This window comes from Sulfurimonas sp. (genome assembly GCF_041583195.1).
In the GTDB taxonomy this organism is placed as follows: domain Bacteria; phylum Campylobacterota; class Campylobacteria; order Campylobacterales; family Sulfurimonadaceae; genus Sulfurimonas.
In genome coordinates this window covers 1-57,671 of sequence record NZ_JBFHGL010000006.1, presented here as the reverse complement: position 1 = coordinate 57,671, position 57,671 = coordinate 1, and the positions used below count along the sequence as shown (strand labels likewise).

Below are 57,671 nucleotides of genomic sequence, written 5' to 3'. Positions count from 1 at the left end.
GTTGATTGAACAGTTTATAGATACTTCACTGCAAGGTATCAACCCTGATGACATTGAAGATGAATACGATAAGTTTGTTGAAGTTGAGAAAGAGAAGGCTATAAGTGCACTAGTGGAGAAAGAGAAGCTACACAGAGCAGAACTCACTAATGTTATAGACACTTATCTTTATGATGGTAGAAAACCGCTCAATGACGATATAGCTAAAACTCTACAAGTTAAACCAAAGCTCTTAGAGAGGAAGAAAGTGATACCTAGAATCCTTGATGAGATAGTTGGATTTGTAGAGAAGTTTTATGATACGTAAAAGAAGTTTTAACAAAATAACACTTCTGATATTTGATAAGAAGTTAGAGTTTGAAGAAATGATTGATATTTTGAAAAAACTTGAAGATGAGATAAATTATTTACAATAACTCCTTAGAGATTGAGGAAATTCACTTATTATACTTTTTGAATACTTTGTGTAACACAGAAAAATTGTAGCACTATTATATGTTCAAAGAATAAGAGATTTAGAAACTTAACGTAGGATCTCACCAATAGCTTGCTGTTCGGTGCTAAGATTTGTTAAAAATTTCATAATATATCTTTGCCATCAATTAAAACATGTGACAATATTGGCATCCTAAAATATCTACTTGAAATAAAGTATAAAATTGGCATTTCTTTATTTTCTAAATTTATTAAATGCTCACTATCTTTTAATTTGTTTATGATACTGCCCATTTCAGAAATATTTTCATATATTTTCATTGGAGCAAATACATGACCACTTTCAATTGATGCACTAGTCTTATAAACATAATTTTCAAGTTCACTATCTGCAAACCAGATTTGTAAGGTTGTTTCTTTATAAATATCTTGAGAAACTTTATACAAATATTTATAGTTTTCAATCAATCCCAATTTAACACACCAAAAAGCAAGTGTTGGAATAAGTGTAGATGTCTTTATATAATCTTTTAAGTCTTTTTTATCTCCTAAGTTACACTCAACTAAGTCATCAAAACTATTTGTATCAATAGGGAAATAGTTGCCTTGATAGTATGCAAATTCTATATGAGATATTATGTTATAAACCCACTCATTAATAAATTCAATTTCATTCCAGAATTCTAAAAAATGCAAAGCTAAAGATATATCAATAATATGTTCATCATAAACTGGATTATATAAACCTTTATGATTTTTGATCATTAGTTTTAAATGTTTATTTATTTCTTCATATTTTGTATAATCAAAATTATCTTCATCTGTATATGCTGATAAATAATATAAGTTCCCATACAATGCAAAAATGCCTAATTGTTCAAATAGGATTAAACTCTCTTGTAAAAAATCATGCCCTCTAAACGATAATCCATTTTCAACTTCAATTAATGGATAGATTTTTTTACAATAATTTTCTATTGTTTGAAAATTTTTTTCATAAACCTTATGTAATATTTTCTTTAAATTTCTTTTTGTCATAAAATTATTGCTATTTAGGAATTCATATATATTTAGAAGCGTCCTCTCTGTAGCTAATAACCCGTGCTTTAAATTATTTTCACTTTGAGACCAATAGACAACAATATTTAAAGATAAATATATTAATCTCAATGCTTTTAATATCTTTTTATCAGACTTTTTTTCTAACTCATTTTTAAATAATATTTCATTTAAAAATTGATAATAATCTCTTAAATCATAGTCAGTATCTCCGATTAATGCTAATGCTTTTCTAAATAGACTTCTTTGTTCTTTTGGAATGATAAATTCATTAAAAATATACTCCTCTATAAGAAGAGCAAGTTTATCTCCTCCCCAAAATTCAAATTTAAGCTTATCTTTTGAATTATTGGTTGTATATTGACCCCATTCCAATTGAATAGTTTGTTCCATATCACCACTAGTAGCTAGAATGATTTTAATAGGTAGATTTTTGTATTTTTCTTCTAAATGTGTATGAATGTAAACATTTAATATACTATCTAAAGATGGTTTAACAGCTTGATCTCCTGTGTTCCAGTCACCTCTAGCAATATTCCCTTGTTTAATAGTAAATATATATACTTCATCATTACTAACTGATACAACATCTACCCCAAATTGGTTAACACCAATTTTTGGTTTACTAATAACTTCATGTCCCATAGCTAATAATAATTCAGGTATTAAACTATCAAGTTCTTTTGATTCTTTCAATAAGCTCAAATACTCTTTTATAATTAATTTCATCTATTGACCTTTTTTAACCATTCTAAAACTGAATCGTTCTAGTTCATGGTCAACAGGGTGGGTTCTAGTCGCGTTTGGCATTGTTACTGAATGACTAAAACTTTGAAGGTACATTACATCACTAAATTTTCCGTCAATTTCAGAGAAAGAACCTTTCCCATACCGAATAAGAATTTTAGAAAACAATGAGGATAAAAAAGAATCTTCTCCTGATTTGTCCATTGCTTTTTGCATGGCTATACTATTAGTTCTTGAAATTATTCTATTTTGTTGAGATGGTGGTGTTAATTCTTTTAATATTGGCAAATTTTTAATTTGTTTATTTCTTTTCTCTAACTCTTCAATGACAATGTCTTTGGCTTGCATTTCATTTTTATTGAGTTTTGAATCTTCTAGTGTTTTGAAATACTCCAATGTATCATAAGAATAGTCTTTTCCAATATGATTTACCAAAACCTCAAAAATTATATTTTTTATATCATCTGAAAGATTCTCTACCGATAACATTGAAAATATTAGAGTATTCATAGTTTTAAATTCATAAAAATAACCAAGTGTTTTTCGACAAACATATAAATAATCGTCTTTATTCCATGTTTGCATTATATCAGCATTGAGTTTTATATCTTTTTGTATTAAATCTACTAAAACTTTATGCAGTTTAGCACTTTCATACACTAAAGATTCTGTAACAAACTTACTAAATAATTTATGTTCATTAAATTCATGTTTAAAAGTACTTAATGTATTTTTTGAAGAAATTGAAGATAGGTTTCCTTTTTCTACCCATTTGTACAAAAAGTCTCTTATAAAATCATAATCATCAAGTTTTAAAAATTCTTTCAATACAGATTCAATATTAAAAATAACATGTTGTTTGTCTATATCCACATCAATGATTGAGTTAAATAGTTCTCTAAACCATTCTTTAGTAATGTGCTTTTTGCTGGCATACATTAAAATTTGAGACAAATTAAATTTAATCTCTATATCGTTATTATCAATATATAAAAGTAATATTTCTGAAAAATATTCACAACCTTTTTCAATTAAATCATAAGAACTATATAATAATGCTCTATCTATTTCAGCATTTGATAGTTTTGCTTTTTCTTTGAAAAGTTCAAAAATTTCTTTTAACTCATCATCAGAAAAGTCGAATAAGTGAATATAAGAAATGGCACATTGTTGTTGAATGATATTGTTAGATTTCAAATAATCTATAATTGTCTTATATTGAGATTCATCATTTGAATTATGTAGTTCAATTAATATAGCTGCAATATGCGGAATAATAAAAGCATTTTCAATAATAACTAATTTTTCAAGCAGTTTTTTAGCTAAAGTCTGATTATTTGACACTAATGATTTTGTTATTTGAAAATGTATAGATGTTCCATTTTCCTTGAAATGAAGTAATTTATAAAATTGTAATATTGTATCAAGGTTCACTTTTGTGTATGGAATAAAATCTATTAAAAGATTGCTTAAATTCCAACTATTAGCATCATTTTCTAATGCTTGGTGAGCTAAATCAAAATAGTCATATTTATCTTTTTCACAATTTCTTTCTATGATAGGAGTATACATATCTTTATCATAATACTGTAAAGCATCGAACAGTTCTATTGAATGATTTTGTAAAATTTTTTCTATATCTTTCTCATCATACTGTTTCATTATAGTTTATGTATTCCTTGCTAAATTGTATTTTAACGTTTGAGTTGAGAAATATTCGAGCCGTAGGGTCAAATATTTCTCTACAATGATTTGTTATAGCTTCACAACAAATCTACAATCAGGTTCTCTACCAATTTGTTGGTTGGTTTCAATACTTTCTAAAATAAATCCAAGTTTAGTTGGAGTATACATTTCTAAAATAATATTATCATCAAGATTTAAAGCTTGTTTTGCAATTTGTTGTACTTTAGGGCTAGAACCCAGTTTTGTATTAAAAGTTTTTTTATCATGTTTAGTTCCATCGTCATTCCATGCAACTTGTTGGGTTTTTGTATTTATATGTTTGTCTTTTGCAATGTGAACATGTAGTTTTTGTGTATGATCAGTAGGTTTGTCAATTCTCATTTGATAACCTTTTTTACCTGAATTTATCCAACGACCTTCTAATAGAAGTAATGAGTCATCCAATAAACTTTCTGGAATATCAACAATTAAATAATCTACATCTGTTTCTTCTAAAAAATCTTTAAAGCCTTGCATATTACTCCTTTGCTATAACTATTTAATCAAATATATTATATACACACTAACTTAAAACAACAAAAATAACTTACATATTAAATGTGTGTTAATTATTAAAAACAGTCAATATATGATAATAATAAGAGAATTAGTAAAGAATATGCAATTTTCTTAAACATATTGTGCGTGTTAAGTCCCATATATAAAAACACACCATAAATATTTGTTAATTGCCTAAAAAACTACATAACATACAAAATGTTGCTTAAGCGAAAAGAATTGATTGAGATGTTACAGTGGATGATTAGAGGTTAGTTCAAGAACCTGTTCATTTTGGAGAGTAAAAAATAACTGTTCAAATATTCAACTATTAATGGAGCAAGCTATATAACATTAGTTTTTGCTCCAAAAGTAAGAGATTGTTGAATTATAGAGTATCTGGTTTATAGGGAACATTCCAATTATATTCTGTAATCCAATTTAGTTACATAACACCACCTTTTTTTTCTAAATAATGTTAAAATTATTATAATTTAAATGTTGAAAAATAATTTACTTGTTAGGGAAGAGTATGCCAGCACCAACTATAGTAGATCAAACTGTCACTACAGAATGTGGTCAGTTATTTAAAACAATTTCTAAACATAGAAATGGTCTTATTGGTAATATATCACGATGGACTATTGCGATTTCAGATGAGTATAATTGTTTTAAAAATGCGTTAGCTTATACAGGGAAAAGAGTAAATCAGTATGATAGTTTAGAATTATGCTGGGGTATACATACTAGTTATGGTTCTTTATCTAAATTAGGTGAAAATAATAACTCTACAAACATTAAATTTGCAAAATTTACAAAACATTCAAACAATAGAGAATGGCATGGGTATCCAGCGGATTATCAATATAATCCCCAAGATGTACCAGAAACATCATTTTTAAAAAAACTAAAGGAAGAAAACTATCTTACTAAAGCAAAGCTTAACAAAATAATACAAGGTAAATCATGCAATCTTTGAAAATTAGAATTGAAGGTGACTATTGGGATTCGTACATTTATATGGGAAGATTATATCTGTGGACATTTGATAATGATTTATTAATAGTAAACTGGGATGATTTAGTTTTATCTAAATTTGATATATATTCGGAAGAGTTTATAAGCGATATATTTAGGCAAAGTCATGCATTTCATAATGAATTTATTTTAAAAATTATGAAGATTAATAGTGTACACAACATTATTTCTAATTTGATGGATAATTATGCAAATAAAGAATTAACCATTAGTATAAACGAACTTAACGAATACTTGTATTCTAAGCAAAAAAGCCCATTTAAATATTTAACTATAGATATGGATATATTTAATAAAAAGATTTATGCAGCAACAGAAGAAGGCTTGTTTAGTTCAACTGCGCATAGAAGTTTAAATGAAAAGTATCTAGTGTCTTCTCGTCCTCAAAAGTTATGGGATAATAAACTTTTTTCAATTAATGCAAGTGGTTTTGGGCAAATATCCTTATCAGGTGGTCAAACAGGGTTATATGAATATAATAATAATATTGATAATATAGTTCCTAATAGTTCAATAGTTGAAAATAACATAATACAAGTATCAAACAAGCATTCTACTTTTTCAAACTATTCTTTTATAAGTTTATATAACAGTTCAACAGTAGAAAGTGCTGAACTTGAACTTTATAGATGGAGTGAAAGGAATAATTTTAATAATGCTAAAAAGTACTTTAGAGAGTACTATAAAAAGTTTACAGAGGAAGAGATATTTGGTCAAAGTAGTACTAATGGATTGTCATGGGGGCTTCAGGACAAAATATATCGTGCAACTTCTAACGGAGGTTTAGAAATTGTTTCATTTGATAATAATAATGAAGATGAGTCTTATTTCTCAAATGTTAAACAAGTCCACTTGCAAGAGTGGAAAGGTAAAGTTGTTGGTGGTGGTGTTTCCCACTTTGGTACCATAATTGAATGTGAGAATGCATTGGTTGTACATCATGATAATAATACATTCACTAATATATCTGGCGCTATTACTAAATGGAGAACATTTCCACGCGCTAAAAATTATTTTAATCAACTACATGTTATTCATGATAATTGTTTGGAAGTACATGCTTTTTATGATGATTGCTTAAATAGAGTTGGCAGTCAAGAATATAAAATTAAATATATAGATAAATACCTTAAATGATTTTCTTTTTTTGGAAAAGATTGATGATTTTTATGAAAAATATTTAAGATAAACTTGCTTTCTCATGTTATGTTACACAAAGAGTAGTTTGTTGAACATTAATATAGACTATTACACTCAACCTCATGATCTTTTAACTTATCACCTCTAGTTTTAAGTCCAATTATATTCTCATAGTAAAAGCAGCGCTCATAGTTTTTCTCTTTATTAAAGATCATCTTCCAAAAGGCTTTAGGTACTGCTACTTTATTTCTACCTATAGTTTTAGGACTGTTAGAATAGATAACACTGTTTAATACACTTACTTTACCAAGTTTAGTTGCTACTAATCTCTCAAGCTTTTCAGCTTTAATCCATGTGTATCTATTTATGTTTTTATATTGTGGAATTACATTAGCCATACTGTAGGTACTTTTAAGAGATTTTTCACTCCAATCAAAAGAAGCATCATTTGCTAAGTGTCCGCGATCCATCTTATATTGGTTTCTTGTGTAGTCACTGTGTTTAGTGCGATAATTTCTAGGTAGCTTTAGTTCATCATAAAATCTAGGTCGCTCTTTGATATTGCCTTTATTTACTTTAGAACCATCTAACACATAGTAAACATAGTTTGCACCTTTTGCTTTATAGTTGTAGCAAATTTCATAATACGTTTTATCTATAATCTGATCACACTGTTTTTTATTGAAAAACTTCTTTATAAACAGTTTTTCTTCTATAGGTATTTGTGCAAATGCTATTGAGATTAAAAGTGGTAGTAGTATTGATAGTTTTTTCATATGTTCCTCTTAGTTTTTTTATTTATTGAACCATTGATGCAGTTAGCTACTTTCCAAAAAATCTAAATATCAAAGATAAGGTAATACTGATAACTATCATGGTAGTTATTGGAAAATAAAAGCTGGTGTTTTCATTTTTATATTTTATATCACCGGGTAAATTACCAATCCAACTAAATGCTCCTGGAATAAATTGCCATATAAGGCCTATAATGAGTAATGCTAATCCTGAGTATATTAGTATTTTATCCATCCTCTTTAACACTTGCTAAGTTTTTTTCTAATTTCTAAATATTTATCAGTAGAGATGGCTTTCTTATCTACATCTGGCATAGAATCCAATTGCAGTTTAAATATATACATAAAAACTACAATAATTGATAAAAATATAATACCAGGATTATTTAGCTGGTCTAACAGTTCTAGTAACATTTTATAAACCTTCGTATTTTTTTGATCTAAAACTAAACCTTCAACATCTTCTTTCTGAGGTTGTAAACATAGATCTTCAACTTAATCAATAAAAGCTTCATTACTTTATTCCATTTTTGTTGAGTTTGTTTCTAGTCCATTTGAGTACATCACTTATTCCATCTTGGTAGTCACCTTCATTTAATGATTTTATATACTCAATTTGTTTAATGATCATGTCTTCAAATTCTACTTTAAGAGCTCTATCTTTTTCATAAAAATAATAAATTAGATCAAGTATATACTCATAGGAAACAATCTTACCTTTTCTATATCTGTCAGATATATCTAAATGCTTATTGTATTTATGTTTTGTAAGCTCTGATAAACAATCTTCACTAAGTTCTTCTAATAGTTTTTTAGTATCCATGATAGAACTTTATTATAAAAAATTTTCTCATATTCAAAATATGTCAAATTGACATTAAAATAATATATTTTGTATTTTGTATTACATCATAAGTAGATTAAAGTTGTAGTATTTTTTCTTCTATAGTTAAAAACAGGCTTTACAAAGCACCTAAAACAGGGATAGTGCATCTAATTAATACTTTTAAAATTATAATTTTTTTTTAATTTTATATCCTATAATAGGGAATCATTTTTTTATAAGTCATTTATCTATGAACTAATTATGCATCTAATTAATACTTTTTTGACATCTAATTAATACTTTTTATAAATATTTTAAAATGATTTATTTTTTTGTATTACTGTTTTGGTTGTTAATGTTAAGCAAATTATTCAATTATTTAATGTCATTGAACAGTGATGACATGGATAAAATAAATTATCAGATATTTTGTGAGAGTTTCGTTCTCTTTAGCTTGTTAAAGTCTTTACTAAAATAGTGACTAAATCATTTTTAAAACAAGTAATAAATTTGTCAAGCTTGAAACATACAAGAAACAACTTACCAGATGTCAAACTTACTTATGCAAACCGCATACTATAAAATTAAAAAATCTTCTTCTCGTTTTATCGTAAAACTTGAGCAAAACGTGTGCTTATAAAAACCAATTAAATGGTCTGAAAAAATAAACTACAGATGACATATTAATGTCACTATTTTTTTGCATTATTTAACTATACACCTATTTGAATCAACTAACCAAATAGTTAAAATTCTTTCAGTGTCTCACAGAAAAATAAAACAACCTTATGAGGTAGGTCAGCACCTGTTGATGTGTTGTTAAAGACCCGGTAAAAGGAAAATGAAAACAACTACGTAATAATAATTGAGGTAAGTCAAAAATTATTTTTCATTTTTCGCATTTTTTTATACTCGCAAAACAAGAACCCAAATATTTAGTAATGATATTCACTACTTTATATTTCGGAAATAAATCCGGAAGGCATTTAAAAAATGCTGCATTATCTGTATAGCCCAATTGCTTTTATTCAGACAAGGTAACCGTGATGTGGTTAAGTCAAAGTTCAACAAGTTTTATATAAATAAAAAATGTAAGTTATATTGTCCCTAGTTTTTATATTGATTGTCAAATTTACAGTAAAAAAGCGCAGCTTTTTCTCTTGAAAAACTCGGGATTTTGAGTTCGCGGCTCACGCGAAATCAAAATCATTATTCGGTTGATTTCGGATTTTTGAAGCGTGTGAACACGCGAAAATGCCGAAATAAACGCGAGTGTAGGTTTTCCTACCCTCGGTCAAGTTCCCGCTTTGCTTTAACTTGACCGATGGCTACTCTAACCATAATATAGTAGCTTAAAAGATTTAGCTTTCTTTATCCTGTTACAGTAATGTGTTACAGTTGTTTCGAGTAAAATTTATCAAACTCAGAGAACTTCCACAATCGCAACTATTCTTAATATTAAACTTGTCAATAGACTTATACAATTTAATAATTAAAATAGAAGGAGTAAATATGCATAAATTTTTTGAAGATTTTTTTTATGGAATTAAAATATCTTTTTACACAGCTATAGCAATTGGTATTTTACAATTAATATATCAACACTACATTAGCTAACTAGATAATTTGTAAGGTTTTATACAATGTTCCTTGCAGAACCTATGTATATACATCTTATTGAATATTGGCTTTTTCTTGCTATTTCTGTATGAATTAGCCACTTTGTATGTGCTCAAATATTTTGCCACTTCTCTGTAACTCATTCCTTCTTTTAGCTTAGCTATCAATTCATCTTTTAAGTTGTATAGTGTGGCGTATCGACTATCATTTTTTAGTTTTTTTTGATGTTTTATCTCTTTTTCTTTCGTAAGATTGGTTTTAGTTTTTGGTGTATATATTGAATTTATAAATGCTGTTAATTTATCAGTTGCGCCATATCTTATAAACAAATCATAGCTATTTACAAGCTTTAAAATCTCTTCCTGAGCTTCACTTTCAGTCATTTTTTGAAGCTTAGAATTTAACTTTTTTATGCTCTTTTTGATCTCCATTTAACTCGCCTTTAGGTAGTGCTTTGTGATATCTGCACGCTTATGACCTAGTTCAAAACTAACTTTTTGAAGTGCTGATCTATATGGCATTTCACGCTGATATTCTGCCATTTTTCTTTGAGCATAGTTGTAACGTAAACCATGTGTTCCATTCCATTTTTCATTGTTTAAACTAACTGCATTTTTCAATTCATTATAATAATTTCGGTACTCTATATTGTATGAGCCATACTTATTTATATGCTTTTCAATCTCTTTATATAACTTTGGCTCGACCCTCACATCTCTTGTAAAACCGCCTTTACCCTGAACGTGTATAGTATTTTTTCCAAGCATATTGTTGGACTTTATCCGTGTTGCTTCATGAACTCTCAAACCATTTTGAACTTGCAATTGTGCAGCTATTTTTAAGTCACCTTCAACAGAAGAAACTATTGAATTAGGATTAGTATATGCCTTATTAACATGCTTAGAACTAACAGCATGTTTATCTATTTCCACTCTTAGTTCTTTCAATTTATCTATACTATAAAGATTATTATGTGCATCTATTTTTTTTGGCATTTTGTCAAGGTTGATTTGTACTTTTTGAAGCAAAGAAATATATGATGAAAGCGAATCCCTTAGTATTCCGTCTTCGATTTTATCTGTGATAAATGTTGAAACAACTTGATTATTTATCTGTTGCATATCTTTTATACCATACACGGTTTTTGCATAAGTAAGAAGCTCTTTTGAGATTCGGATGAACTCTTGTTTTGAGCGAAGTGAATGAATCTTATAAGACATTTTATGTCCAGACATTGCAGAAATACCACTGTTTTCTCTTGAATCTTTTTTAGACACCCCTATTCCATCTGATACCTTCCATAGTTGATTAGCCTGATTGTTTATGCTGCCTTTCATCTATATCCTTAGTGAACAAAACTACATTCGTGGAGTATTTTATTTAGTTTTGAATGAAATATATTGCATTCAAGCAATGATAAAAACAATGTTATTTCCATATTATGTCTGCCTTGATCCGGTATATAAATGTTCTTTGAAAAATATAATTTCAAAGAGTACACCTTATTAGTTTGCGCTATTTTTGCTTCGAATCCATCAAATTTCAGCATTTTGTTTTTTTGGGTTTTTGGAAATTGCTTTGAAATAAAAGATGATAACGCCCCTTTTAAATCAAAGATTGAAAAGCCTTCTAGGATAGCTACATCTAAGTCTTTGCTTTCATTCTTGGGAAACATTACACCCAGATTATTGAATGACTTATATTCTTTCTTACCTTTAACTCTATCATCAAGATGAACATAAAGTTCAAGATAGTCGTTTTCATATATTTTAATCTTCATTAATGTAGCTTCTATAGTTTCTATTTTTCTTTTTAAATAGCATTTTTATTATTTTACAAGCTATCTATATATATGCGTTTTGCACGACCAAAATCTGGATTTATTTTAATAGTTCCTTCATCGATCATCTGTCTTATCTTCTGTTCCGATAGCTTAGTTATTTGGGCTGCTTCAGCGACTGTAACGTATTTAACATCATTGGGTGCATTAGTTTGCATGTTTTGAAGGAGATTTATTATATTTTTTAGATTTTCATAAATTTCATTGTATTTATCTTTGTCTATTGTCATATCGTTTTCCATTTCTTCTCCAATCTCTTATATGGTATCATAACATACATACAGGTACTATATGATACTTAAATTATCAAATAATACTATTTTGATACTTAATTTAATATTAATTAGTGTCATATAGTACCTATTAGTATCATATAGTATTTTTTGCTATAATTACTGTATTCATTTTAAACAACAAGGTCAATATATGCCAGAACTAATTTGTAAGCTCCTTCATATCAGTAAAACAACATACTATAGGTATGTGAAAGAAAATTATCCTATAGTAGTTTTTTTGAACTCGCTTGAAAAAGAAGACCTTAATGAGTTAAATGATACTGGTGAGATCAGAAAATTTGAACTTGTTAAAAATTTGTCATACGATGAGTTATTTATAAAACTCGGTACAAACACCAAAAAAGATGATACATTGCTTGAGTATATTCAATATAATTTTAATTTTAATAAAACTTCCTGGAACTTAAAAAACAATTTAGACTTATTCAAAGATATTTATAATGAGCACAAAGATAGTTTTAATACAAATAATGCCAAAGAGGTTCTATTTGAAATTTTAAACCAAAAAGCTATTTCAAAATTTAATATATTTGCTAGTATAGATAAACCAAGAGCTAAAAAGTTAATCACAGAATTAACAAATTCTTATTCAAACGCTGAAGTATATGTACTTGTCACAATTAATATTAATTTGAAAAAATAATTTAGTATTTCAACTAGCCTTAGTTTGCTTAATAATTTGACTACCTGTCATTAATTCAGTGTGTGGAAGTAGCTGGGACTGATGTATACCTTTCCCCATGTAAACTACCTCATAAGTATCTATGCCTAGTGTTTTGATTCTCTCAACTGTTCCTTCATCATATTTTCCATTTATTCTTTTTCCAACATAATTATTTATATCGATCTCAACTATCTCTGAGAGTTGTTCAATTGGCTTTTCTTCGACAACTTCTTTACTCTCTTTAGCTATACGCTTGTTCAGAAAAGTCCTATAGTTCCGCAGTGTCTTTTGATGGTTTTTATGTGTTCTGTCTTTGAGTACTTCTTTTATCTGGTTTCGGTAGTTGGTAAACGAGCTTTTGATATTATTTCCATTTTTAGTGACTTCATAAACATAATCATCAAGGTAAGTCAGATCAAGTTTTTCAGTTATGACCCCTTCATCCTCATCATCTAGAGGAAGTCTCTGTCTTTTGATTTTACTATAATCTAGATCGTTATTATCAACATACGTAAATTGACTTTCTCCACTTACATTAGTAATATCCTTATTTTCGGCATTTTTAGGCTCTTTTTCAATTTCTATCTCTTCCACGTAAATTGACTTTATCAACTTACCTAAGTGAGACTTATTTAAAGTGTAATAAGTTACCCTTGTCATTGTTGTTTTTTTGCTTACAATTTTTAGTTCTTCTAACTTTTTGTATGCTGTTCTAAACTCATATTTTGTGAAACCAAGCTCTTCAGTCCAGCTATCACCTTCTCTGTATAGTTCGTTAGCTGGTGAAGGTTCAATAAACTTATAAAATGGTTTATAGTTATGATTAGACGAATGAAAAATCATTTGTTGAAGCAATATAGTAGCTGTGACACTACCCGTCAGTTTATTAAGTTCTTTTCTGTAAATGATTAGGTTCTTATCTTCCGATAGAACCTTCAATAATATATCATTCATAATATTTTGGTTTGGTCTGGATCTGGATTAAGAATAATTATACAAATGCGCATGAGAGCCAAAAAACATACACATCAATTACTCTGTGCAAGGATTCAAAGAATCCTTATTGTGCAGTTTTTGGCTCCCTGCACACAGTAATTAGTTGTATGCCGAAATTGTATTAAAATGAAAAAAAAAGTAAATAAATCCAAAAATACATTATTTTAGTTATATAGTGTATTATCAAATAACATGGTGTTATAAAAATATACTTTATATGATTTTTATGCTTAATGTTTTGAAGTAATCTTAAAATAAATTTAGTTTTAAGCTCTGCTAGAACCGTACCCTAAACCGTACCCAATAAGATTATTATTTGAAGTTTTAAGCGTTTAGAAAACCTTTAAAAGTTCGCTATAGCTTTAAATGGTGCGGATGAGAGGACTCGAACCTCCACACCTTGCGGCACCAGATCCTAAGTCTGGCGTGTCTACCAATTTCACCACATCCGCGCACGTTGTAGAAAGTGTTTTATGTCTCTTCAGACATTAACATAAATAAAAAGTGGTACGCCCTACACGATTCGAACGTGTGACCGATGCCTTAGAAGGGCATTGCTCTATCCAGCTGAGCTAAGGACGCATACATTTAAATAAATGGTGCGCCCGATAGGATTCGAACCTATAACCGTCGGATCCGAAGTCCGAAACTCTATCCAGTTGAGCCACGGACGCCACAAAAATTTATTAATTTTTAATGTTATTTACTTTTTTATATTTAATTCATGGGGTGAGATACGGGATTCGAACCCGCGACCCCCGGCACCACAAACCAGTGCTCTAACCAGCTGAGCTAATCTCACCATAAGTCTAATTAAACATAAAAAAAGAGTGGTCGGGGTGAAAGGACTCGAACCTTCGGCCCCTTGGTCCCAAACCAAGTACTCTAACCATACTGAGCTACACCCCGACCTGTTACAAAAACCAACACATAGCTGATTAATGAGGCGAAATTATAGACAATTTTATAAAATATGTCAATAGTTTTTTGACATTTTTTTCATTTTCTGTATAATATCCTCAATTCAAGGGGTTTTGACATATGAAAATAGCTAGGTTTAGTCGGATTGGTTTTATTTTAGCAGCAGCCGGAAGTGCTGTTGGACTGGGAAATATATGGAAATTTCCATATATTGCAGGTGAGTATGGCGGTGGTGCTTTTGTACTTATATATCTTATAACAGTTTTACTTATTGGTTTTTCTATTATGATAGCAGAGATGTTAATCGGTTATATGGGTAGAAAAGATACAGTTACATCTTTTGAAGATCTAGCCCCTAGACACAAAGAAAAATGGAAATATGGTGGCTTCCAAGGCTTAGCAGGTCTGTTTATTATGATCTTTTACTCAGTTGTAATAGGATGGATCTTTCATTATATTGTCACGTCTTTAACACACTTGCCTGCATCTGTAAAAGAAGCTGAAACGACATTTAGTGCTATGCTTCATACTGATATATTTACACAGCTTTTTTATCATACTATTGCTTTTGCTTGGATCACTTATGTTCTCACACGTGGTATTAAAGGCGGTATTGAGAAAATAAATATGGTTTTAATGCCCACACTTATGATCATCTTGCTTGGTATGTTTGCATATGCTGTTAGCTTAGATTCATTCTCACGCTCAGTTGAATTTATGTTTGCATCTGACTGGTCTAAAATAGACTCTGACGCTTTTGTAACAGCGGTAGGACATGCATTTTTCACACTATCTCTTGGTATGGGTGCTATTATGACCTACTCAGCTTCCATGGAGAAAAACTCAAACATTGTTCAAAACGCTTTTTGGGTTGTATTTTTAGATACAGCTATTGCTATAGTAGCTGGACTTATGCTTTTTACTTTCCTTTACCAATACGGTGCAGGACCTGCAAAAGGACCTGGACTTGTTTTCATCTCATTACCAGCTGCATTTTATGAGATGGGGATTTTAGGAAATATATTTGCCGTTTTATTTTTCTTGGCTTTAGCATTTGCAGGACTTACATCTTCAGTTTCACTAGTTGAGCCTATGGTTCAGTACTTTATAGATAGGTTCAAATGGAGCAGAGTAAAAGCATCTGTAGCGATGGGTCTGTTTTTCTATCTTGTTGGTATTATTGCCCTACTCTCAAATATAGACGGCTATAAAGAGGTATTAACTTGGGGAGATAAAAACTTTTTTGATTGGGTTGATCATATTACAGCTGCTATCATGCTTCCACTTGGTGGACTTATAATGGCGGTTTTTGTAGGTTTTGTAATTGAGAAACAAAGAGTTGAATCTATTTTAAAACCACAACTTGGAAAGTCTTTTGAGTTATGGTACTTTTCACTTCGCTACATAACACCTGTAGCTATGTTTATAGTTATGCTTTCATTGATGGGGGTTATTTAAATTGAATCCGAATAAAAAAGAATGTCTAGATATAGTCAATTCAAAAGGTATAAATCCTGCCTCTAAAATTGACTTTGATGTAAACGGCGAGACACACTCTTTATCTATAGAGTACATAATAGATACATACATGAGTGCGAGCGAAGAGTCTCAACTTGTTTTTTTAACTGCATTACAAAAAGCCACATCGGCTCAAGAGATGGGAATAGATAAGTTTTTTGAGGGGATGGGACAACTTTTACTTATGTCCCATCTATCTAGTAAGTTTGAGGTTTAGAACTGAATCAGTCCATCTATAGGACTAGACGCAGTTGCGTATGGTTTTTTAGGAATACGTCCAGCTAAATAACTCATACGTCCAGCTTGAACTGCATGCTTCATCGCAACTGCCATCATCATAGGGTTTTGTGCTTGAGCAATAGCAGTATTTGTTAAAACACCCTCAGCACCTAATTCCATTGCATAAGCAGCATCACTCGCACAACCGATCCCAGCATCTACAATAACAGGTACGTTAACTGCATCTTTAATAAATGCTACGTTGTATGGGTTTTGGATCCCAAGACCACTTCCAATAGGAGCAGCAAGAGGCATAATAGCATGAGCACCAGCATCTTCTAAACGCTTAGCCATGATAGGATCATCTGAAGTATAAGCCATAATAGTGAAACCGTCTTTTGCTAAAACTTTACATGCTTCAATTGTCTCTAATACGTCAGGATATAAAGTTTTTGCAGTATCTCCGATAACCTCTAGTTTTATAAGATCAATTCCTGTAGCTTCACGAGTAAGACGGAACGTTGTTATAGCCTCTTCAGCAGTTGTACATCCTGCAGAATTTGGTAAAAATTTTACATTAGTACCTGCAAAAGTATCACGAAGGTTTTCTTTATCTGGATCAGTAATGTTAAGACGACGAACAGCAACAGTAATCAGCTCACTTCCACTTGCAAGAGTCGCTTCTTTTGTAGTTTCAAAAGAATCATACTTTCCGCTTCCAACAATTAAGCGGCTTCCAAGTTCATATTTTCCAATTTTTAAATTTGTATCATTCATATTTTTCCCTAAAATATTTTATTGTGGAGTTTATAACATAAGCTTTCTTACAGTTTCCCAATTTGAGAGATTAAATCATCTGGCGTAAGGGAAAAATCAGAACCTGTGTAGTTAAGTGCAAGGCTGACATGTGCAAGCGATGCATTTTTAACTGCTTCTATCGGTTCATAACCCTGAGCAAGTAATGAGCCTATAAGACCGCTTAAAACATCTCCGCTGCCACCTTTTGCAAGTTTAGAACTGCCATGTGGATTTACATAAAAACTATTGCCTTGTCCAATAATAACATTTGCACCTTTTAAAAGAAGTGTTGCATTTTGGTACTTTTGACAAAACATCTCTACATATTTAAAACGATTTTTCTGTAACTCTTCTATTGATATATCTGCAAGATCACATAGTTTCAAAACAGAAACAAACTCTTTTGCATGAGGTGTTAAAACTACATTTTTTCTTTTTAAAATATCTAATAAAATATCCATATGTAAAATATCTGCATCTATTATTAGAGGGGTGTCATTATCTAAAAAAGCATTTAGATCTCTGTCTGAGTAAGAATCTCCAAGCCCCATGCCGATTGCTATAGCAGTTGTATTATCAGGCAGAAGTTCACTACTCATAATTGAGTGTGGTATGTTTGTATTGTTATAACCAACGATAGTTACAAGTCCTGCTCCAAAACGCAGTGCCGCTTTAGCACAAAGAACTCCTGCACCGATCTTCTCTCCGCTTATACAAGCAAGATGTCCAAAGCTACCTTTATGAGTATCTTCTATTTCTCTGTTTGGAAGTTCCAAATCTTCTAAATCAAGCAATGTCCAGTCTGATTTACTCTCATATATCTCTCTTGAAACTCCAAGATCAAGAACTCTAATATCACCTACATACTCTTTATGCCCGTCAAGATACATATCTTTTTTAAGTGCACCCATAGTTAGAGTTGTATCTGCAAAAAATCTATATCCACTTGGAACATCGCAGGCTATCTTATATGCGTTAGAGTTATTCATTTGCTCAACTGTGTTTAATATATCTGAATTAAACTCTCCGCTAAAACCAGTTCCTACAATAGCATCAACTAAAACATCACACTCCTCAATAGATCTACATTCATTAATACCTATTGCATCTGAGCGTTTTTTTTGTAATATTGCCATCTCAGATTTAGGCTCTTTTACATGAAACAGTCGTACATCATAATCTTTATGCAAAAGCCTTCCAAGAGCTATACCGTCAGCTCCATTATTACCGCTTCCACATACTATAACTATAGATGAGTGCTTATCAAATTTTGTTCTGATAAAATCGGCCATGCCATCAGCTGCATGTTCCATAAGCAAATCTTCACTCAGTCCAAAACTATCGTAACACCTTTGATCTAGTGAAGCTACCTCATCGTATAATTTTTGCATCTTAAGCTTCTATATAGTTCTCATTTATATCTACACTGTGAGTTTTTATATCGTTAAATAAAAGTGTAGGATACTGTGTTCTATACTGGTATAAAAATCTATTTTTTACAAGATTGTTTAAACTTGCCGTATTGAAATAATCTAGATTTGAACACTTACCTATGAAAAGATATGTAAACATAAGTTTTATATTTGTATTTTCAAACGTTTTATGCGGTTGAGCTAAGAATGTAATACCGTATTTTGAAAGTTTTGAAAAACTTAACATATATAGTAAAAAGTCAGAAAACTGAACGTAAAAACCGTTAAGATTTTCAATGTCATGTAGGAAATAGTAGTAATTATCTAAAAGTTCCTGCTTTTGTATAGTTTTAGTAAGTCTGCTTTTTACACGTCTTTTTGAAGTGTCAAAATATGAAGGACTTGCAGACATGTATATATGTTTTCTCTCAGCAATTAACTTATCTAACTCTTTATCAAACTCTTCAGTCTCTTCGTATCTTATATAGTTAAAGTACTGATCTTTATATCTCATTTCAATATCTTCTTCATTTGAATCTGAAAAATCTATATAAAACGTAGGTATACCACTATCTATAACAAAGTCTCTAATTCTACAAGCCAAATTCGTCTTACCCGCACCATGCTCACCAAGGATAAGTGTATTGTAATATAAGCTAGGTTCTTTAAGTTCCAAAGACCCCAATGCGTCATTAAATTTACCAATAATATTTCTCATAACTGCTCTTTTCATATTTAATGTTTATTACCTAAATTATAGCAAAATAAGGATATAATATCTTCATGAATTTTAAACAAATAGCACAAGAAACATTAAATATTGAAGCAAATACACTTTTAGAAGCATCCAAAAAAATTGATGATGTTTTTGACAGGGCAGTTGAACTTATTTTAAACTCAAATGGAAAACTAATAGTTACCGGTGTTGGTAAATCAGGCCTAATCGGTGCGAAAATGGCAGCAACTTTTGCCTCAACCGGTACTCCTAGTTTTTTTCTTCACCCGACAGAAGCACTTCACGGTGATCTAGGTATGATAAGCAAAGGTGATGTAGTGATCGCTATCTCGTACAGTGGTGAGAGTGAAGAGCTTAGTCAGATTTTGCCACATATAAAACGTTTTGACATCCCTTTAATTGGTATGACTAGAGACAAGAACTCAACTCTTGGAAAATACTCAGATATGGTTATAGACGTAGTGGTTGAGAAAGAGGCATGCCCGCTAAATATTGCACCGACAAGTTCAACTACACTTACACTTGCTCTTGGTGATGCACTAGCCGTATGTTTAATGAAAGCCCGTGACTTTAAAAAGAGCGATTTTGCATCTTTTCACCCGGGTGGTTCGCTTGGAAAACAGCTTTTTATAAAAATTAGCGATCTTATGACTACAAAAAATCTTCCTATAATTTCAGAAGATACAAAAGTTAAAGATGCAATTTTAAAGATCAGTGAAGGTCGTTTAGGAACTGTTTTAATAGCAGATTCTAATAATAAACTTGTAGCACTTTTAAGTGATGGGGATATTCGCCGTGCACTTATGAGTGAAGACTTCTCAATCGAAGATGACGTTATGAACTATGCTACAAAAGATCCTATGACTTGTGATAATGATGAGCTTTTAGCGAGTGAAGCACTTGAACTTATAGAAAACAAAAAAATTCAACTTCTTGTAATTACAGATAAAGAGAAGAAAATAAAGGGTGTACTACACATCCATACACTTGTAGAGAAGGGAATCTCTTGAGATTAAACAAATATATAGCACATCATTCCAGCTATTCACGTCGTGAAGCGGACAAAGCTATTCAAGACGGTTACGTAAAAGTAAACGGTGAAGTAGAAACAAACCCTGCGACACAAGTAGAAGAGTTTGGTGCAGATGTTTGGATCAGCGGTAAAAAAGTAGCTCCAAAAGATAAATATACGGTTATTGTTTACAACAAAGCAAAAGGTGAACTTGTTACAAAGAAAGATCCTAAAGGACGCAAAACTATCTATGATACTTTAGAGAAAAAGTACAGACACTATATACCTGTTGGACGTCTAGATTTTGCTAGTGAGGGAGTTCTACTTTTAACTGATGCATCTAAAGTTGCTACAGCTTTAATGGAATCTGATCTTCAAAGAACTTATAAGATAAAAATTCAGGGTGAAATAACTCCTGACATGGAAGATGCTATGCTAAACGGCATGACTTTAGAGGATGCGACTGCAGGTGCTCATAGTCATTCGAAAATAACATCTATGACTTTTAAACCTTTTATTGGTTATCAGATTCAAAAAAACACTCCAAGCTACTCTATTTTAAAAGTAGCTATATCTGAAGGTAAGAACCGTGAACTAAGACGTTTTTTCGCACACTTTGGAGCTGAAGTAGTTGATCTTAAACGTATAAGTTTTGCGGAGATCGAATTAAATAACCTCCCAACTGGAAAAAGCAGGTTTTTAACAAGAAGCGAATACTCTGCACTTGCAAAGTTTTTAAAAGAAGAGAAAAAAGCTAAAGACAAAGCAGACAAAGAGTAGCGAGTGCCTGACTTTACACACCTTCTTCGTCCTGATAATTTTGATGATTTAGTCGGTCAAGAACATCTAAGCTCCCCTAATTCTCCACTTAGAAAACTTTGTGAACAAAATGCTTTGGGACACAGCTTTTTCTTCGGTCCTGCAGGATGTGGGAAAACTTCAATTGCACGTATAATCTCTAAAACTCTTGATATGCCGTTTTATGAGTTTAATGCAACCTCACTAAAGATAGATCAGCTAAGAAAGATCTTTGATCAATACAAAAACGCTTTGCAAAAACCTCTTATATTTATAGACGAGGTTCACCGCCTTGCAAAAAACCAGCAAGAGGTGCTTTTGCCTGTAATGGAGAACAACTCTGTTCTTTTAATTGGAGCTTCCACAGAGAATCCATTCTTTTCACTCACATCAGCTATTCGTTCACGCAGTATGCTTTTTGAACTTTACAATATAAAAAATGATGCACTAGATAAACTTTTAGACAAGGCTTTAAAAGAGCTCACAATAGACAGCGATGCAAGAGAGTATCTAGTTGCAAGCAGTGGAGGAGATGCAAGAGCAATGTTAAAACTTTTAGAGTTTTCTTCAAACCTTGACACACACATTACTCTAAAAAATCTAAAATCACTAAGACCAAATGCGCTTAGTGCAGGAAGTTCAGAAGCTGGAGTTCACTATGACCTAGCTTCAGCGATGATCAAATCGATCCGCGGAAGTGATGCAGATGCTGCGATCTACTATCTTGCTCGTCTGATTGACGGTGGTGAGAGTGCCGACTTTATAGCAAGACGACTTGTAATTTTAGCAAGTGAAGATGTTGGAAATGCAAATCCTCAAGCACTTACACTTTGCACATCTTGTCTTACTACTGTTAAAAATATAGGTTATCCAGAAGCTCGTATACCATTAGCTCAAGCAGTTATATATCTGTGTGCATCGCCTAAATCAAACTCTGCCTATATGGCCATAAATAAAGCTCTACAGATGATTAACAACGGCGTAATGCTGGATATTCCAAAAAATATTCAACAAAATAACGAAGGTTATCTATACCCGCACGATTTTGGCGGCTATGTAGATCAAGAGTATCTTACACAGAAACTAGATCTTGTAGAATTTAAAGAGATTGGTTTTGAAGCAAAAATGAAATCTTGGATAGAAAAATTAAAAATATAATGCTATCATTAAGTATGTAAAAACATCTCATTAAGAACTAAAGGATATTTATGGAAATTTCAACTTCAGGTTCAACCGTTACTATAAATGGAAATATAAAAAGTGTGGGTGATTTTCAGACTATCAAGTCAACTATGGATAGTGTTACTGCAAATAACTCTCAAATTACTTTGGTTATTGCTGATTCTATCTCTATAACATCGTCGGTTATAGGTTATTTTAATAAACTTATTTTAAAAGACGGTATAAAAATAGATATGAGAATAGGAAATGACGACCTTATATCATTACTTGACGATCTAAATTTAACTAGCGTTTTTAATGTTGGAAAAAACTAAGGAACTTAAAAAACTCAAAGCAAAAAGCAATTATCAATCACATCAAGAGATTTTAGCATTTGCTAAAGAGTTAAACATACTACGAAACGATTACTACTACCAGATGACAGACTATAATCATGATGTCTCTCTACTGGATTTTTTATACCATCCTAAAGATGTTATGAGTGGTGATGCATATAGTGCAAGAAATATAGATGATGAAAGTAGTCTATATATAGTAGTAGATGGTATGGGAAAAGGGTTATCTGCTTCTTTAACTACAATGATCTTTATATCGTTTGCCAATCACATCGTTGATAAAATGCTTGGCTTTGATGATTTTGACTTCAGAATACTAATACACGAAACAATGGAGTATATAAAACCTATACTTTTAGATGAAGAAGCTTTGTCTGTAGATTATGTCCTGATCAATAACAAAGAGCATACGCTTATATATTCAAAATTTGCCATGCCACCTATTCTTATGCAGGATCAAGACAATAAAATAGTAAAACTAAAATCAAACAATCCTCCTATGTCAAAATACTCCCCTACTTTTAATATAGACAGTTTTGATATAAAAGGTATTACAAAGTTTCTTATATATTCTGATGGTATGATCGAAAACAAGACAATAGATGACAAAAAACCATATTCACACTTTATAGAAGATGATTTTTTAAAGGCTTTTACAAGAGAAGACCTTAGTAATAGTTTCCAAAGTAGAATAAAAAAACAAGAAGATGACGTTACACTTATATTTGTTAATCAGATCACAAGATACTCAACTACCATAGCACATGAAAAGTTCAAATCTTCACTGAAGAGTATGGATGTAGCAAGTCAGTGGTACGAAGAATTATGGAATACCATAACTAAAAATAAAAAAGTCTCTTATCAAGCAGGCATGGTTTTTACTGAACTCTTTATGAATGCACATGAACATGGAAATTTGGCTATACCATCCAAAATAAAACACTCACTAATGGAAGATGATACATATTTTGACACACTTGCCCAGAGAGAAAAAGGGTGCAAAAAATATATTGAAGTAATTGTAGATCAGGTTAATCATATGAATGATGTATATATCATAACTAAGATAACTGATGAGGGTGAGGGTTTTGATACTCAGATATTAAGCGAGATCTTTAGAAATTCTAAAAAATTTCATGGACGCGGTGTATTTGTATCTAGAAAAAACTCTTTTGGGATATATTATAATTCTAAGGGAAATTCAGTTTTATTTATAAATAAGATAGAAAACCAAACCTCATAAGAGAGGTTTGAGGTGTTTTATTTAGCTAATGCTGCTTTTGAAGCTTCAACAACTGCACTAAACGCTGCTGCATCGTTCATAGCCATGTCAGCTAGAATTTTACGATCTAGTTCGATACCGGCTTTTTTAACACCATTCATGAAAGTTGAATAGTTCATACCGTTTAAACGAGTCGCTGCATTGATACGGATGATCCATAATTTACGGAAATCACGTTTTTTCTGCTTACGATCTCTGTGAGCGTATACTAATGAACGCTCTAATTGCTCTTTAGCTTTTCTAAAGTGTTTACGACGACCTTGGTAAAAGCCTTTCGCTAATTTTAATAATCTTTTGTGTCTTCTTCTACGAACAACACCTGTTTTTACTCTTGGCATATTTTTCCTTTATTCTTTACCCAGTTGCTTCTCGCAATCAAGGTGTCCCATTATGGACTTGCCCAGTTAGATAACTGGAGATTTTTGAATCAACTATTTAATTAGTTAATCATTTCCTTAATACTTTTCTCATCAACTTTAGCAACTACTTTAGGAGTATTTTGCTTACGACGAGTATCTGCATCTTGTTTAGTTAGAATGTGACTTCTGTAAGCAGTACCGCGTTTAACAGAACCATTTTTCTTAACTTTAAAACGCTTTACAGCGCCTTTTACCGATTTCATTTTAGGCATCGATTATCCTTTCTCGTAAAATTCCCATTACATATAGATGTAATTTGAGAACGGGATTATACCCAAATTTTTTTAAAAGTTTGCTATAATCGCAAAATGGATTCAATAAAACATATACAAAATGCTTTAGATGAGCTAGATGAAGAAGTGCAAAAAATCATTCAAAACTGGGATATTCCAATGAATGAGAAAGATAATATGATGCTTCCGCTGCTTCAGCAAAAAAAAGTTTTAACACAAACATTAGAAGATCTAAAATATCTGCGTGACAACCCGCCAAGCCCGAATCAGGCTTGCGGAATATCAAAATACAGAGAAGACTAGATAGTTTTTATTTTATAACGACTTAACTCTTTTCCCTTAGTGTCTATTATATGTACTGCACATGCAAGACATGGATCAAATGAGTGGATTATACGAAGAACTTCTAAAGGTTTTTCTCTATCTGCAACACTTATACCTATTAAAGCTTCTTCGTATGCACCACGAAGCCCATCTAAGTTTTTAGGTGTAGCATTCCAAGTAGTAGGTGCCATTACCGAGTAGTTTTTTATCTTAGCATCATCAACTTCAACCAAATGTACTAAGACCCCACGTGGTACTTCTAAAAATGCAGCACCTTTTGTAGATTTTGGCAGTTTTTCAAAATCATATTTTGCCCATGTATCGGTGTCGTAATATTTTATATTTTGAATAAGACGAGATACTAGTTTAAAAATATACTCACATATATATAAACTCTCTATAGCTCTGGCAGCATTTCTACCAACAGTAGTTGAGAGGTCCATCACATCAAGATCTGTGTCTTTTAAAAACTCATCAACAAAAGACTTTATAAGATCATTCCCTTTATGGTAACTCACAAGTACACGTGCAAGTGGTCCTGTTTCAACCGTTTTACCATCATATCTAGGAGCTTTTATCCATGAGTATTTATCATCATTTTTTTCAGTTTTAAGCGTTCCGTCTTCATTTAGATCGGTATAACAGATCTCATCATTTTCATCATACCATGCACGGTCAACCTCTTCGGTTACTTTTGATGGATCAAACTCTTCTATATTTGCAAAGTCGTGTCCATATACTACACCGTTACAAAACAGTCTTCTCTCACCTTCAAATTCATAACCGCCAACACACATAAAGTTTCCATTGGCTCTACCGATTCCCGCTTTTATCTCACCTCTGTATACTTTTGAGATTAATTTCATATCTGCTAAATACGCACGTTCAACAAACTCTTTAGCCTCTTTCATGATAAATAAGTAATCATTCAAACGTTGCGGATTTAACATATCTGCTACACTTGTAACACCACCGACTACCAAACTTTGAGGGTGTGGTGTTTTACCGCCAAATATAGCTACGGCTTTAGAGATCTCAGTTTGAAATTTAAGAGCATCGAGATAGTGTGAAATAATTATCAAGTTTTGTTCAGGTGAGAGTCTATACTCACAATGACCCCAATAAGCATTTGCAAACGGTCCAAGCTTGCCTGATTCTACAAACTTAGTTAGTTTTGCCAAAACATTTTCATAGTGTGCAACTGAGTTTCTGTAAGGGTTTTTAGTATATTTAGGAGCCTCTTTTGTTGCAGTTTTCGCATCGGCTTTTAGCGCTGAAGTTACATCTGCAAAATCAAGAGAGTGAAGATGGTAAAAGTGAACAACATGGTCTTGAATAAACAAAGCCATAGCCATAAGATCACGGATAATATCAGCATTTTTTGGAATTTCAATTGAATAAGCATCCTCTACACAAGTTATAGCACCGCGGAAATGTGAATTTGTACAAACACCGCATATACGTCCTGCCATAAGCCCTGCATCTCTTGGATCACGACCTTTTAAAATAGTCTCAATTCCACGAAAAAGCTGTCCGCTTACCCAAGCTTCTTGAACTATACCGTTATCATCTACCTCAACTTCGGCTCTTAGGTGTCCTTCAATTCTTGTGATAGGGTCTATTACTATTTTTTTCTTATTGGCAAGATTACTCATCGTCCTCTTCCTCCACATATTCTCTTTCGTTTGCAAACTTATCAAAAAAGCCAAGTTCTGTACATCCCATACAACCATGCCCTGCTTGAACAGGCCAGCTCGTACCACCGTTGAATTTCATAGTCGGACAGTTAACATTTGCATATGGTCCTTTACAACCCATCTCAAATAAACACCAGCCTTTTTTAGCTCCAATATCACCCCACTCTTTTACAAACTCACCAAGTTCATAATGTCCGCGACGCTCACAATTATCATGTACACGTCCTTCATACGCCCATAATGGACGGTTTGTACTATCTAGTTCAGGCAACTCTTCAAACATCAAATATGAAAGCAGGGTTCCTACTATGTTCGTTGGGTTTACCGGACAACCAGGGAGATTTATAATATCTTTACGTCCAAGTGCATCTGCAACACCAACAGCACCTGTAGGATTTGGCTCAGCCGCTACTATACCGCCATCATATGCACATGAACCAACTGCCATTACAAGTGCAGCATCTTTGGCACATTTTTTGAGTAGCTCATAACCTGTTTCACCGTTTGGTCCAAGACGTAAGAACTTACCATCAAGTCCTAACGGAACTGCACCTTCAACTATTAGAATATACTCATCCTTTTGAGTTTTTATAATATCTTCTAAAATAGTCTCACTTTGATCACCGCTGGCACTCATAATCAACTCATGATAATCTAATGAAACATAATCAAAAATCAGATCTTCTATAGCTGGATTTGTTGATTTTATAAATGCTTCACTATTTCCGCTACAATCACTTAGTTCAAGCCAGATAATAGGGACTCTGTTTAGTGAACATACCGCCCCCTCTACAACCTGTTCAAAGTTTGGATGCAGCTTCATGGATGCCGTAACCATAGATATCCAAGAGTTTACTTCTTTTTTACCTATATCTAAAGACTCCATAGCACTCTCTAAGTTTTCAGTTGTCAACTCATTTCTAGGATGCAAGGTATTAAACTTATCTATACGTTTTTGAACCTCTGCTATCTCACGCTCGCGTTTTATATCTTCGGCACTTTTTCTTGGCATATTTGGATCAATAAGATGTTGAGATTCTTTTATAACATCGCTAACCATCATTTTACAGCGACCACAAACACGTCCAGCTTCAGTAAAGTCTGCTAGTTCAGAAAAACTAGAAATTCCTGTTTGTGTAACTATATCAACAAGATCTTGGTGATAGATATGCTCACATGAACATATAAGACGTCCACGTTCACCTACAACACGGTTTTCATAAAGATAGTTTATATCTACTTCATGTCCCTCTTTTATAAGTGTCTCAACATAACCTACGTCTACGTTTGAGTTTATACCTATAAAACGTGTCAGCTTATCATCGTTTAAAAAGTACTCATCCATTCTGTTAAACTCTTTTGAGCTAATAACAATCTTTTCAAAGCCCTCTGCAAATTTAGCCGATGATACTTCAACAAGATCAAACTCACCAACTTTGAGCATATCAATACTTACTTCAAGTTCAAACTCTTTTAGATCATTTCCTGTTATATGTGAAATTGCCACATCAGCTTCAGCCGTACACTCTTTTACGTGTCCAGCTATAAAAGAAAGTTCTTCGACCTCTGCACACTCACCGACTGCATATATATCAGGGTCAGCTTGCATATAGTTGTTTGTCAAAATCCCTTTATTACATTTAAGTGTATCTTTGAAAGGATCTATATTTGGTTTTATACCAACACCAAAAACTATGTAAGGGTTTTGAATCTCAAGCTTTTTAGTTTTTAGTGTTTTAATCTCGTTATCTTCGATTACGGTATCTACTATCTCATCTTCAAAAGATATTTTTATCTTTCCTGATTCCGTATAGCATTTTTTCATAATCTCTATACTCTCCAAAGAGAGGTTTTTGTTATAAAGATGACTTCCTCTGATCAAAAGAGTTATGCTTTTAACTTGTTCTATATCATTAAGTGTCTCTAATAGCTCAAGTCCTATAGGACCGCTTCCTACTACTACCAATTCTCTATCATTTAGATTCTCTCTGATCTGCAAACAATTTTGAGAACTTCTAAATACTGCTACGTTTTTAAGGTTTTCGTCTAAAAGTGAGATTGGTTGTGAACCCGTTGCAATGATTAGTTTGTCGTAACTAAACATTGAATCGTTTGATAGGACTCTTTTCTTCTCTTTATCTATTGAAGTGATTTTTTGCTCTAATTCTAGGCTAACGGTTGGATCAAGAGGAAGTTTAATATCTTCCATATCTGATGTTCCATCAACCAGCCTGCATAAGTGTATCCTGTCATATGGAGGATATTTCTCGTCACTAAGTATTGTGACCTCTATAGATGTGTCTTGCTTTTTTAAGTTATTTGCCAAATAAACTGCAGCTATACCACCGCCAATAATTACAACTCTCATAACAACACCTTTATAAAACATCAATCAAAAATAAGATTAATTTTTTTACATAGCTTTTAATATACATAGTTTATCATATTTTGTTACATATAAATAACATAATTTAAAATGTAAATACTATGATAAATAAAAATTAGATTGTAATTATTTAGGTTTGGGATAGTTGACTGTCTTGAAGGGCCTCCCTCCAGATACCTGCGGCACATAGCAAAAAAAAGTGTGCTGCTGTATTCCTACCCTGACACGGTGCTTTTAATCACCATTGCACAGGTCTAAAGAGAAGCGGATGAAATTTTATCTAAATATATTTAAATAAATATTATTTCATCTCTATAATTTTGATAAAATAGTATCCAAAGAAACAATGGAAAATAATGATATATATTTTGGTAGCTTTAAAAAGTGAAGCACAAGCATTTGTTGAGCGATTTAAACTTGGAATTGACAAGCAAAATGATAAACTCTCAGTTGTCATCAGCGGTATGGGTAGTGAAAATATGTTTAAAGCTACATCTGAAGTTGTTGCTAAAATGAAACCAGAGGACACTATTATAAATGTCGGGATCTGTGGAGCTGATAAAAAATACTCTATAGGTCAGCTTTTCGATGCGAATGATATAAACCTTACTTGTGTCGATCACGAAGTATCAGATAATACCTATGAAGTGGTAGATATGGAAAGTAAAGGTTTTATAGAGGCTACTAAGAGTGTACAAAACAAACGTGTCTTTAAAGTTGTAAGTGACCATTTTGAACCAAAGAGTGTAACAAAAGATATGGCAAAAAAACTAATCTTTGAAAAAATTGATGAAATAATGGAGAAAGTATCGTGAAAAAAGCAATAGTTACAGGAGCAAGCGGAGGTATTGGAGGTTCAATATCTCAAAGGATATTAGAGCTTGGATTTTATGTTATCGGCATTAGCAGAAACAAGCCTGAAAAACTATTAGAAAATGAAAATTTTACACATATAGAATGTGACTTATCTGATGAAAAAGATACAATAGCACTTTGTGACAAACTAAAAAAAGAAAACATATCTATACTAATAAACTGTGCAGGTTTTGGCAAGTTTGAACCTCATGAAGAACTAAACCAAAGAACAATAACACAGATGACTTTTTTAAATCTTACGGCACCAATGCTTTTAACAAATGCACTATTAAGAGATCTTAAAAAAAATGATGGTTATCTTATAAATATCAGCTCAATTGAAGCTCTTCGTTCATCTAAGTTTGCAGGTGTTTATTCAGCTACAAAAGCAGGTTTAAAAGCTTTTAGCGATTCACTTTTTGAAGAGTGTAGAAAAAGCTCGCTAAGCATTACAAACATAAATCCGGATATGACACAGAGCTATTTTTATGATTCTTTACGTTTTGATGTAAGCGATAATGAAAATGAAAAACTTTACGCTTCAGATATAGCCGATGCATTGGAGCATATACTTAAAATGCGTAAAGGTGCGGTTGTTAGTGAATACACTATAAGAAGTTTGAATTTTGGAATTAAAAAGAAGTAGTTAGAACTTTACGTCCAGTTTATTTTTAACATCTCCATGAGTGGAGTTTAAAAAGTCTATATTTTTTTTGATCTGTTTCATAGATACTGAAGTTTGATCTTTGAGTTTATATAATAAAGCCAGAGCCTCTTTTAATAGATAAGCGGCTTTTTCCATCTCTTCTTTGCTTTTAAATTCAGGAAGAGTCTCAAGCAGTTCGTCAAGCTTATCAGTGTCTTTTTCAATAATAGCTATTTGAAGATCATTGACCCACATTTGTGCTCTCTCTCCATGCTTCTAAAAGACCTTTGAAAACATTGCTAACTTCATCTATCTTAGCTATATCACCATCTACACTTGCTCTAGTTAAAAGAGATATTTCATAATTGTATAATCCTTCAAGATATAATGCTACATCACCTTGATCATCATCTAAAATAACTAATAGTTCAGTTATGATTGCAACTGAGCGGTTAATCCAATATACTTTTTTCTCAATATCGTTTTCTTTTATAGATTTTTTTGCCTGTGCATTAAAACGAAGAACACCCTCATAAAGCATCTCTATAAGTCTTGTTGGTGATTCTATTCCCACATTATTTTGTGCATAAGTATTATGCGCAACACTACCATACATCTTAGATCCTTTATTTGTTAAATTGTTCTTATTGTCTGAGTCATTCATGTGAAGTATATCGACATCAATTTTATTTTATTTAGAGTTTTTTAGGCTAATTTATCAATTAATTTATGGAATAAACTATGCTTTGATTTAATTAAAGTTTTTTACAAATGTGACGATGTGTGTCACAATAGGAAATATATATAATAAGATAAAAGGATTTATCATGGCTGGTATAAGTTCACTAGGTGTTGGTTCTGGTGTTTTAACTGCAGACGTAATTGATCAGTTAAAAGAAGCAGACGAAGCACAAATAATTTCACCGATAGAAGATAAGATAACTCTTAATAACCAAAAGCAAGATGCTTATACTATGTTGTCATCTTTAATGAGTACATTAAAAAGTAGTGCTTCTGCTCTTAGCTATGACACTATTTTTGACAACAAAACAGTAGATGTAAGTGGGAGTGCCTTAGTAGAAGTAAGTGCTGGTGCTACAGTTGATTCTTTCACACTTGAAACTGTAACTTTGGCAAAAAAAGATATTACAAAATTTACAGCGCTCTCATCGACAGCTGCAACAGTTTCAGATGCTGCTATTAATGGTGGTGCAGGTACTTTAACAATAGGTGCTTATTCTGTAGACTATGATTCTACAACAACTCTATCTGAACTGGCTCAAGCTATTACAGATGCATCAAACGGTGATATAGAAGCATCAATCCTTCAAACTGGTGATGGTGCATACTCATTAGTTGTATCTTCTAGTCAAACAGGTGCTGATCAGGCACTTACTATTACAGATAGTAGTGGTTCTTTAGAATCTATACTTATGACTCCTTATGATGCAGCAACTAACCCTGATGGTTACCAAAAAATCCAAACTGCTTCAGATGCAGAGTTTAAATATAATGGTATTACAACTACAAGAAGCACAAACGAAATTGATGATCTGATTCTGGGTGTTAATATAACACTTAAAAAAGAAGGTGATATATCTCAGGTAGATATCACTCAAGACAATGAACCGTTGATCGGCGAGATGGAACTTTTTGTTGAAGCTTATAATTCTTTAATGCAGAACATAAGTGATATGACTGTTTATGACGAAGAAAACGGAGCCAAAGGTGTATTCAACGATGAGAGTTTTGTTAAAAACATCAGAAGAGATCTAAATAGTGTTATAACATCTCTAACTAATGGTGAATCTTTAATGAATTACGGTCTTGATCTTGACAGAAGCGGAACTATGAGCTTTGATAAAACTGTATTGGAAGAAAAAATGGCAGATGATCCTGATGCTGTAAAACTTTTCTTTACAGGTGGGACAGACTCAAACGGTGTTGATAGAACCGGTATTTTTGAAACAATAGATGAAAAAATCAAATCATATACAGGTTACGGTAAACTTCTAAGTAACTTCGAAACGAGTTTAAAAACTGAAGCGACAAGTCTTGCTGAGAGTTATGACCGTGCTAAAGAGCTTTTAGAAGCTAGATATGAGATTATGACAAAAAGATTTACTGCTTATGACTCTATGATCAGTAAAGTAAATGCTCAATTCTCATCACTTCAAATGATGATCTCTGCAGAGATTAACGCAGGTAATTAATCTTTTCTAGATGACAAGATGAGTGAAGCTAGTTTAAAATCTAGCTCCTCATCTATGTCGATAGAATCTTCTTTATTCATAATATATGCAAAGATATTATCTTTTAAAAAGAAACTTTTAGACTCCACAAGTTTATCCGTTTTACAAATATATATAGCACCGTTTAATCTATAGTGTTTTTCTTGTTCTTGACTTCTGCGAGAATCGATATTTTTTACAAATTCAGACATATCATTATCATTTTTTAGAGTCATACTCCACTGCACAGGATGTTCAACTTCACATACAGATACTATGGCATCTGCATTTTTTTCTTCTAATAACTTTATAGCTTCATCTATGTGTTTTGAGCCTCTTAAGGGGCTTGTAGGTTGGAGTAAAACTATATAATCGTATTTTATTTCCAGTGCGTTTATAGCATGTTCTATAGCTTCATAAGTTGTAGCAGTATCGTTTGAAATATCATGTGGTCTTTTTATAGTTTCTGCACCGTACTTTTTTGATATATCAAGTATCTCTTCATCATCACTTGTTACCAAAGTTTTATCTATCAAGTTACTATTTAATGATGCCTCAATACTCCAAGCTATCAAAGGCTTTTCACATATATTTAAAACATTTTTTCTTGGAAGCCTTTTACTCCCGCCACGTGCAGGGATAACAGCTAAGTATTTACTCATTAAAGACACCAAAGTATTCACTCTGAGCCTGTTCAAAATCACTCATACGACCAATATCTAGCCAATATTCATGAACAGGAAAAGAGATTGTTTTTAACTTCTCTTTTATAATATCTTCAAAAAGCGTAGGCATATCATAAAACTCATTTTTTGGAATATACTCAAAAACTTGAGGAGAGAGTGCATAGATACCTGCATTTACAAAAAACTTTTGTACAGGCTTTTCCTTAATTGATGTAATATTACTTCCATCAGTTTCTATAACACCATATGGTACCTGATAGTCATACTCTCTAACACACATAGTAGCAACCGAGTTTTCATATGTATGAAAATCAAGAAGGTGTGTAAAGTTTACATTAGTTAAAAGATCTGCGTTCATTACAAAGAAAGGTTCTTGCGGTCTGTCTTTTATAAGACTAAGTGCACCTGCCGTTCCAAGTCTTTTAGTCTCTTCAATATATTCAATATTTACACCAAACTTACTTCCATCTCCAAAATACTCTTTGATCATGTCGGCTTTATAGTTTACGCTTATTACAATGTTGACAAAACCATACTTTGCAAAGTTCTCTATTATAGTTTCCAAAATAGGTTTATTTCCAACTTTTAAAAGCGGTTTTGGAATATCCTCTGTTAATGGGCGTAGTCTTGTACCCAAACCTCCAGCCATAAGAACAACCTTATTGCTTCTGGTATTGGTTTTTAAAAGGTTTGCCAACTCCTCAATCTTAACAAGTTTTCCTTCATCATCTACAATAGGAATCTGATAGATCTGTTTAGAGATTGCTTTTTGAACTATTAACTCTTTTGAATCATTTACATTTGCAAGTGTCGGTTCTTTAAAGTAAAGATTATCAATAGTTGAATCTAGTGATAGACCGCTTAAGAGACCCCTTCTTATATCACCATCTGTTAATGTACCTACAACTTTATCTTTTTCATCAAGTACGATGGCGATTCTAATAGCACCTTTGTCTATAACTTCTAAAGCTTCTTTTATACTCTGTTCTTTATGGACTGTTACATCTTTACAGTTATTCATAACTTATATCCCAAAATTTTTTCTTTAATATATTACTTAAATCAACTTCAACAATCTCTTTAATAATATTATCAGATGTATTCATACCCTCATAAGGGTTATGTATACTAACTAAAGAGTCATTAAACTCATTTGAGAGTCCTTTGTCAATAGCTACTTTAATATCGGCATAATCACAGCTAGAATTAATCACACTGCCAGCCTGTAACCTGCCTTTTTGTCTATCACCTATGTTTATTGTAGCTTTTTTAAAACTCGGAACTTCTATAATACCGCTTGAACTATTCCCGACGACTGCATCTACATAAGTTAAAGCACTAAAATACCTAAGCATACCAAGTGATGCAAAAGCTACTGATTTTTGAGGATTTTTTGATACGTATTCATCTATCATACTATTTATGATTTTTCCATCCGTGTCACTGTTTGCTTTTGTAAAAATAATATTTGTATCTTTTAGATCATCTAATGCTTTTAGCAGCTCATTAAACTGTTCTTTGGAGCTTGTTTTATCTAAGGTTACAGGATGAAAAGTAACGAGTATATTTTTATTAGTGAGCTTAAAATCTATACTTTTTTCAAACTCTTCTCTGCTCAGTACTTTAATGTTTTTAATATTTTCAACTCCCAAAGCTCCAACATTGAAAACTCTCTTAGGGTCTTCTCCTAACTGAATAACTCTATTTTTATACTCATTTGTAGAAGTAAAATGCAAGTGACTCATCTTGGTAATAGAATGTCTTATAGCATCATCAATAGCACCTTCTGTAATCTCGCCACCATGGATATGAGCTATTGGTATATTTGCTACCATAGCTGCAGTTACGGCTGCAAATATCTCATAGCGATCACCTAAAACTACCAGTATATCAGGTTTTAACTCACTAAAACTCTTTGCAAATCCAGATACAGCGCAAGATATTGATTCAGATATACCAACAGCCGAGTCATCATCTAAAGGGATATCTACTTTTTTATCAATTACAAACTCTTTTTCTATCTCTTTGTAAGTAGAACCAAACTCATCTTTTAGATGCATCCCCGTAACCAAAAGCTGAAGATCTAAATCTTTATGTTTACTAACTTTTTTAATAACAGGGTACAACAACCCATATTCTGCTCTGCCACCAGTTACAATCAAGACCTTTTTTTTATCCATTTAGCTCACCTATAATATTGTTAAGTAAAAAGATTTGATTTTTATAATTACTATTCATCTCAAAACTATCAACTGTTTTTTGCCCATATTTTAAATCCTCAAAAAACTCTTTAGCTATTTTTGAAAACTCATTTTCTTCGGCAAATACTGAAAAATAAAGCTTTGAATTTTTTGCTATTTCATAGTAAGGTATTACAAAAGTAGATAATTTAAACAGTTCTAGATCGTCTTCTATGATCAGATAACTTTTCGCGCCTATATTTTTATCTATCTGTACAATATGCAGACCAAGTCCAACTCCAAAGAATATAAACTTATCAACGCTTTTGTTGAATTTTTTACTCACTTCATAGGCATACTTTTTACTGTTGTCAGAATAAAGATAATTATTTGTAGCGAACTCTTTAACATCAAAATAGTTGTTATTAAAGATCAAGTCGTATTTATTGTTATATAGTCCCTGCTCAACCGCAGAATCAAGTGAAGCTAATTTTGAATAAACATTTGGCTGATACTTCTCAAAATATTCCATATTTTTATTAAAAATCTCTATAACTTTTTCTTCTATATTTTCTGTAGGAGATAATATTGCACTAAAGATTCCGTTTATATCTTCAAAATTATAATTTACACTTTTGCATTGGTAAGTTACAGGCTCAATATCGTGTTCTGAACTATCACTTCTAATTTTTAGTACACCTGGTAGTTCAATATTAGCCAACTCTTTCATTGACATATCAAAACCGTGTTTTAAACTTTTAATAAACTTGCCATCAACCTGTGAATCTTCAGATATTGTTTTTAAAGTTGTGTCAAAACCAAGCGCACTTAGTTCTTTATAAAACTTCTCTTTATCCTCGTATGGAGCTATGTCGTCATCTTTAAAATGATAAGATATGTATTTTGTATTTGAATTAGATTTTTTAGACATTAGTTCATTGTGGACTTTGTTTGACAGATCTCTAATATCATAATTGTCTTGTGAAAAATGATAAAAAGATTTTTCATTTTTGCTCCACATAGTTTTTGTAAACATATTCACAAAAACATTTTCACCATAGTTAACTCTAAACTCCGGAAAGTGTAAATCGTCTTCTTTACCAATTATATAATTTAGAGGTGGTTTTATATATGATGAATTATCTATTACACAATCTATTGAATTTGGGATAATTTTGGCTATAAGATTTGCTATATATGCACCGTGACTACTTCCCATTAATATAGTCGGATATCGATCAATAAAACCCAAATTCTTATTTTTTATATCTTTTAATACGTTTATATGATCAAGAGCCTGAAGTATCCCAAAATTTTGATATTCACCTTTTGCAGGTTGCATAGTTAGTGTCTGAAAAAGTTTAATCTCTTTATCTAATTCACCGTTTAATTTCTTTTTCTGCATTTCTTGGTCAATATAATGAAATAGTTGCCCAATATCCAAGTTCGCATTTTCATCAAGTTTGATCGACAATTCATTTAAGTTGATCTTTAAGAGTTCCTGATCGAACCTGTCTAAAATCTGTGTAGCACCGCTATTTAGTCTTGAATGGATACAATGATAATCTACACTAATTGCAACTACTTTAAATGTACTTGCGATAAAATCTCTTAAATTTTTAGAATAGCTTTTATCTGCATCATTACCAAAACCTGGAATAATAAAAACAATACCCTCTAGTTTTTGATTCTTTGGATATGTGTAGTTGTAAATTACATCGTTTTCTCTTTTTATAGATAATTCAAAATCATAACTCGATTTAATATTAGCACTCTCTCTAATTAAATTATCACTCACACCATCTCCAAAATCAACTCATCTGCTTGATAATCTTTTTGTGCTACAGTTCCGATAACGCTATCCCATTTCATTGGATTGATTCCATTTCCAGGACGCTTTATTGCCAGGTTTGATTCGTCTAAAATCTCACCTTTTTTTATATCACAAGAAGCAACTATAGATTTTCTTGCAACTTCAATATTTGGAGTCTCACTTTTACTTGGTTTTTTTACACCATCACCCAAGGCTTTTTCAATGTTTCTTATTCCGCTAACCATGGCAATAAGCTCATACGGTTCAAGGCTGGCCTTATGATCAGGACCTTCCATAGTATTGTCAAGTGTAAAGTGTTTCTCTATAACTTTCGCACCCATAGCAACAGCAGCGATGTCTACCTCGATTCCCAGTGTATGGTCACTATAACCGATCTCTACAGCATACTCTTTTTTTATGCTAAGCATTGCATTTAGGTTTACATCTTCCATTGGTGTCGGGTACATTGTATTTGCATGTAAAACAGTGATATTTTCTTTTTTAGTGCCAGATGAGATTAAAACATTTAATGAATCACCAATCTCGTCCATATCTGCCATCCCTGTTGATAGGACTATCTTTTTATTAAGCTTTCCTATTTTTCTAAGATATGGAAGGTTAGTAATCTCACCGCTTGGAATTTTAAATATTTCAAGACCAAGATCATTTAGCATATCTACACTATCAAGGTCAAACGGTGTTGACATAAAAATTATATTTTTATTTTTACAGTAGTTTATTAATTCTTTGTGAACATCTAAATCAAGTTCCAGTTTTTTGATCATCTCAAACTGTGATTCTTCTTTGTCGGTTGTCTGTTTTTGATACTCAGCTTTGTGAGCATTTTTACTAACCAAATTTTCAGTTTTAAACGTTTGAAACTTTACGGCATCAGCCCCTGCCATACTTGCGACATCTACAAGCTTTTTAGCAAGTTCTACTGAGCCGTTATGGTTAACTCCGGCTTCTGCTATTATAAAGACACTCATTTAAAAACACTCCCGGCTTTTATAAACCCATCCACTGTTACACCTTGAACTACTATAACACCACTTCCGACAAAACTATTCTCTTTAACAACCACATTACCGTTAATTATAGCACCAGTTGAGATATGGGTATTGTCCTCGACTTTACACTCATGTTCAACCAAAGCTTTTGTATTTATAATAGAGTTTTTTCCAACCGATGCACCTGAATTTATAACTACATCGTGCATCACTACACTACCCTCGTCTATAGATGCTCCCTTGGCAATGTACGCACGTGGTGAGACAATGCTAGGCAATGTAAAGTCCAACTCTTTTAGTTGTGAATATAGTTTTTTTCTTAACTCATTCGACTCTATATGTCCAACTGTGACTATGGCATTTGGTATTTGTTCTCTTAGTTTAGCAAGATCATCATCACAGCCGATTACTTTATATCCAAGAACTTCTGTTCCAACTAATTCTTCTTTATCAACTATACCGGCTATTATGTAAGATTCACTCTGCTCAATTATATCTATCACAGCCTTGCAATGCCCACCGCCACCTACTAAAATAATCTCTTTCATATTACACTACTTGGTATATTTACAATTCTAGATTGTAAATACTTGGTATTTTTCAAATCATCACTTTGAAAGTTTTTATACATCTCAAGTTCATTTATAAACTTCCATATAGGTCTTGCCATAACGCCATGTAAATTTAACTCTTCTAAACATCTGTCACGTTCTGTTTTATCATTTAGCATAATAGCATTTAACCAATAGTTCGACTTAGCATCCTCTGGTTCTTTTATAAATGTTATATTATCAATACCATCAAAAAATTCACTATATTTAGATGCTAAAGATCTTTTAGAGTCTAAAAACTGCTCTATATTTTCAAGTTGAGCACAAAGAAGTGCCGCATTAATATTTGGCATTCTGTAATTAAATCCAATCTCATCATGCTCAAATTCATATGCATGAGGCATTTTTGCGGTGGTACTTAAATGTTTCGCTCTTTTTGCCAAAGATTCGTCATCTGTAACTATAACTCCGCCGCCACCACTTGTTATGATCTTATTGCCATTAAAGCTAAAAACACCAAGTGTACCGAAAGTTCCCGTATGTTTATATTTATAAAAACTACCCAAACTCTCAGCTGAGTCCTCAACCACTTTTATTCCCCAGCTTTTACAGATTTCAACTATCTTATCTATCTTACAAGGGTGTCCAAACGTGTGCATTGGCACACATGCTTTAATAACTCTTTTTGTTGTTTTATTTATACATCTGCCGTCAACTACTTCGCAGTTATTATCTAAAAAACTTTTCAGTGCATCTGGACTTAAACCCATTGTATCCATATCTACATCTACAAAAATAGGTTTTGCACCAGTATAACTGATAGCGTTTGCAGTAGCAACAAATGTAAGAGACTGTGTTATTACCTCATCATCTCTATTTACATCAGCCAAGACCAGTGCCAGGTGTAGTGCTGATGTACCGTTTACAGCAGCAATTGCATATCTGGCTCCGACATAAGATGCAAACTCCTCTTCAAACCTATCAACAAATGCTCCAACAGATGATACAAAAGTAGAATCTATACATTCATTTAGATATTTTTTTTCATTCCCAATAAAACGAGGTTCATGGAGTGGAATAAACTCAGTGGTTCCAAAGGTTTTTTGTATAAAATCTACTATCTCTTTCATCACATTTTTCCGTCCAAATATTTACCTTTGTCCTCATACTCAAAATTTGGTATGAGCTTAAAAAACAACTCTACAATATCTGCTTTAGTCCAACTCATGTTTATTTTAAAGTTTTTTATGCTTTGTGAAAACAAATTTAGTAAGTTATCGTCGTAATCAGGATTGTTTTTAATTACACCCAGATTTTCAAAGCTATCCATATCAAGTGTCTCATTCTCTGTAAAGAACTCTTCAAAATCTTTCTCACCTGTTGTATCACTTGATGTAAACAGGCACGGGTATTTTCCCTGTTCAGGCAGTATTTTAACGAGCTCTCTTGCCTCATCTTCATCTTTACACTCATACGGTTCGTATCCAAGATCATTTAGATACTTTACAGCTATATCTGCAAAGCTTATAAGATGTAAATTCTCACTTAGTTTCGGGAAAAAGATATCTCTGTTTTGACCGAAAATACAACTCATCAAACATAACTCACCTGATTCTTTCGGAGTTACAAAATATCTTTTAATATCATTTGGGGCTACAATGGGCTGTTTTTTCTCAATACGCTTATTAAAACTGTGCAGTAGTGATCCGTCTGAAAAAGCCACATTTGCAAAACGTGCAGTTGAAATTTTAATGTACTTGCTTCTTCGCATCAAGAACATCTCCATGATCCTTTTTGAAGCCCCCATCATATTAACAGGATTTGCCGCTTTGTCAGTTGATACACAAAAATATTTTTTAGACCTTTTTGATGTAGCTTGAGCAATTGTTTTGTCTGTGTTAAAGATATTTACATCTATCATACGCATCAAGGTAAACTCATCTTCTTCACTTCTTACATGCTTTAGTGCTGAGAGGTTTAAAACGTAATCGTACTTGCCGTCTTTTGCTATAAAAGCATCATATTCAACACTGCCTATATCGAGTGCAAAAGTTTTAAAATCACCATCAATATAACCAAAACTACTTCTAATGTCACGCACAAGTTCAACAAGATTATTTTCACTTATATCTACTACATGAAGTTTTTTAGGAGAGCGTTTGAATATCTCTTTTACGACTGCACTACCAATACTACCCGCACCGCCAAGTACTAAAAAAGATGAAGAGGAAACAATATCTAATAACTCTTGACCTTTTGATGATATATCGTCTTCAAGTAACTCTTTTTCTCTTCCGATTAATTTTAAAATATTCATTTTTTATCTTTATCTATGTAGTAACTGTAGATTATATGGTCCAGTATCATATGGACATCTTCAACCAAGCCGTAATCACCTTTTTTGCTCTCAACATGAAAACTGATGTCACATAGCTCTTTTACCCTGCCGCCATCAAATCCGGTTATACCTATAACATCTGTCCCCACATCTTTAGCATACTCTACAGCTTTTACAATATTTTCTGAATTTCCGCTACAAGAGATTGCCATTAAAAGATCGTCCTGTTTTATTCTATCTTTTAACTGCATATAAAATACGTTTTCATATCCTATGTCATTTGCTATAGCACTACATACAGGCGTGTTGTCACTTAAACTGTATACGTCAAAATTTTTTATCTCTCTTCTTTTGAGACCTATTCCCAGATCATTAACCATATGGGATGCAGTTGCTGCACTGCCACCGTTACCGATTATATAGATTCTACCATTTGTAGATTCTAATTTCGATATAATTTTTTCTAATACAGTATAATCTATTTTTTGAAGAAGTTGTACCAACTCTTGAACGTAGCTTTTTGCGAACTCAACCATTTTAATACCCATTAAGTAAATATGTTGTATTCTACTAAATAAAAATAAATATAAAGATTAATTGTTATGATAGATACTTATTTTCTTGACTATAATGAAGCTCATAAGGTTGCTTCTCAACAGAATAGACCGGTACCACATATGTTGCAAGTTTGTTATTATGCCGGCGACAAAATGGAGACGGATCTAGTCAATCTCATTCATTTACCGTTTGAATCTTTTGTACATTCATTAGGAGAAGGTGTCTATAGACTTCCTAGACAAATAAACTTAGATGGTTTAAACTTATCTAATGACGTTAAAGAAGATATTGTGTTAAACTTTAAAAATGCATTAGAACAAGCTAAAAGACTTAGACATGAGTTTAATAAGAACTATCTCATAGCACTTCAAAATACAAAACTAGACTTCAGTGAAAAACTAAGGTTTTATATACCTGCAAACTCATCTACACAGGTTATGCAATATGTCTCTAAAAATATAGCTGACGAACTAATAAAAAGAGGTTATGAAGTATTTTTCGACATGAGCTATGGGATGTATGATCCAGAATGTAAAAGAAATTTACTTGTATTTAATCCTCACGCAATCATTAACATAAATTACTTCAATAGTTTCTTATTTAGTAAGGACCTATTTTATTTTGTATGGTTCCAAGACTCTATGCCTCTACTAACAAATAATCAACCAATAAACCTTAAAGATAGAGACTATATATTTTCATATCATAAAATTTTCACTGACCTTTTACTAAAGAAAGGTGTAGATAAAAATAAAATTTTTAAGTATGACATTATACCTGTTGATACAAATCAATTTTATCTTGATGAAACGATAAAAAAAGAGGATAAAATAATTTTTGTAGGAAGCTATTACGCAGATGTTGACTATATAGATACGCACAAAGACATCCATAATGATATTATGGAAGTTATTGAAAATGGAGATACATTATCATCTGAAACATTAATAGAAATTTTTGCAAAGAAAAAAGTTGATGTTTCTGATAAACCAACATTTATAAATCGTGTTCAACAAGCTTATGTAAGAACTGCTTGTGTATCTTGGATATCTCAGAATACTTCAAAAGAAGTAGAAGTATATGGATCTAACTGGAAACAAAGCAAAAATGACAACATCATAGACAAATTTAAAGGTAAAGCAGAAAAAGATGATTTAAATAGAATCTACAATAGTGCAAAATACGTTTTATCTGCATCAGCTTCAGCAATCAATACTCAAAGACTTGGGGAACTTGTCCATAGCGGGGCTATTCCTGTAGTATATGATTGTAGAGATTTAACGCATGAAGAAAATACTTGGGATGATGAGTGTTTATATTTTAAAACACAAGATGAATTAAATTATATTTTAGACAATAATATAAAACCTAAAAAATATATGTCCAAAGAGATGTTAGAACATTTTACATATGATGAGTTTATGAATATAATCTTTGAACAAATTAATAAAAAGACGAAAAAATGAAAGCAGTAGTTACAGGAGGAGCAGGTTTTATAGGCTCACATATGGTTGACTTATTGGTCTCTAAAGGTCATGACGTAACAGTTATTGACAATCTAGCCAACGGTCGTCTTGACAACATTGAACAGCACAAGGGAAAAATAAAATTTATTCAAGCAGATATAGGAGACTACCAAATAGAACTTGATCAATACTTTGAAGATGTTGATTATGTTTTTCATTATGCCGCCCTTGCAGATATCGTCCCATCTATAAATAATCCTGTTAAATATCACAAAGCAAATGTTGACGGAACTATACAGGTACTTCAAGCTGCTAAAAAATCTAAAAATCTAAAAAAATTTGTATATGCAGCTTCAAGTTCATGCTACGGCATACCTGATATCTACCCTACTCCCGAAACAAGTCCTATAAAACCTGAATATCCTTATGCACATACAAAAACTGTTGGTGAGCAATATGTTATGCATTGGGGACAGGTATATGACATGCCTGTCGTATCAATGAGATTTTTTAATGTTTATGGAGTAAGGCATCGAACAAGCGGAACTTATGGTGCGGTATTTGGAGTTTTTTTAGCACAACTTTTAAATAATAAACCACTAACCGTTGTAGGAGATGGTGAACAAACTAGAGACTTTACATATGTGACAGATATTGTAGATGCTTGTTATAAAGCTGCCGAGAGTAATATAACCGGAGAAATTTTTAACGTAGGCAGTGATAATACTTATAGTATAAACTATTTAGTAGAACTACTAGGTGGAGAAAAAATATACATTCCAAAAAGACCCGGTGAACCTGATTCAACATTTGCAGATATCAGCAAAATAAAAAGAATGCTTGGGTGGACACCAAAAGTAAGCTTTGAAGATGGTGTAAAAACTATGCTTGAGAACATTGAACAATGGAGAGAAGCTCCTGTTTGGGATGAAGATAGCATTAAAGATGCTACAAAAGACTGGTTTGAATGTCTAGGAGATAAAAATGAGTAGTAATCTACTTGATGGTCATAAAATAAACTACCATCCAAAAGAGATATCGGATATGTTTGAAGGCAAGCTTCAAGCTCCAATATATGTTGAGATATCTCCAACAGGAATATGTAACCACAAATGTTTGTTTTGTCATTACAATTATCTTGGTCATGAAGGTAAATTTAAAAAAGGGAAAATACCTGAGCTTGTAAAAGAACTAGCTCAAATGGGTGTAAAATCTTTAGTATTTGCAGGTAACGGTGAACCAACTTTACATGTTGATACAATTGAGGCAATTGAATTGGCAAAAAGTCTGGGACTAGATGTCGCATTAAGTACAAACGGGGCACTCTTAAAAGATGAACATTTTGACATACTTGCTAAATGTTTAACTTGGATAAGATTCTCATTTAATGCAGGTAGTGAGGAAAACTATGCTTACGTTCATCAAACAAAAAATGATGACTTTAAAAAAGTAATAGAAAATATAAAAAAGTTAAAAGAAGCAAAAACCAGATTAAATAGTCAAATCACTATAGGGACACAGTTTGTACTTATTCCTGAAAATAAAGACTTTGCACTTGAACATGGAAAAAGATTAAAATCTCTTGGTGTTGATTACTTCAGCGTGAAACACTTTTACGATCATTCCCATAATGAATTTAAAGTTACTGAGAGTATTGATGACGAATTTATAGAGGACTTATCAAAAAAAGCAAAAGATCTTAGTGATGAAAATTTTACCTTCTTGGTTAGAAGTACCAAAAACTTAACATCTCAAAGGGCATATAACAAATGTTACGGGTTAGAATTCATTGTATTTATAGATGAAAACGGTGACGTTTACAGTTGTTTTTCCCACCAATATGATAAAAAAACTATAATGGGGAATATTTTTCAAAACACTTTTAAAGAAATTTGGGAATCTGCTAAAAAAGCCGATAGTATAAACTATATCAATGATTGCATAGACAAAAACAATTGCCAACCAAATTGTAGACATCATCAAATTAACAACTATTTATGGGAGCTAAAAAATCCATCTATAGAACATATTAATTTTATATAAGGATTTTAGTGAAACAGATAGCTACAAATATTAGAAAAAACATTTTACATATCGCAAATCTATCAGGTTCTCCACATATCGGTTCCGCTTTAAGCTGTACAGATATATTAACCACTTTATATTTTAAGATATTAAACTTGGATGATTATGAAAACAGAGATCTGTTTATCCTATCCAAGGCACACTCTGCTATGACTCTATACGCTACTTTACATGAGAAAGGTCTTCTAAGTAAAGATGATTTAGAGGGTTATTATCAAAATGGCGGTACATTACCAGCCCATACAGATAGACTTACAAATCCATATATAGAAATAAGTGCCGGAAGTCTCGGCCATGGTCTTCCTATAGCATCAGGTATGGCACATGCCTTAAAATTAAAAGGTAGCGAGAGAAAAGTTTATGTACTGATGGGTGATGGAGAAAGTCAGGAAGGGAGTGTTTGGGAGGCAGCTATGCTAGCTCCAAAACTTGAGCTTAATAACTTGACAGTATTCATAGACAGAAATAATCTTCAAGGATATGCAAGAGCTGACGAGATACTTTCATATGAACCTATAGATAAAAAGTTTGAAGCATTTAACTGGGAAGTATTTAGGATTGATGGTCATGATTATAAAGCAATTTTAGATGCTGTTAATACTAAAACAAACAAGCCGAAGATGATAATATGTGACACAACAAAAGGTAAAGGGGTTAGCTTCATGGAAGATGAGCTTATCTGGCATTACTATATAGTTACAGATGAAATTAAACAAAAAGCTATACTTGAGCTAGAGGGATCTTCAGATGAGAAATAGTGTCGCAAATGAAATCAAAAAAATCGCAAAAGTAGATGAGACACTTTTTGTTATAGCAGGTGATGCCGGACTTGGTGTATGGGATGATTTTAAAGATAGCAAACAGTTTATCAATCCAGGAGTAAATGAGCAGCTTGATATTGGATTTGGAGCCGGACTGTCTTTAATGGGTCACAAAGTTATTTATTATAATATCGCTCCTTTTGTCATAATGAGACCTTATGAGTTTGTACGAAACGACATATGCTACCAAGAACTGCCTATGATATTAATTGGAACAGGAAGCGGTATAACTTATGCACCAGCCGGTGTAACACATTATGTAGTTGAAGATATTGCACTTGCTTCAACAATGCCAAACCTTGACATATTCTCACCAGCAGATCCAGTCGAAGCCATAGAGTGTTTCAAGTATGCATATAAAAGCCAAAAACCAAGTTATATAAGAATAGCCAAAAACGGTGAAGAGATTATACATAAAGATGATATTGATATTACAAAACCTATATTTATCAATAAAACAAACTCTAAACACATTCTCATAGTGCATGGTTCTATTGTAGATGAAGTTAGCAAAATTTTAGACTTTGTTGATCTAAACATAGTAACAATGCCTATGTTAACAAGTGAGTTTGATTGGTCATCATTCTTAGAAGATTTCGACAAAATATTTGTACTTGAAGAACACTTTATAAACGGTGGATTTGGATCAATGCTAAGAGATAAAGTAGATAATAAAATATACAAGTTTGGTATTAAAAATGAGTATATTCATAAAATAGGTAATAGAGATTATTTGAGAGAACACTATGGAATTGACGGCCATACTATTGGAGAGAAAATAAAGGATATTATCAATGGGTAAACTTTTAGATATCGTAACAAAGCTTCATACAAGAACATCAAGGGATTATGTATCAAGAATGGTTGATGATAAAATAAATGCCATGGTTAAATCAAAAGAGTATGGATATGACTATTGGGATGGTGATAGAAAGTACGGCTATGGCGGTTATAAATATGATGGAAGATGGAAAGTTGTTGCAGAAGATCTAATTAGAGAGTATGATCTAAAAGATGGCTGTAAAATACTTGATGTTGGATGTGGAAAAGCATTTTTATTGTACGAACTAAAACAGCTACTTCCAAATAGTACAGTTGTCGGTATAGACAGCAGTGAGTATGCTTTAGAGAATGCAAAAGAGGAAATAAAAGATTCTTTGACACTACACAAAGCAGAAGATAGTTACCCGTTTAAAGACAATGAGTTTGATTTGCTAATATCTTTGACAACTTTACATAATCTAAAAATATACGATCTAAAAAAAGCTGTTCAAGAATGTCAAAGAGTCGCTAAAAATAAATATATTATGGTCGAAGCTTATAGAAATGAGGCTGAATTGTTTAATCTTGAATGTTGGGCTTTAACTTGTGAAAGTTTTTTCAGACCGGATGAATGGGTTTGGATGTATAACGAATGGGGATATGATGGTGATTATGAATTTATCTATTTTGAATAAAAGGAAATGTTATGGCAAATAAATATTCCAATTTAAAAATATTTCATTACCAAAATAAGCTCGACTCGCTACCAAAAAATATAACAGATATTAAGGCACCTATCCATATTAGAATTAAACCGACAAATGTATGTAATCATGATTGTTGGTACTGTGCATATAAAGCTGATAATCTTCAACTTGGACAAGATATGGTTGAGAGAGATTATATTCCACATGATAAAATGATGCAGATAATTGATGATTGTAAAGAGATGGGTATCAAAGCCATAACTTTTAGCGGTGGAGGGGAACCTTTTACATACAGATACTTCACTGATACAATCAAAAAAGTTATAGAATCAAACATATCATTTGCATCTTTAACAAATGGAAGCAGACTAAAAGATGAAATAGCCGAACTGTTTGCATATAATGCAACATGGGTAAGAGTTTCTATAGATGGTTATGATGATGAGAGTTACGCTGAATACAGAGGTGTAAAAATAGGTGAATTCAGCAAGATTGTAGATAATATGAAAAAGTTTGCAAGTCTTCCAAATAGAACCTGTAATCTCGGTGTCAGTTTTATAGTCGATAATAAAAATTACTCAAAGATATATGAGTTTTCACAGTTGATGAAAGATATAGGTGTAGACAGCATTAAAATATCCCCATGTATAGTTGACAACGACGGTACTAAAAACAATGAGTACCATAAACCGTTTTATGATCAGGCAAAAGCAATGTCTATAAAAGTAAAACAGGAACTTGAAGATAATAACTTTGAGGTAAATGAACTATACCACTGGCAAGAGGAAGCATCTGCAAAAGATTATGAATGGTGCCCTTATTCACAAATACTGCCAGTCATAGGAGCAGATTTGAATATTTACCCTTGTCAAGATAAAGCTTATAACTTGGATAATGGGCTTATGGGAAGTATAAAAGATAGTAGTTTTAAAGAGTTTTGGTTTAGTGATAAAAATAATTTTTTTAAAATAAATCCAAAAGTCCACTGCAACAACCATTGTGTAGCAGATAATAAAAACAAAATGATATTAGACTACTTAAATGTAGAACACCTAGGATTTGTATAATGGCAAAAGATTTGAATGTTGGGAAATACCATAAAAGTGTTGATGAGTATAGTGATTTAATCAATGAAGTGTATAAAAATTATCCCGATGGAGTAAACCTGCCTCCAATGTATGCACAGTTTATTGATAAAAGTATGTCAAACATACTCATTAGATTAAGCAGATATAAATTTGTTGCAAAGATGTTAAAGCCAACAGACGAAGTGCTTGAAGTTGGTTGTGGTTCAGGTCTAGGCTCAATATATTTATCACAAAACTGCAAAAGTGTTTATGGTATTGATGTTCAAAAGCAAGAGATTGCAGAAGCACAAGAACTCAGTAGAAGAGACAACGTTAAATTTGAAGTAAAAGATCTATTCTTGCTTGATGAAGAAAAGAAATATGACTCAATTGTTTGTTTAGATGTATTAGAGCACTTAAGTATCGAAGATGGTAGAAAATTTATTGAAAAAATTTCTAAACTGCTAAAACCAAACGGTTTTTTTGCTTGCGGAGTACCAAGTATCTATTCCTATGAATTTCAAAGTCCACTAAGTCAGGCATCACATATTAACTGTCCAGACAGAGATGATTTAGAGAGAGAGCTATCTATTAATTTTGATAGAATTTTTCCTTTTTCCATGAATGATGAGATGGTACATACCGGATTTCAAAAATTAGCTTGGTACTACATTATGTTATGTACAAGTCCAAAAGATTAATGATGCAAAAAGTTGTTTTTATAACTGCTTCAAGTAGTGGATTTGGTTTTGAAATAGCTTTGGATTTGTCAAAAAAAGGTTATTCAGTAATATTGAACGGTCGGGATATAGACAGATTAAAAAGTGCAAAAGCAAAACTACACAATCAAGATCTGCATCATATATTTTGCTGCGATCTTACAACAGATGAAATGCCAAAAGAATTAGATGATTTTTTTACAAAACATAAGCTCTTGCCAAATATTATTATTCACTCACTTGGTGGAAAAGTTATAAACGACAAACATCCAATCAATATAAATATACTCAATAAAACTATGGATTTAAATATTAATAGTGCAATATTGATAAACAACTATTTTATTCCTAAATTTCAAGCTAATAAATATATTCAAAAAATTATACATATCAGTTCTTCTGCATCTTTAACAGGTAATGCCTCACCATGTTACTCTATGAGTAAGGCTGCTGTTAATATATATATAAAAAATTGTGCAAGATACTATGCTTTGGATAATATTATGTTTTGTGCGATAGTTCCAAACATAATTATGCACGAAAATAGCGACTGGAAAATAAAACAAGAGAATGATCCGCAATATTATAAAAAAAGAGTTGACGAGGTTCCATTAAAAAAATTTGCTACTCCTGAAGACTTAACACCTTACATATCTTCACTATGCGAAATAGACAGTATGCATGCTACAGGTTCATTAATTGAACTTCAAGGGGGCGTATAATGAATGAATATTTAAGTTTTTATGAAAAATACAAAATCTCTCCTGTTGTTCAAGATATAGATAATTTTAAAGAGCATGTAAGAAGACGTAATAATCTATATAGACAACTCGGTGCTTCTCATCTTATCTTTAAAGATAAAGATATTTTAGAAATTGGACCAGGTGGTGGGTACAACGCTTTAGTTACATATAGCTATGGTCCAAAAACTTATACATTAATAGAACCGAGTACACAAGGCTATCATGAACTAAAAAATAATTTTAAAAATTTAGATAAAAATGTTTTTATATTTAATGAGATGCTAGAAGAGTTTAAAGCTATCAAACAATACGACATCATTATTTGTGAAGGTCTTATACCAGGATTAAGTTCAAAAGAACAATTTATTAAGATCATTCAATCATTATTAAAACCAAACGGTATATTTATCATGACAACATCGGACCAAGTGTCTGTATTTTTTGAAATAATAAGAAAATATATGGCAAATGTTTTAATAAAAGATATTGAAGATATTGATGAAAAAGTAAAAATATTAGTTGACTCATTTTCATCACATCTTGATACTTTAAAAGGTATGACAAGAAGTTATTCTGATTGGTGTTTAGACAACCTTGTAGGAGATGCTATACTTGAGCATACACTTTCGATAAATGATGCTATTGAGCTATTAAAAAACAATTATATCCTTGGTATATCTCCCAACATATTTAATAACTATTCATGGTATAAGCAGCTGCCCACAAATACATTCGAATACAATCAAGTATTTCAAGAACAGATGCTAGAAAAATGGCATAACTTTATTGATTATAGATTTATACAAAAAGACAGAGATTATAAATCCAATATAGAACTCTCAAAATATTGTTTGGAATTGATCAAGGCAATAAAAAATTCAGATGATAAAATAAAAATCGTTGATATATTAGAAAAAATCAAAATTAATTTGAAATCAGATATTGAAAAAGAGACACTATTAGCTATAGAGGAAGCAATAGAAGTGATAAATGATTCTATAACTCCGACAAAAATAAAAAATATGAAATTTTTTAATTCAGCTTTTGGTCGGGGACAAGCTTATATTAGTTTTGTGAAAGAGAATATAGACTATGAATAAACGCTGTCTAGTTTGCAACCACGATGACTTTAATATACTGTTTGATTATACTAAAGAAAAAGTTGTAACCTCAGACAATAAAACAGCTAATCAAAATTTTCAACTTTTAGAATGTAAAAAATGCTTTCATATACAAAAAAAGACAGATGAAAGCCTACTTAAAACAATTGAAAATATTTATAGTAATTATGAAGCATACTATCTTACAAATGGTAAAGAAGAGGAGCATACAGATTCTAAAAAAGCAACTATAAATCGCTCAAAAACACTAATAAATAATATTAGCGAATCTATTAAAGAACATGGAAATATATTAGATATAGGAACAGGTTCCGGTGTTTTTTTAGAAGAATTTTCCAAAGTTTTTGATTGGAACTTATTTGCACAAGATGTAAAAATCAGTCAAAATAACAATCTTCAAAATTTAAAAAACTTCAAAAAGTTTTTCATATATAAACAAGATGTGCTCTTTCCAGATTATTTTGATATTATATCTGCTATACACGTATTTGAGCATATTGTGGATTTAAATGAGTTTTTATCATCTGTTAAACGATCATTAAAAAAAGACGGTGTTTTAGTTCTACAGGTTCCAAATATAGATGAAAACCTTTTTGATATTTTTACAATAGATCATATATCACATTTTCATAAAAGCACACTGCTTTATATTTTAAAAAAATATTTTAAAAATGTATATTTTCCAAAAAAGCAAATTAACAGAGAGATCAGTGTGTTAGCTACAGATAAAGTTCTAAAACTCGAGCATGAAAATGATGTGCAAAGACATCAAATAAATAAACTTCAAATAAACAATTTAATAGACTCTATCTCAGATATAAAGAAAAAAGTAGCTGTATTTGGGACATCTCCTCCAGCACTTTTTTGTGCATCCTTATTAAACTTCCAAATAGAATGTTTTATAGATGAAAATTTAAAAAAAACAAATAAAACTTTTTATGGTAAAAAAATTGTTCATCCTATGAATATTGATTCTGACATTCAAGTAATTTTTCCATATTCCTTGGAGTTGTTAGAATCAATATCCAAAAGATTTCCTTCTTTAAATTTCAAATATATAGAGAATAGATTATGAAAAAAGTTTTTGTAAGCGGTGATTTTAATATTTTACATCCGGGACACCTTAGGCTGCTAAAATTTGCCAAAGAAAGCGGTGATTTCCTAAGTGTTGGGATAAATGCGGATAATGTAAACAACGTCAGTATTCCTCAAGAAGTGAGATTAGAGTCAATAAATGCGACAAGCTATGTAGATGAAGCTTTTATTTTAGAAGATAATGCTGTTGAATATATCAAGAAAAATAGACCAGATATTGTCGTTAAAGGAAAAGAGTTTTCAGACAAATACAATCCGGAGCTTGATACAATAAATTCATATGGCGGAAAACTGCTATTTACCTCTGGAGAGATAGGATTTGCTTCTCTTGATCTTTTAAATGAAGAGTTTCAACTACCTACAAGCAAGACAAAGCACAATAGCGCATTTATAAACAGACATAACCTTGATATGGAAGACTTAAAGTCTATCCTGGAAAGGTTTTCAAACTTAAAAGTTTTAGTTATTGGTGATACGATTATAGATGAATATATAACTTGTGAACCGCTAGGTATGAGCCAGGAAGATCCTACAATAGTTGTTTCACCGCTTGCAAGTAAAAAATTTATAGGCGGCGCTGCTATAGTTGCAAGTCATGCATCTTCTTTAGGAGCTGATGTTAGTTTTTTCTCAGTAATAGGAAATGATTCAACATATGAATATGTGGATAATAATTTAAAAGAACTTGGCATAAAAACATATCTATATCAAGACTCGACAAGACCTACTACTTTAAAACAAAGATATAGAGCTAGTTCAAAAACACTACTTAGAGTAAACCATTTAAAACAACACTCAATTGATAAAGGGATTGAAGAGAAGATAATAAACGATATTGAAAAAGCCATAAAAGATATTGATCTTATTATATTCTCAGATTTCAGCTATGGAGTGCTTACTCAAACACTTGTTGAACGTGTTTCTAAGCTTGGTAAAGATCACAATACATTTATAGTTGCAGACTCTCAAAGTTCATCTCAAATCGGTGATATATCAAAGTTTAAAAATGTAGATCTCGTAACACCTACAGAGAGAGAAATAAGACTCGCTCTAAATGATTTTGAATCAGGTTTAGTAGTACTCTCAAAAAAACTATCCGATAAAACATCAACTAAATATATATTTACAACTTTGGGTGCAGAAGGTGTAATGATCTATAACACTAATCAAGGCGATCTGCTAACTGACAATATCAGTGCACTAGGTAGTATTGTAAAAGATGTAAGTGGTGCAGGAGATTCACTTCTGACATGTTCCTCAATGGCACTAGCAGTTGGATCAAATATTTGGCAGGCAGCATATCTTGGTTCTTTAGCTTCAGCTGTACAAATTAGCAGGGTTGGAAATATTCCTATAAATAAAGAAGAAATCATAAATGAGTTGATGTTGCAATGAAAGCTTTATTATTAGCAGCAGGATTAGGTACTAGACTTTCTCCTATTACTGATCATATTCCAAAATGTTTAGTTCCTATAAACGGTAAACCTTTATTAGAATATTGGCTAGATAACTTAACTAAAGCAGGTATCAAAGAGTTTTTCATAAATACTTCATATCTACATGAACAAGTTGAAGACTTTGTATCTAAATCGAAATATAAAGACTATATCACACTGGTATACGAAAAAGAACTTTTAAATACCGGTGGAACTCTTTTATCGCTTAAAGAGTTTTTTAAAACAGAAGCTTTTATGGTTGTTCATGCAGATAACTTGTCATTTTGTAACTTTCAGTCGTTTATAAATAGCCACAGACAACGTCAAAAAGAATGTGAGATAACTATGATGCTTTTCCATAGTGATAATCCAAAAAGTTGTGGAATCGTTGAACTTGATAGCTTCGGTATAGTCCAAAAGTTTCATGAAAAAGTAGAAAACCCTCCATCAGATTTAGCAAATGGAGCTGTATATATTTGTGAACCTAGTATATTTGAGTTTTTATACTCTTTAAACAAAAAAGAGATTGACTTTAGTAACGATGTATTGCCAAATTATATGGGAAGAATAAATACATTTTTAAACGATGTATATCATAGAGATATTGGTACTATAGAGAGTTATGCGTTAGCTCAAATAGAGTATCTGGGGATAAAACACCCTTTTAAGTAACTCATCAATGTTATTACTATACAATCAAAACTAATTATTTAAAGAGGTTAAAATGCAGGAAATAGAATCATTAGCTATACAAAACTATCAAGACAATATGTTGTATTTTGAAAAACATCATCAACCTTTATACAATAGACTTTTAGCCTTAGAGACTCTCTTAGATGAAGGAAGATATCCCCAAAAATATGATCTTGAATATAAAGATGGCTATTTTGATATTGTTGAATTAAACTCAGGAAATCACCTTTACAATGAAAATTCTGAAAAATTTTCAAATAATCTTGCCAATAAAGTAACATACAAAAAAAATGACCATACTTTTATTTCACTTAGAAAGATAAGATTTGAACCTGTAGCATTAGAAGCGTTAAAAAAAGAAAATAATGCATATGCCCAATACTCTACTACTGCATTTTTAACTGAGTATTACTACAATAATACAGATTATGAAATGAGTATGAAAAAGCTAGATAAATTTATCTTTATAGGTACCGGACTTGGTATGCATATAGAAAAAATAATCAAAAAGTTTGATCTACAAGTAGTGTTAATTATAGAAGATGACATTGAACTATTTAGACTCTCTCTTTTTACAACAAACTATGCAAAAAAATTAAACAATATATTTGCTTTCTTCTCAATTAGCGAGACAAAAAATGAGTTTCATACTACTTTTAACGACTTTTATTTTAAAGCTTTTTTCAAAAACCAATATATTAAATTTAATATGTTTTCATCAGCATACGAACATAAAATTGATGAAATTAGAAGTATGCTTATATCTAGACCTGAAGCTACTTATTCACATGAAAGACTTATCGTAAAACATAAAAGAATTATAGACAGTCTAACAAGTCACTACAAATATCTGGATATTACCAAAAAAGAAAATGAAAGCTACTTTGCTGATAAACCATGGTTGGTTGTTGGAGCCGGTCCATCACTTCACAAAAACACTGACTGGCTTGTAGAAAACCAAGATAAGTTTATAATAATAGCTGCTTTTACTGCCTTAAAAACTCTCCAAAGAGTCGGTGTAAAACCCGATATTGCTGTTCAAATCGATGAAAATGATTTTACCACCGATAAAATGCTAAAAAGTATTGAGAACTTTGATTTTTTAGATAGTTCCGTATTGATTTTTAGTGGTTCTGTTTCAAAACTGCTTTTTAATCAGTTTGATAAAGAAAAGATATACCTTCATGAAGACAGAACAAAGTATAAACTTAATAGAAGTACACTTACTGTTGCAAGTGTTGGAGAAACAATATATTCATTATCTTTAATTTTTAATGTAGCAAATATATATCTATTAGGTCTAGATTTAGCCCTAGGTGACAATGGAAAAACTCACTCGGATGATCACTTTATGGCAAAAACTTTAGATCAAAAAGCCGAAGAAGAAAATGATCAATTTCAACTGGACAATATCATAAAAGTTAAAGGTAATTTTAGAGATACAGTAGAAACGACTAACCTATTTGCTGCATCTATTCCAGTAATAAATAGAAAAACACAACTTTTTAAAACTCAAAATCAAAATATTTACAACCTTTGTGATGGTGCTCTATTTGAGAATATTACACCGCTAAAATTTAACGATATTAATATAGATAAAAAGTTAGACAAGTCATCTATGTATGAAGAGTTGAAACAAATATTTGACAAATACTCTACTACTTCACTTATAGGAACGGAATTAGATGCAATAGAGTGTAGAGGAACACAGATTAAAGATTATTACAATTATCTAACAGAGTTTGAAAATTCTCCACATGCTAACCCAGATCTATTTTTAGCTTCATACATAAAATTTGCTTCTATGATAGTTAGTCATAAATGTGAATTAGAGTTAAAAGAAATAATGGTTATATTTTTCCTAAGAACATCTTCTTATATTGATGATTTTTTAAATACCAAAGAGATTAAAAACCACAAAAAATATATTAAGAAGTTTAAAACTTACTTTATTGAAGGTACTAGAAATATTTTAGATACGTTTTCGAATGACTTTAACAGACTAAAAAATTCACTTGAAGAAACTAAAGAGTAAAACTCTTTAGTTATTAAAATTACTGAAGTAATTGTAGTACGTTTTGTTGAACAGCATTAGCTTGACTCATTGCATATGAACCAGACTGAGCCAAAATATTATGTTTTGCAAAGTTTGCACTCTCTGCAGCAAAGTCAACATCACGGATTTGAGATTCCGCGGCTTTAACATTCACCTGAGTAACACTAATATTACGTATAGTAGATTCTAGTTGGTTTTGAACAGAACCAATGTCTGCACGTGTACCATCTACATCTTTAAGAGCATAATCGGCAATTATAATAGCTTTCTCAGCCGCTTGTCTAGTTGTAACATCTAAAGTTGATAAGTTGTTATCTAATCCTGCTGCTGTATTTCCTGCAATTGCAGTTGTTAAACCATCAGTTAAGTTACCATCGAATAGACCAACACCAGTTAAATCACCAGATGAACTTAAACGGATACCGTATTGTGCAGTACCTGCAGTTGAATCAACATCTTCATAGATACTAGCTCTTACATCAGCACCAGCTGTCTGAGCAGCAGCATTAAAGTCATCAACTAAAGCTTGAGTAATTTCATAAGCTTTATGTGAACCAGATGCGAAAGATGTTTGAACACTTACACTAGCAGTAGTTCCATCTTGATTAAGTACACTAACACTTAAACTTGCTGAGAAGTTAGCAGAACCACCAGTTGCACCACCGAAACCAACTGTTGTTTCTAAGAAAGAGAACTCTGCAACATTATCAAGCTGTGCATCACCGATTGATAATTTTACTGTCTCACCTGAATATGCACCGATATGGAAAGATTTATTTTGGAATGCACCATTTAATAGTGTTTGACCATTAAACGATGTACTGGCTGCAATATTCTGCGCTTCCTCTAGTAATCTATCAATATCTTCTTGAATTTTTTTACGACTATCTAGTGTTTGACCATCAGACGCTGCTTGAATTGCTTTAGTTCTTACAATATCAATAATTTTAGTATACTCATCTAATGCACCATCCGCAGTCTGTGTAACACCAATAGCATCATTTGCATTCATAATAGCTTGTCCAAGACCCTGCGCTTGTTGGCGAAGTGTATCGGCAATTGCCATACCTGAAGCATCATCT

Annotated in this window: 60 protein-coding genes, 5 tRNA genes and 1 other RNA gene (1 of these 66 running past the window's edge); 29 read left to right on the top strand and 37 right to left on the bottom strand. The window is 31.8% G+C overall.

Features of this window, described 5'->3' with window-relative positions:
- Window positions 1-307, top strand: the final stretch of a protein-coding gene (locus tag ABZA65_RS07070; protein WP_373072087.1) for a type I restriction endonuclease subunit R. It extends 2,555 nt beyond the left edge of the window; only the last 307 of its 2,862 coding nucleotides appear in the window; its start codon lies off the left edge, out of view; the stop codon is at window positions 305-307.
- 272 nt (window positions 308-579) lie between these two features.
- Here the strand turns inward: ABZA65_RS07070 and ABZA65_RS07065 are convergent, their stop codons facing one another.
- The 3 genes from ABZA65_RS07065 to ABZA65_RS07055 form a co-directional block, all read right to left on the bottom strand.
- Window positions 580-2,223: a hypothetical protein gene (locus tag ABZA65_RS07065; protein WP_373072085.1), complete on the bottom strand. Its 1,644-nt coding sequence runs from the start codon at window positions 2,221-2,223 to the stop codon at window positions 580-582.
- Complete coding sequence (locus ABZA65_RS07060) at window positions 2,224-3,903, bottom strand: hypothetical protein (RefSeq protein WP_373072083.1); 1,680 nt, start codon at window positions 3,901-3,903, stop codon at window positions 2,224-2,226.
- A 93-nt stretch (window positions 3,904-3,996) separates the two neighbouring features.
- Window positions 3,997-4,443, bottom strand: coding sequence for a DUF6367 family protein (locus tag ABZA65_RS07055; protein ID WP_373072081.1), 447 nt, complete (start codon window positions 4,441-4,443; stop codon window positions 3,997-3,999).
- A 553-nt stretch (window positions 4,444-4,996) separates the two neighbouring features.
- Between ABZA65_RS07055 and ABZA65_RS07050 the strand changes: the two genes are divergently transcribed.
- Window positions 4,997-5,443, top strand: coding sequence for a hypothetical protein (locus ABZA65_RS07050; protein WP_373072079.1), 447 nt, complete (start codon window positions 4,997-4,999; stop codon window positions 5,441-5,443).
- On the top strand, window positions 5,431-6,639 hold the full coding sequence (locus ABZA65_RS07045) for a hypothetical protein (protein WP_373072077.1): 1,209 nt from the start codon (window positions 5,431-5,433) through the stop codon (window positions 6,637-6,639). Before ABZA65_RS07050 ends, ABZA65_RS07045 begins: the two co-directional genes overlap by 13 nt.
- Window positions 6,640-6,737: 98 nt before the next feature.
- Here the strand turns inward: ABZA65_RS07045 and ABZA65_RS07040 are convergent, their stop codons facing one another.
- From ABZA65_RS07040 to ABZA65_RS07005, 8 genes are all read right to left on the bottom strand, one after another.
- Window positions 6,738-7,418 carry a DNA/RNA non-specific endonuclease gene (locus tag ABZA65_RS07040; RefSeq protein WP_373072075.1) on the bottom strand — a complete coding sequence of 227 codons (681 nt, stop codon included), beginning with the start codon at window positions 7,416-7,418 and terminating at the stop codon, window positions 6,738-6,740.
- A gap of 46 nt (window positions 7,419-7,464) precedes the next feature.
- Window positions 7,465-7,671 (bottom strand): DUF2905 domain-containing protein, encoded by a 207-nt coding sequence (locus ABZA65_RS07035; RefSeq protein ID WP_373072073.1) that lies wholly within the window; start codon window positions 7,669-7,671, stop codon window positions 7,465-7,467.
- A 5-nt stretch (window positions 7,672-7,676) separates the two neighbouring features.
- Window positions 7,677-7,850 carry a hypothetical protein gene (locus ABZA65_RS07030; RefSeq protein WP_373072071.1) on the bottom strand — a complete coding sequence of 58 codons (174 nt, stop codon included), beginning with the start codon at window positions 7,848-7,850 and terminating at the stop codon, window positions 7,677-7,679.
- 100 nt (window positions 7,851-7,950) lie between these two features.
- Window positions 7,951-8,259: a hypothetical protein gene (locus ABZA65_RS07025; protein ID WP_373072069.1), complete on the bottom strand. Its 309-nt coding sequence runs from the start codon at window positions 8,257-8,259 to the stop codon at window positions 7,951-7,953.
- Between the two features lie 1,616 nt (window positions 8,260-9,875).
- A complete protein-coding gene (locus ABZA65_RS07020) occupies window positions 9,876-10,313 on the bottom strand; it encodes a hypothetical protein (protein ID WP_373072067.1) in 438 nt (145 codons plus the stop codon).
- A complete protein-coding gene (locus ABZA65_RS07015; RefSeq protein ID WP_373072065.1) occupies window positions 10,314-11,219 on the bottom strand; it encodes a hypothetical protein in 906 nt (301 codons plus the stop codon).
- An 8-nt stretch (window positions 11,220-11,227) separates the two neighbouring features.
- Window positions 11,228-11,662: a hypothetical protein gene (locus ABZA65_RS07010; protein ID WP_373072063.1), complete on the bottom strand. Its 435-nt coding sequence runs from the start codon at window positions 11,660-11,662 to the stop codon at window positions 11,228-11,230.
- Window positions 11,663-11,715: 53 nt separating this feature from the next.
- Window positions 11,716-11,964: a helix-turn-helix domain-containing protein gene (locus tag ABZA65_RS07005; RefSeq protein WP_373072061.1), complete on the bottom strand. Its 249-nt coding sequence runs from the start codon at window positions 11,962-11,964 to the stop codon at window positions 11,716-11,718.
- 184 nt (window positions 11,965-12,148) lie between these two features.
- On the opposite strand from ABZA65_RS07005, the gene ABZA65_RS07000 reads away from it, so the two are divergent.
- Window positions 12,149-12,661: a hypothetical protein gene (locus ABZA65_RS07000; RefSeq protein ID WP_373072059.1), complete on the top strand. Its 513-nt coding sequence runs from the start codon at window positions 12,149-12,151 to the stop codon at window positions 12,659-12,661.
- A 9-nt stretch (window positions 12,662-12,670) separates the two neighbouring features.
- Here the strand turns inward: ABZA65_RS07000 and ABZA65_RS06995 are convergent, their stop codons facing one another.
- The 6 genes from ABZA65_RS06995 to ABZA65_RS06970 all read right to left on the bottom strand — a co-directional run bounded on the left by ABZA65_RS06995 (window position 12,671) and on the right by ABZA65_RS06970 (window position 14,587).
- On the bottom strand, window positions 12,671-13,621 hold the full coding sequence (locus ABZA65_RS06995; RefSeq protein ID WP_373072057.1) for a hypothetical protein: 951 nt from the start codon (window positions 13,619-13,621) through the stop codon (window positions 12,671-12,673).
- Between the two features lie 424 nt (window positions 13,622-14,045).
- Window positions 14,046-14,130 (bottom strand) — tRNA-Leu (locus ABZA65_RS06990).
- Between the two features lie 53 nt (window positions 14,131-14,183).
- Window positions 14,184-14,260 (bottom strand) — tRNA-Arg (locus ABZA65_RS06985).
- 15 nt (window positions 14,261-14,275) lie between these two features.
- A tRNA-Arg gene (locus ABZA65_RS06980) sits at window positions 14,276-14,352 on the bottom strand.
- 51 nt (window positions 14,353-14,403) lie between these two features.
- Window positions 14,404-14,480, bottom strand: a tRNA-His gene (locus ABZA65_RS06975).
- Between the two features lie 29 nt (window positions 14,481-14,509).
- Window positions 14,510-14,587: transfer RNA gene (locus ABZA65_RS06970), tRNA-Pro, on the bottom strand.
- Window positions 14,588-14,719: 132 nt separating this feature from the next.
- Between ABZA65_RS06970 and ABZA65_RS06965 the strand changes: the two genes are divergently transcribed.
- Window positions 14,720-16,057, top strand: coding sequence for a sodium-dependent transporter (locus ABZA65_RS06965; protein WP_373072055.1), 1,338 nt, complete (start codon window positions 14,720-14,722; stop codon window positions 16,055-16,057).
- Between the two features lies 1 nt (window position 16,058).
- Window positions 16,059-16,334, top strand: a complete 276-nt coding sequence (locus ABZA65_RS06960; RefSeq protein ID WP_373072053.1) for a hypothetical protein — start codon at window positions 16,059-16,061, stop codon at window positions 16,332-16,334.
- Here the strand turns inward: ABZA65_RS06960 and ABZA65_RS06955 are convergent.
- Genes ABZA65_RS06955 through ABZA65_RS06945 form a run of 3 tightly spaced genes read right to left on the bottom strand, consistent with a single transcriptional unit; the run spans window position 16,331 to window position 19,264 of the window.
- Window positions 16,331-17,113 (bottom strand): thiazole synthase, encoded by a 783-nt coding sequence (locus ABZA65_RS06955; RefSeq protein ID WP_373072051.1) that lies wholly within the window; start codon window positions 17,111-17,113, stop codon window positions 16,331-16,333. The two genes, ABZA65_RS06960 and ABZA65_RS06955, sit on opposite strands and share 4 nt — an antisense overlap.
- A 47-nt stretch (window positions 17,114-17,160) precedes the next feature.
- Window positions 17,161-18,525, bottom strand: a complete 1,365-nt coding sequence (locus ABZA65_RS06950) for an NAD(P)H-hydrate dehydratase (protein WP_373072049.1) — start codon at window positions 18,523-18,525, stop codon at window positions 17,161-17,163.
- Window position 18,526: 1 nt separating this feature from the next.
- On the bottom strand, window positions 18,527-19,264 hold the full coding sequence (locus ABZA65_RS06945; protein ID WP_373072047.1) for an ATP-binding protein: 738 nt from the start codon (window positions 19,262-19,264) through the stop codon (window positions 18,527-18,529).
- Between the two features lie 65 nt (window positions 19,265-19,329).
- Here ABZA65_RS06945 and ABZA65_RS06940 point away from each other — a divergent pair, with 65 nt between their 5' ends.
- From ABZA65_RS06940 to ABZA65_RS06920, 5 genes are read left to right on the top strand one after another with little or no spacing between them, the layout of a single operon-like run.
- A complete protein-coding gene (locus ABZA65_RS06940) occupies window positions 19,330-20,292 on the top strand; it encodes an SIS domain-containing protein (RefSeq protein ID WP_373072045.1) in 963 nt (320 codons plus the stop codon).
- Entirely contained in the window at window positions 20,289-21,074 is a 786-nt protein-coding gene (locus ABZA65_RS06935) for a pseudouridine synthase (RefSeq protein WP_373072043.1), read from the top strand. The genes ABZA65_RS06940 and ABZA65_RS06935 overlap by 4 nt, the downstream gene beginning before the upstream one ends.
- A 3-nt stretch (window positions 21,075-21,077) precedes the next feature.
- Window positions 21,078-22,250, top strand: a complete 1,173-nt coding sequence (locus ABZA65_RS06930) for a replication-associated recombination protein A (RefSeq protein ID WP_373072042.1) — start codon at window positions 21,078-21,080, stop codon at window positions 22,248-22,250.
- 50 nt (window positions 22,251-22,300) lie between these two features.
- Complete coding sequence (locus tag ABZA65_RS06925) at window positions 22,301-22,588, top strand: hypothetical protein (protein ID WP_373072041.1); 288 nt, start codon at window positions 22,301-22,303, stop codon at window positions 22,586-22,588.
- Window positions 22,572-23,852, top strand: coding sequence for a SpoIIE family protein phosphatase (locus tag ABZA65_RS06920; protein ID WP_373072039.1), 1,281 nt, complete (start codon window positions 22,572-22,574; stop codon window positions 23,850-23,852). Before ABZA65_RS06925 ends, ABZA65_RS06920 begins: the two co-directional genes overlap by 17 nt.
- A 17-nt stretch (window positions 23,853-23,869) precedes the next feature.
- On the opposite strand, the gene rplT is transcribed toward ABZA65_RS06920, so the two are convergent.
- Both rplT and rpmI read right to left on the bottom strand, forming a co-directional pair.
- Window positions 23,870-24,229, bottom strand: coding sequence for a 50S ribosomal protein L20 (gene rplT / locus ABZA65_RS06915; protein ID WP_373072037.1), 360 nt, complete (start codon window positions 24,227-24,229; stop codon window positions 23,870-23,872).
- A 101-nt stretch (window positions 24,230-24,330) separates the two neighbouring features.
- Window positions 24,331-24,522, bottom strand: a complete 192-nt coding sequence (gene rpmI, locus ABZA65_RS06910) for a 50S ribosomal protein L35 (protein ID WP_373072035.1) — start codon at window positions 24,520-24,522, stop codon at window positions 24,331-24,333.
- Between the two features lie 96 nt (window positions 24,523-24,618).
- Between rpmI and ABZA65_RS06905 the strand changes: the two genes are divergently transcribed.
- Window positions 24,619-24,846, top strand: a complete 228-nt coding sequence (locus ABZA65_RS06905; protein ID WP_373072033.1) for a hypothetical protein — start codon at window positions 24,619-24,621, stop codon at window positions 24,844-24,846.
- Here the strand turns inward: ABZA65_RS06905 and ABZA65_RS06900 are convergent.
- From ABZA65_RS06900 to ffs, 3 genes are all read right to left on the bottom strand, one after another.
- On the bottom strand, window positions 24,843-26,522 hold the full coding sequence (locus ABZA65_RS06900) for a nickel-dependent hydrogenase large subunit (protein WP_373072031.1): 1,680 nt from the start codon (window positions 26,520-26,522) through the stop codon (window positions 24,843-24,845). The genes ABZA65_RS06905 and ABZA65_RS06900 overlap by 4 nt on opposite strands.
- Window positions 26,515-28,932, bottom strand: coding sequence for a hydrogenase small subunit (locus tag ABZA65_RS06895; protein WP_373072029.1), 2,418 nt, complete (start codon window positions 28,930-28,932; stop codon window positions 26,515-26,517). The genes ABZA65_RS06900 and ABZA65_RS06895 overlap by 8 nt, the downstream gene beginning before the upstream one ends.
- A gap of 181 nt (window positions 28,933-29,113) precedes the next feature.
- An RNA gene (gene ffs / locus ABZA65_RS06890) (signal recognition particle sRNA small type) lies at window positions 29,114-29,211 on the bottom strand.
- Window positions 29,212-29,306: 95 nt separating this feature from the next.
- Here ffs and ABZA65_RS06885 point away from each other — a divergent pair.
- Both ABZA65_RS06885 and ABZA65_RS06880 read left to right on the top strand, forming a co-directional pair.
- Window positions 29,307-29,765, top strand: a complete 459-nt coding sequence (locus ABZA65_RS06885; protein ID WP_373072028.1) for a hypothetical protein — start codon at window positions 29,307-29,309, stop codon at window positions 29,763-29,765.
- Complete coding sequence (locus ABZA65_RS06880; RefSeq protein ID WP_373072026.1) at window positions 29,762-30,451, top strand: SDR family oxidoreductase; 690 nt, start codon at window positions 29,762-29,764, stop codon at window positions 30,449-30,451. The genes ABZA65_RS06885 and ABZA65_RS06880 overlap by 4 nt, the downstream gene beginning before the upstream one ends.
- On the opposite strand, the gene ABZA65_RS06875 is transcribed toward ABZA65_RS06880, so the two are convergent.
- Complete coding sequence (locus ABZA65_RS06875) at window positions 30,452-30,706, bottom strand: hypothetical protein (protein ID WP_373072024.1); 255 nt, start codon at window positions 30,704-30,706, stop codon at window positions 30,452-30,454.
- Window positions 30,693-31,067 carry a flagellar export chaperone FliS gene (gene fliS / locus ABZA65_RS06870; protein ID WP_373072022.1) on the bottom strand — a complete coding sequence of 125 codons (375 nt, stop codon included), beginning with the start codon at window positions 31,065-31,067 and terminating at the stop codon, window positions 30,693-30,695. Before fliS ends, ABZA65_RS06875 begins: the two co-directional genes overlap by 14 nt.
- A gap of 211 nt (window positions 31,068-31,278) precedes the next feature.
- Here fliS and fliD point away from each other — a divergent pair, with 211 nt between their 5' ends.
- Window positions 31,279-32,664 carry a flagellar filament capping protein FliD gene (fliD, locus tag ABZA65_RS06865; RefSeq protein WP_373072020.1) on the top strand — a complete coding sequence of 462 codons (1,386 nt, stop codon included), beginning with the start codon at window positions 31,279-31,281 and terminating at the stop codon, window positions 32,662-32,664.
- Here fliD and ABZA65_RS06860 read toward each other — a convergent pair.
- The 9 genes from ABZA65_RS06860 to ABZA65_RS06820 are packed head-to-tail and all read right to left on the bottom strand — an operon-like array spanning window position 32,661 to window position 41,796.
- A complete protein-coding gene (locus ABZA65_RS06860) occupies window positions 32,661-33,344 on the bottom strand; it encodes a cytidylyltransferase domain-containing protein (RefSeq protein ID WP_373072018.1) in 684 nt (227 codons plus the stop codon). The genes fliD and ABZA65_RS06860 overlap by 4 nt on opposite strands.
- On the bottom strand, window positions 33,337-34,389 hold the full coding sequence (locus ABZA65_RS06855; protein WP_373072016.1) for a nucleotidyltransferase family protein: 1,053 nt from the start codon (window positions 34,387-34,389) through the stop codon (window positions 33,337-33,339). Before ABZA65_RS06855 ends, ABZA65_RS06860 begins: the two co-directional genes overlap by 8 nt.
- Window positions 34,382-35,548, bottom strand: a complete 1,167-nt coding sequence (gene neuC / locus ABZA65_RS06850) for a UDP-N-acetylglucosamine 2-epimerase (RefSeq protein WP_373072014.1) — start codon at window positions 35,546-35,548, stop codon at window positions 34,382-34,384. The genes ABZA65_RS06855 and neuC overlap by 8 nt, the downstream gene beginning before the upstream one ends.
- On the bottom strand, window positions 35,541-37,346 hold the full coding sequence (locus ABZA65_RS06845) for a DUF2920 family protein (RefSeq protein ID WP_373072012.1): 1,806 nt from the start codon (window positions 37,344-37,346) through the stop codon (window positions 35,541-35,543). Before ABZA65_RS06845 ends, neuC begins: the two co-directional genes overlap by 8 nt.
- Window positions 37,343-38,350, bottom strand: coding sequence for an N-acetylneuraminate synthase (neuB, locus tag ABZA65_RS06840; protein WP_373072010.1), 1,008 nt, complete (start codon window positions 38,348-38,350; stop codon window positions 37,343-37,345). Before neuB ends, ABZA65_RS06845 begins: the two co-directional genes overlap by 4 nt.
- Window positions 38,347-38,919, bottom strand: coding sequence for a NeuD/PglB/VioB family sugar acetyltransferase (locus ABZA65_RS06835; protein WP_373072008.1), 573 nt, complete (start codon window positions 38,917-38,919; stop codon window positions 38,347-38,349). The genes neuB and ABZA65_RS06835 overlap by 4 nt, the downstream gene beginning before the upstream one ends.
- Entirely contained in the window at window positions 38,916-40,052 is a 1,137-nt protein-coding gene (locus tag ABZA65_RS06830) for a LegC family aminotransferase (RefSeq protein ID WP_373072006.1), read from the bottom strand. The genes ABZA65_RS06835 and ABZA65_RS06830 overlap by 4 nt, the downstream gene beginning before the upstream one ends.
- Window positions 40,052-41,239 carry a UDP-N-acetylglucosamine 4,6-dehydratase gene (locus ABZA65_RS06825; RefSeq protein ID WP_373072004.1) on the bottom strand — a complete coding sequence of 396 codons (1,188 nt, stop codon included), beginning with the start codon at window positions 41,237-41,239 and terminating at the stop codon, window positions 40,052-40,054. The genes ABZA65_RS06830 and ABZA65_RS06825 overlap by 1 nt, the downstream gene beginning before the upstream one ends.
- Window positions 41,236-41,796 carry an SIS domain-containing protein gene (locus tag ABZA65_RS06820; protein ID WP_373072002.1) on the bottom strand — a complete coding sequence of 187 codons (561 nt, stop codon included), beginning with the start codon at window positions 41,794-41,796 and terminating at the stop codon, window positions 41,236-41,238. The genes ABZA65_RS06825 and ABZA65_RS06820 overlap by 4 nt, the downstream gene beginning before the upstream one ends.
- A 66-nt stretch (window positions 41,797-41,862) precedes the next feature.
- Between ABZA65_RS06820 and ABZA65_RS06815 the strand changes: the two genes are divergently transcribed.
- The 14 genes from ABZA65_RS06815 to ABZA65_RS06750 are packed head-to-tail and all read left to right on the top strand — an operon-like array spanning window position 41,863 to window position 56,568.
- Entirely contained in the window at window positions 41,863-43,284 is a 1,422-nt protein-coding gene (locus tag ABZA65_RS06815) for a hypothetical protein (RefSeq protein WP_373072000.1), read from the top strand.
- A complete protein-coding gene (locus ABZA65_RS06810; RefSeq protein ID WP_373071998.1) occupies window positions 43,281-44,276 on the top strand; it encodes an SDR family oxidoreductase in 996 nt (331 codons plus the stop codon). Before ABZA65_RS06815 ends, ABZA65_RS06810 begins: the two co-directional genes overlap by 4 nt.
- Window positions 44,269-45,327 (top strand): radical SAM protein, encoded by a 1,059-nt coding sequence (locus ABZA65_RS06805; RefSeq protein ID WP_373071996.1) that lies wholly within the window; start codon window positions 44,269-44,271, stop codon window positions 45,325-45,327. The genes ABZA65_RS06810 and ABZA65_RS06805 overlap by 8 nt, the downstream gene beginning before the upstream one ends.
- An 8-nt stretch (window positions 45,328-45,335) precedes the next feature.
- Window positions 45,336-46,127: a transketolase gene (locus ABZA65_RS06800; RefSeq protein WP_373071994.1), complete on the top strand. Its 792-nt coding sequence runs from the start codon at window positions 45,336-45,338 to the stop codon at window positions 46,125-46,127.
- On the top strand, window positions 46,117-46,992 hold the full coding sequence (locus ABZA65_RS06795; RefSeq protein WP_373071992.1) for a transketolase: 876 nt from the start codon (window positions 46,117-46,119) through the stop codon (window positions 46,990-46,992). Before ABZA65_RS06800 ends, ABZA65_RS06795 begins: the two co-directional genes overlap by 11 nt.
- Window positions 46,985-47,647: a class I SAM-dependent methyltransferase gene (locus ABZA65_RS06790; RefSeq protein ID WP_373071990.1), complete on the top strand. Its 663-nt coding sequence runs from the start codon at window positions 46,985-46,987 to the stop codon at window positions 47,645-47,647. Before ABZA65_RS06795 ends, ABZA65_RS06790 begins: the two co-directional genes overlap by 8 nt.
- Window positions 47,648-47,658: 11 nt before the next feature.
- On the top strand, window positions 47,659-48,726 hold the full coding sequence (locus tag ABZA65_RS06785) for a radical SAM/SPASM domain-containing protein (protein WP_373071988.1): 1,068 nt from the start codon (window positions 47,659-47,661) through the stop codon (window positions 48,724-48,726).
- Window positions 48,726-49,427, top strand: coding sequence for a class I SAM-dependent methyltransferase (locus ABZA65_RS06780; protein WP_373071986.1), 702 nt, complete (start codon window positions 48,726-48,728; stop codon window positions 49,425-49,427). Before ABZA65_RS06785 ends, ABZA65_RS06780 begins: the two co-directional genes overlap by 1 nt.
- A 2-nt stretch (window positions 49,428-49,429) precedes the next feature.
- Window positions 49,430-50,167, top strand: a complete 738-nt coding sequence (locus ABZA65_RS06775; protein WP_373071984.1) for an SDR family oxidoreductase — start codon at window positions 49,430-49,432, stop codon at window positions 50,165-50,167.
- Window positions 50,167-51,288, top strand: a complete 1,122-nt coding sequence (locus ABZA65_RS06770) for a class I SAM-dependent methyltransferase (RefSeq protein WP_373071982.1) — start codon at window positions 50,167-50,169, stop codon at window positions 51,286-51,288. Before ABZA65_RS06775 ends, ABZA65_RS06770 begins: the two co-directional genes overlap by 1 nt.
- A complete protein-coding gene (locus tag ABZA65_RS06765; RefSeq protein ID WP_373071980.1) occupies window positions 51,281-52,384 on the top strand; it encodes a class I SAM-dependent methyltransferase in 1,104 nt (367 codons plus the stop codon). The genes ABZA65_RS06770 and ABZA65_RS06765 overlap by 8 nt, the downstream gene beginning before the upstream one ends.
- A complete protein-coding gene (locus ABZA65_RS06760; RefSeq protein WP_373071978.1) occupies window positions 52,381-53,799 on the top strand; it encodes a PfkB family carbohydrate kinase in 1,419 nt (472 codons plus the stop codon). Before ABZA65_RS06765 ends, ABZA65_RS06760 begins: the two co-directional genes overlap by 4 nt.
- Window positions 53,796-54,512, top strand: a complete 717-nt coding sequence (locus ABZA65_RS06755; protein WP_373071976.1) for a nucleotidyltransferase family protein — start codon at window positions 53,796-53,798, stop codon at window positions 54,510-54,512. The genes ABZA65_RS06760 and ABZA65_RS06755 overlap by 4 nt, the downstream gene beginning before the upstream one ends.
- Before the next feature lie 52 nt (window positions 54,513-54,564).
- Complete coding sequence (locus ABZA65_RS06750; RefSeq protein WP_373071974.1) at window positions 54,565-56,568, top strand: 6-hydroxymethylpterin diphosphokinase MptE-like protein; 2,004 nt, start codon at window positions 54,565-54,567, stop codon at window positions 56,566-56,568.
- A gap of 19 nt (window positions 56,569-56,587) precedes the next feature.
- Here ABZA65_RS06750 and ABZA65_RS06745 read toward each other — a convergent pair.
- On the bottom strand, window positions 56,588-57,671 hold a 1,084-nt coding region (locus ABZA65_RS06745), incomplete at its 5' end, for a flagellin (RefSeq protein ID WP_373071972.1).

What these genes read in the sequence shown, in the direction of transcription:
- ABZA65_RS07065 (WP_373072085.1), bottom strand. Translation starts at nt 2,223, where the DNA reads ATGAAATTAATTATAAAAGAGTATTTGAGCTTATTGAAAGAATCAAAA.
- ABZA65_RS07060 (WP_373072083.1), bottom strand. Translation starts at nt 3,903, where the DNA reads ATGAAACAGTATGATGAGAAAGATATAGAAAAAATTTTACAAAATCAT.
- ABZA65_RS07055 (WP_373072081.1), bottom strand. Translation starts at nt 4,443, where the DNA reads ATGCAAGGCTTTAAAGATTTTTTAGAAGAAACAGATGTAGATTATTTA.
- ABZA65_RS07050 (WP_373072079.1), top strand. Translation starts at nt 4,997, where the DNA reads ATGCCAGCACCAACTATAGTAGATCAAACTGTCACTACAGAATGTGGT.
- ABZA65_RS07045 (WP_373072077.1), top strand. Translation starts at nt 5,431, where the DNA reads ATGCAATCTTTGAAAATTAGAATTGAAGGTGACTATTGGGATTCGTAC.
- ABZA65_RS07040 (WP_373072075.1), bottom strand. Translation starts at nt 7,418, where the DNA reads ATGAAAAAACTATCAATACTACTACCACTTTTAATCTCAATAGCATTT.
- ABZA65_RS07035 (WP_373072073.1), bottom strand. Translation starts at nt 7,671, where the DNA reads ATGGATAAAATACTAATATACTCAGGATTAGCATTACTCATTATAGGC.
- ABZA65_RS07030 (WP_373072071.1), bottom strand. Translation starts at nt 7,850, where the DNA reads ATGTTACTAGAACTGTTAGACCAGCTAAATAATCCTGGTATTATATTT.
- ABZA65_RS07025 (WP_373072069.1), bottom strand. Translation starts at nt 8,259, where the DNA reads ATGGATACTAAAAAACTATTAGAAGAACTTAGTGAAGATTGTTTATCA.
- ABZA65_RS07020 (WP_373072067.1), bottom strand. Translation starts at nt 10,313, where the DNA reads ATGGAGATCAAAAAGAGCATAAAAAAGTTAAATTCTAAGCTTCAAAAA.
- ABZA65_RS07015 (WP_373072065.1), bottom strand. Translation starts at nt 11,219, where the DNA reads ATGAAAGGCAGCATAAACAATCAGGCTAATCAACTATGGAAGGTATCA.
- ABZA65_RS07010 (WP_373072063.1), bottom strand. Translation starts at nt 11,662, where the DNA reads ATGAAGATTAAAATATATGAAAACGACTATCTTGAACTTTATGTTCAT.
- ABZA65_RS07005 (WP_373072061.1), bottom strand. Translation starts at nt 11,964, where the DNA reads ATGGAAAACGATATGACAATAGACAAAGATAAATACAATGAAATTTAT.
- ABZA65_RS07000 (WP_373072059.1), top strand. Translation starts at nt 12,149, where the DNA reads ATGCCAGAACTAATTTGTAAGCTCCTTCATATCAGTAAAACAACATAC.
- ABZA65_RS06965 (WP_373072055.1), top strand. Translation starts at nt 14,720, where the DNA reads ATGAAAATAGCTAGGTTTAGTCGGATTGGTTTTATTTTAGCAGCAGCC.
- ABZA65_RS06955 (WP_373072051.1), bottom strand. Translation starts at nt 17,113, where the DNA reads ATGAATGATACAAATTTAAAAATTGGAAAATATGAACTTGGAAGCCGC.
- ABZA65_RS06950 (WP_373072049.1), bottom strand. Translation starts at nt 18,525, where the DNA reads ATGCAAAAATTATACGATGAGGTAGCTTCACTAGATCAAAGGTGTTAC.
- ABZA65_RS06945 (WP_373072047.1), bottom strand. Translation starts at nt 19,264, where the DNA reads ATGAGAAATATTATTGGTAAATTTAATGACGCATTGGGGTCTTTGGAA.
- ABZA65_RS06940 (WP_373072045.1), top strand. Translation starts at nt 19,330, where the DNA reads ATGAATTTTAAACAAATAGCACAAGAAACATTAAATATTGAAGCAAAT.
- ABZA65_RS06925 (WP_373072041.1), top strand. Translation starts at nt 22,301, where the DNA reads ATGGAAATTTCAACTTCAGGTTCAACCGTTACTATAAATGGAAATATA.
- ABZA65_RS06920 (WP_373072039.1), top strand. Translation starts at nt 22,572, where the DNA reads ATGTTGGAAAAAACTAAGGAACTTAAAAAACTCAAAGCAAAAAGCAAT.
- rplT (WP_373072037.1), bottom strand. Translation starts at nt 24,229, where the DNA reads ATGCCAAGAGTAAAAACAGGTGTTGTTCGTAGAAGAAGACACAAAAGA.
- rpmI (WP_373072035.1), bottom strand. Translation starts at nt 24,522, where the DNA reads ATGCCTAAAATGAAATCGGTAAAAGGCGCTGTAAAGCGTTTTAAAGTT.
- ABZA65_RS06905 (WP_373072033.1), top strand. Translation starts at nt 24,619, where the DNA reads ATGGATTCAATAAAACATATACAAAATGCTTTAGATGAGCTAGATGAA.
- ABZA65_RS06900 (WP_373072031.1), bottom strand. Translation starts at nt 26,522, where the DNA reads ATGAGTAATCTTGCCAATAAGAAAAAAATAGTAATAGACCCTATCACA.
- ABZA65_RS06895 (WP_373072029.1), bottom strand. Translation starts at nt 28,932, where the DNA reads ATGAGAGTTGTAATTATTGGCGGTGGTATAGCTGCAGTTTATTTGGCA.
- ABZA65_RS06885 (WP_373072028.1), top strand. Translation starts at nt 29,307, where the DNA reads ATGATATATATTTTGGTAGCTTTAAAAAGTGAAGCACAAGCATTTGTT.
- ABZA65_RS06875 (WP_373072024.1), bottom strand. Translation starts at nt 30,706, where the DNA reads ATGTGGGTCAATGATCTTCAAATAGCTATTATTGAAAAAGACACTGAT.
- fliS (WP_373072022.1), bottom strand. Translation starts at nt 31,067, where the DNA reads ATGTATGGTAGTGTTGCGCATAATACTTATGCACAAAATAATGTGGGA.
- fliD (WP_373072020.1), top strand. Translation starts at nt 31,279, where the DNA reads ATGGCTGGTATAAGTTCACTAGGTGTTGGTTCTGGTGTTTTAACTGCA.
- ABZA65_RS06860 (WP_373072018.1), bottom strand. Translation starts at nt 33,344, where the DNA reads ATGAGTAAATACTTAGCTGTTATCCCTGCACGTGGCGGGAGTAAAAGG.
- ABZA65_RS06855 (WP_373072016.1), bottom strand. Translation starts at nt 34,389, where the DNA reads ATGAATAACTGTAAAGATGTAACAGTCCATAAAGAACAGAGTATAAAA.
- neuC (WP_373072014.1), bottom strand. Translation starts at nt 35,548, where the DNA reads ATGGATAAAAAAAAGGTCTTGATTGTAACTGGTGGCAGAGCAGAATAT.
- neuB (WP_373072010.1), bottom strand. Translation starts at nt 38,350, where the DNA reads ATGAGTGTCTTTATAATAGCAGAAGCCGGAGTTAACCATAACGGCTCA.
- ABZA65_RS06835 (WP_373072008.1), bottom strand. Translation starts at nt 38,919, where the DNA reads ATGAAAGAGATTATTTTAGTAGGTGGCGGTGGGCATTGCAAGGCTGTG.
- ABZA65_RS06830 (WP_373072006.1), bottom strand. Translation starts at nt 40,052, where the DNA reads ATGAAAGAGATAGTAGATTTTATACAAAAAACCTTTGGAACCACTGAG.
- ABZA65_RS06825 (WP_373072004.1), bottom strand. Translation starts at nt 41,239, where the DNA reads ATGAATATTTTAAAATTAATCGGAAGAGAAAAAGAGTTACTTGAAGAC.
- ABZA65_RS06820 (WP_373072002.1), bottom strand. Translation starts at nt 41,796, where the DNA reads ATGGTTGAGTTCGCAAAAAGCTACGTTCAAGAGTTGGTACAACTTCTT.
- ABZA65_RS06815 (WP_373072000.1), top strand. Translation starts at nt 41,863, where the DNA reads ATGATAGATACTTATTTTCTTGACTATAATGAAGCTCATAAGGTTGCT.
- ABZA65_RS06810 (WP_373071998.1), top strand. Translation starts at nt 43,281, where the DNA reads ATGAAAGCAGTAGTTACAGGAGGAGCAGGTTTTATAGGCTCACATATG.
- ABZA65_RS06805 (WP_373071996.1), top strand. Translation starts at nt 44,269, where the DNA reads ATGAGTAGTAATCTACTTGATGGTCATAAAATAAACTACCATCCAAAA.
- ABZA65_RS06795 (WP_373071992.1), top strand. Translation starts at nt 46,117, where the DNA reads ATGAGAAATAGTGTCGCAAATGAAATCAAAAAAATCGCAAAAGTAGAT.
- ABZA65_RS06790 (WP_373071990.1), top strand. Translation starts at nt 46,985, where the DNA reads ATGGGTAAACTTTTAGATATCGTAACAAAGCTTCATACAAGAACATCA.
- ABZA65_RS06785 (WP_373071988.1), top strand. Translation starts at nt 47,659, where the DNA reads ATGGCAAATAAATATTCCAATTTAAAAATATTTCATTACCAAAATAAG.
- ABZA65_RS06780 (WP_373071986.1), top strand. Translation starts at nt 48,726, where the DNA reads ATGGCAAAAGATTTGAATGTTGGGAAATACCATAAAAGTGTTGATGAG.
- ABZA65_RS06775 (WP_373071984.1), top strand. Translation starts at nt 49,430, where the DNA reads ATGCAAAAAGTTGTTTTTATAACTGCTTCAAGTAGTGGATTTGGTTTT.
- ABZA65_RS06770 (WP_373071982.1), top strand. Translation starts at nt 50,167, where the DNA reads ATGAATGAATATTTAAGTTTTTATGAAAAATACAAAATCTCTCCTGTT.
- ABZA65_RS06765 (WP_373071980.1), top strand. Translation starts at nt 51,281, where the DNA reads ATGAATAAACGCTGTCTAGTTTGCAACCACGATGACTTTAATATACTG.
- ABZA65_RS06760 (WP_373071978.1), top strand. Translation starts at nt 52,381, where the DNA reads ATGAAAAAAGTTTTTGTAAGCGGTGATTTTAATATTTTACATCCGGGA.
- ABZA65_RS06755 (WP_373071976.1), top strand. Translation starts at nt 53,796, where the DNA reads ATGAAAGCTTTATTATTAGCAGCAGGATTAGGTACTAGACTTTCTCCT.
- ABZA65_RS06750 (WP_373071974.1), top strand. Translation starts at nt 54,565, where the DNA reads ATGCAGGAAATAGAATCATTAGCTATACAAAACTATCAAGACAATATG.